This window comes from Streptomyces sp. NBC_00654, assembly GCF_026341775.1.
GTDB lineage: Bacteria > Actinomycetota > Actinomycetes > Streptomycetales > Streptomycetaceae > Streptomyces.
Genome location: NZ_JAPEOB010000002.1, coordinates 2300240 through 2357429, shown reverse-complemented (window position 1 = coordinate 2357429; position 57190 = coordinate 2300240). Strand labels below are relative to the sequence as shown.

Genomic DNA, 57190 nt, shown 5'->3' with positions numbered 1-57190 from the left:
CTGGACGGGCGGAGCCGCCGACGGGGTGCCCGGGGGCTTCCTGCCGGAGGCCGAGGGGGAGGGGCCGGTCGCGGTCGGTGAGGCCGACGCGGACGCGGAACCGGTCGGCTCCGCGCTCTTCGACGGAGAGGCGGAGCCGGAGGCCGACGCGGAGGGCGATGCCTGGGCCGAGCGGGACGGCGAAGGCGACGCGGCTGCCGACTCCGACGCGGAATCGGCCGGTCCGTCACCCATGCCGTCCGGGGTGCTGGTGGTCAGGTCCGGCAGGGCCTCCCGCCGGCCGTCGTCCCCGGAGAACAGCCCCCCGGCGAAGGCCGCGGCGCCGACCACCGCGGCCACCGCCGCCCCGGCGGCGAGCACGGCGAACGGCCGCCGCCGACGGGGCTGGACGGGGTCGGCGTCAGGGTCCGGGCCGAGGCCGGTGCCGGCCGTGCGCCGATGGGCCTCGTCCGGACCCTTCGCGGTGCCCGGCGGCGGACCCACGACCGCGCCCACGGGTCCGTACGGTGTCGCGTGCCCCGCTCCGTACGCCGCGCCCCCCGCTCCGTGTGCCGCGCCGGCTCCGTAAGCCGCCGCGCCCCCGTCTCCGTACGTTGCGCCGTCTCCGTACGCCGACGCGCCTGCCGCCCCGTCCAGGAACAGCGGCATCGTCGTGTCCGCGGGGTCCGGGGCGATGTGGCCGTGGACGGGGTCGCGGTGCGCACCGTACCGATGGGCGTCGTCGGCTCCCGCTCCCGTTCCGGTGCCGATGCGCTCGTGGTCGGTGGTGGTGCCGTCGCCGGACAGCGTCACGTACGGCCTGATCCGCAGCGGATCGAAGTCCTCGGCCGCGGCGGTCTCCGCCGCGCGTGCCGCCCGCCGCTCCTCCCCGGTGAGCGGTGCGGCCGCCCCGCACGCGCACGCGTCCGGTCCGCCGACCGGCGCGTCCGGTGCCTGACCTGCGACCGGATCTCGGCCGACGCGTCTCCTGCCGCACTCCGGGCACATATGTCCGGTCATAGTCGGTCCCCTCCCCTTGAACTGCCTGCGATTATGCAGGCCGTCACCGCGGAGCCCAACGATGCGCGGCCGCTCGGCAGGCCGTAAACGGGCAAAACGTCCAGGATGGGGGTGTATCGGATCCGAGGAGATGCTCATGGCCCAGCAGCTGAGCCCGCCGCCCCCCGTCCCGGGCGACGCACGGTCGAAGCGAACCGTCATGGTGGCCATCGGCGCACTGCTGCTCGGCATGCTGCTCGCCGCACTCGATCAGACCATCGTCTCCACGGCGCTGCCGACGATCGTCAGCGACCTCGGAGGCATGGACCATCTGTCCTGGGTCGTCACCGCCTACATGCTGGCGGCGACCGCGGCGACCCCCCTCTGGGGCAAGCTCGGCGACCAGTACGGGCGCAAGAAACTGTTCCAGACCGCCATCGTCATCTTCCTCGTCGGCTCCGCACTCTGCGGCCTCGCACAGAACATGCCTCAGCTGATCGGCTTCCGGGCCCTCCAGGGCCTCGGCGGCGGCGGGCTGATGGTGCTGTCGATGGCGATCGTCGGTGACATCGTCTCGCCGCGCGAACGCGGCAAGTACCAGGGCCTGTTCGGTGCGGTCTTCGGTGTGACGAGCGTGCTCGGGCCGCTCCTCGGCGGCTTCTTCACCGAACACCTCAGCTGGCGCTGGGTCTTCTACATCAACCTGCCGATCGGCGTCGTCGCACTCGTCGTCATCGCCGCCGTCCTGCACATCCCGGTACGTCAGTCCAAGCACACGATCGACTACCTCGGCACCTTCCTCATCGCCTCCGTCGCCACCTGCCTGGTCCTCGTCGCCTCCCTCGGCGGCACCACCTGGGCCTGGGGATCGGCGCAGATCATCTCCCTCGCCGTACTGGCCGTGCTGCTGCTCATCGCCTTCATCGCGGTCGAGCGCCGCGCCGCGGAGCCCGTACTGCCGCTGAAGCTCTTCCGGATCAGGACCTTCAGCCTCGTCGCCCTCATCAGCTTCGTCGTCGGCTTCGCGATGTTCGGCGCGATGACCTACCTGCCGACATTCCTCCAAGTGGTGCACGGCATCACCCCGACGATGTCGGGTGTGCACATGCTGCCCATGGTGTTCGGCATGCTGATCACCTCGACCGGCTCGGGACAGCTCGTCAGCCGCACCGGCCGCTGGAAGGTCTTCCCCGTCGCGGGCACCTTCCTCACCGCGATCGGTCTGCTGCTGCTCCACCGCCTCGACGAGACCAGCTCCACCTGGGAGATGAGCGTCTACTTCTTCGTCTTCGGGGCCGGGCTCGGCCTGGTGATGCAGGTCCTCGTGCTGGTCGTGCAGAACGCCGTGACGTACGAGGATCTGGGCGTCGCCACCTCCGGCGCGACCTTCTTCCGCTCCATCGGCGCCTCGTTCGGCGTGGCCATCTTCGGCACCGTCTTCACCAACCGGCTCACCGGCAAACTCAGCAGCGCCCTCGAAGGCCGCTCACTGCCGCCGGGTGTCGATGCCGACCGGCTGGCGGCCGACCCCCGGGCCATCGGTCAGCTGCCCGCCGATCTGCGCCCCTCGATCCTCAGCGCGTACTCGACGTCGATCACCGATGTCTTCCTGTACGCGGCTCCCGTCGTCCTGGTCGCCTTCGTCCTCGCCTGGTTCCTCAAGGAGGACAAGCTGCGCGGCTCGGTGACCGCCCCCGACACCAGCCAGACCCTGGCGTCGAACCCCGTGGAGCGCTCCTCGTACGACGAATGCGCCCGCGCCCTCTCCGTGCTCGCCACCAGGGAGGGGCGCCGCGAGATCTACGTGAAGATCACCGAGAGGGCGGGCTACGACCTGCTGCCCGCGGCCAGCTGGCTGCTGCTGCGGATCAGGCGGCACGGCACCGTCGAACCCGCCCGGCTCGCCGACATCGCGCCGGTGCCGCTCAGGGTGATCAGTGAGGCGGCGCGTCAGTTGGAGGAGCGTGGGCTGGCCCGGCGCGAGGGGCTGCAGCTGGTCCTCACCGAGCCGGGGGCGGAAGTCGTCGTCCGGCTCGCCCAGGCCCGCGAGGACTCGCTCGCCGAGCTGCTGGGCGACTGGTGGGGGCCGGAGCGGCCCACCGATCTGGTCAGGCTGGTCGTCGAGCTGACCGCCGAGGTGAGCGGTTCGAGCAAGGAGCGGCCGCACATGCCGGAACCGCGCCGCGACCACGCGGCCTGAACGCCGGTCCCGCCCGGTCCCTTCTCGGCCTGTACTGTCCCGCCTGGCGCCTGGCGCCCGGTCCGTCTCGGGCCCCCGCCCTCCGGCCTCCTGCCTCCGGTCTCCGGTCTCCTGCCTCCGGTCTCCGGTCTCCTGCCTCCCGCGTCACAGCTCCTTGGCGAACCAGTGCTCCGCGAACTGGTTGCGGTGGTGGAACGCGGGCACTTCCCGGTAGCCGTGCTTCGCGTACAGCCCGCGCGCCTCGACCAGGTCGTTGCGGGTGTCGAGCCGGAGCAGCCGTATCCCGAACGCCCGTGCCGCGTCCTCGATGGCGGCCAGCAGCTGTCCGCCGCCCCCGGTGCCGCGGAAACCGGGTCGTACGTACACCCGGGTCAGCTCCGCGATGCCCGCGTCCGCGTCCGTCACGAGGAACCCCGCACAGCTCGCGGCCCTGCCCTCGTAGCGGCCGACGACGAACTGCCCGGTGGGCGGCACGAGCCGGTCGGCGCCGTCGTCGGTGAGCCCTTCGTCGATCTCCTCGGCGGTCGCGGGCCGCTGCCAGTAGCGGCTGGCCACCTCGTCGTAATAGTCCCGGCGCAGCACCGCCGCGTCGGGGGAGTCGAAGAGTTCAGGCGTCACGTTCCACGTCATGTGGTTCATTCTGACTTCCGGACAATCGGATGGCGAAGAGATTACGTGTAGGGGGAATCGGTGACACAGGGGACGGATTCGATGGAGCGGGCCGGGGCGGTCCGGCGGCTGGCCGAGCTGTGGACGCGGGAGCTGGCGGGCCCGGCCCGTCCGGTCGGCGAGAGCTTCGTGTGCTCGCCCGCCGGCCTGTGGCTGGCCCTGGCCGCCGTGGCGGCCGGCGCGCGCGGCGAGACCGCCGACGAGTTGCGCGCGCTGCTCGGGGTGGCCGAACGGGAGGCCGGACCGGCCGTGACGGAGGCCGCCCGTGAGCTGGCCCGTACCGAGGCACTGGGTGTGGCGACCAGGGTGTGGAGCAGGGTGCCGGTGTACCGCGCGTACCGGGAATCGCTGCCGGACATCCGGTTCGGCGCGATGGATCCGGCGGAGGCCGATGCCTGGGTGTGTGAGGTGACCGGCGGACTGATCGAGAAGCTGCCGCTGGAGATCACCGACGAGATACTTCTCGTCCTCGTCAACGCGCTGGCCCTGAAGGCCCGCTGGGAGGTGCCGTTCGAGGGGCGGCGCACCCATGACGCACTGTTCACCGACGCGGCGGGGGTGACGCGTCCGGTGCCGACCATGCACAAGGGGGTGGCGCTGTCGGACGCCTGGACGGTGGGCGGCGCGTACGTCGTCGAACTGCGCTGCCGTACGGAGGCGGCCGCCGGGACCCCGGCCGGTGGGGCCTCGGCCGGTGGGGCTCCGGCCCGGGTGCGGTTCGTCCTGGGTGAACCGGGTGCGGGCGCGGCACAGGTGCTGCCCGCGGGCTGGGCACCCCGGGAATCGGGCACCGCGCCGGATGCCGACGACGTGACCATCGCGGTCCCGCGCCTCACCCTGCGTACGACTGTTCAGGCCTCCGAGCAGCTGCCCGCGCTCGGCGTGCGCCGGGCGACCTCCGGCGGCGCCGAATTCCCCGGGCTCTCGCCCGAGCCGCTCGCCATCTCGCAGGTGGTCCAGGAGGCCGTGCTGAAGATCGCCGAGGAGGGGGTGGAAGCGGCGGCCGTGACGGTCGTCGCCATGCGGGCCGCGGGAGCCTTGCCTCGCCCGCGCCGCGTCCGGCACATCGCCTTCGACCGGCCGTTCGGCGTCGTGGTCCTGGACGGCGCCGGAGCGACCCCGCTGTTCGCCGCCTGGCAGGGGGACACACCGGTCCACGAGGGCTGATGCCTGCGCGAGGGCTGATGTCCGCGCGAGGGCCGAGCTCCTGCGCGAGTGCCGAATCCCTTGCGTCAGGGCCGAATCCCCCGCGTGAGCGGAGGCGTGACATGCCGACGGAACATGCCATTCGCGCATTCTTTCGGACAAATGCGTGATGACAGTCAGGCGAAGAGGGGGTTGATTGTGTCTACCTCATAGGGCAATGCGAGGCTTCATCCGCACGTCCCCGAGTCGAAGGGGCAGTGCATGAAACGGTGGGAGGGTCGGCGCAGCGTGGCGAATGCGGATCACAGTGTGCGCGGGAACGCAGCCACGGACACGGAGTCGAGGACCGGGTTGATCCGGGCCGTGCTCTGGCTGGTCGTGGCCGTACTGGCGGTACGGCAGATGGCGGTGGTGCTCCGGCAGCCGCCGGGCGAACGCCTCATGGACCTGGAGACATGGATCGGGGAGAACGGGGTCCTGCACGTGCCGGGCTCGCTGTACGACTCCGACCGGTTCACCGGGACGCCCTTCGCCGGGCTGGTCCTCAAACCGCTCACCGCCTCGGCCGAACAGGCACTCGGCGTCGCGTGGACCTTCGGCTCCCTGCTGCTGGTCGCCGCCCTCGGCCTCGTCGCGGCCCGCGCCCTGCCGGCGCCCGTCGGCCGCCGTACGACCCTGTTCGCCGCGCCCCTGGCGATCAGCCTGCTCATGCTGTCGCTGCCCGTGCGCAACGCGCTGTATCTCGGCCAGACCAGCATCCTTCCCGTTCTCCTCGTCCTGCTGGCCTGCTTCGTGGTCCGGGGCGAACGGGCGTCCGGCGTCCTGATCGGCATCGCCGCCGCCCTCCAGCCGACCGTCCTGCTGTTCGCCGCCCTGCTCTGGCTGACCGGCCGGCGCCGGGCCGCCGCGACGGGCGGTGCGGCCTTCGCATTGGGCACCGCGGTCGCCTGGGCGGCGATGCCGCACGACTCCTGGACCTACTGGGTCCACCATGTCGCGGGAGCCGGACTCGGTGAGCGGCCGGACAGCCTGGCCAACCAGTCGCTGCACGGTGCGCTGCTCCGGCTCGGCCTGTCGGGTCCCCTGGAGGTCGCCCTCTTCCTCGCCCTGGCCGCCGTCGTCGTCGTGCTCGGACTGCGGCGCGCGGTGCGGTACGCGCGGGACGGCCAGCTCCTCCTCGCCGTCGCCGTGACCGGCTGCGTGGTCGTCGCCGTCTCGCCGACCGCCTGGCAGCACCAGCTGCTGTGGGTGCTCCTCGCGGTGGTCGGCAGGGTCGGGAAGCGGGCCGCCGACCGGCTGGTCTGGCCGGCCGTCGTGGTGCTCGTGCTCACGCTGCCCGGGAAGATGCTGCTGCCGAACATCGGGGCCCTCCTCCCCGTACGGGACAACGTGCTGCTCCTGGCGGCGCTCGGGGCGGCCTGCGTGGCGCCGTTCCTGCCGCGCACCTCGCCGTACTGGCAGCGGCCGATCCCCACCGAGTACGCGAAGCCGGTCGCGGCGCGCTGGAGCCGCGTGCCGCTCCTGCCCTTCTGGCGCCGGGTCTTCAGCCGTCCCAACCTGCTGCTGGAACTCCTGCTGATCCGGGTCGTCTACTCCGCGTACGCCCAGGTCAGGCTGGCGGCGACCGCCGGCCGGGCCACCGCCGAGGAGCACGGCCGGCAGATCCACTCCATCGAGCAGTGGCTGCACATCGACATCGAGCACTGGGTCAACCACGCGGTCGTGGAGATCAACTGGCTGCGTGAGTTCTTCGACTACTACTACTCGACGTTCCACTTCATCGTGCCGCTGACCATCCTGGGTGTGCTGTACGTGCGCCGGCCCGCGGACTACCGCTGGGTCCGCAGCTCCATCGGGTTCGCCACGCTGCTCGCGCTCGTCGGCTTCTGGCTCTACCCGCTGGCCCCTCCGCGCCTCATGCCGGGCCTCGGGTTCATCGACACGGTCCACGGGGTGCAGGACTTCGCGAAGCCGGACTACGGGACGCTGACGACGGTCACCAACCAGTACGCGGCGATGCCGTCGCTGCACTTCGGCTGGTCGCTGTGGTGCGGTGTGGTGATCGTGATGCTGGCGCCGAAGATGTGGATGAAGGCGCTCGGGCTGCTGCACCCGCTCTTCACGGTCTCCGCGATCGTGGCCACCGGCAATCACTGGGTACTTGACGCGGCCGGCGGCGCGCTGGTCGTCTCGCTGGGCTTCGGGCTGACGTACCTGCTGTCGGGGCCGCGGAAGCTGCGGTCGGGGACGGCGGGGGAGTCACGGCCGGAGGACGGGGCGAAGGTCCCCGCGGCAGTCGGTACGGAGGCCGGGGAGGAGGTCGGAACGGAGGCCGGGGAGGCGAAGAGCGAGGTGGCTCCCGCACTGGCTTCCGAGCCAGCTTCCGAGCCAGCTTCCGCACCGGCTTCCGCACCGGCTCCCGCACCGGCTTCCGAGCCGGTGCCACCGGTTTCGAAAGCGGGCGCGGGCGGCAAGCAGTAGGCCGCCCCGCCACCGTCGACCGCCACCACCACCGCAGGCCGAAGGGGTGCCAGGACGTATCACCGTCCCGGCACCCCTTCGGCGTGGATCGCCGCGCCCCCAGCATCCGCCACGACCGGCCCCTCCGCCACTCGAACGGCTCCCTACGACGGCTCCGAGGGCCCAGGTGGCGACGGCGGGGAGCTGCGGCTCCGGCAGATCCAGCAACAGCGGGCCGCCGACGGCGAAGGCGATCAGCGGCTGGAGCAGGGTCTCTCGGCCCTGCCGTTCCGGTGGGTCCGGCGCACCGGCATTCCGGTGGGCCTGCGGCCGTTCGCCGGACGGCGTCAGCCGGTGGACACCGTGCCGACCTGGAGCTGCTTGATGCCGTTGAGCCAGGCGGAACGCAGCCGCCGCGGGTCCTCCAGCAGGCGCAGATCGGGCAGCACGTCCGCGATGGCGTTGAAGATCAGGTTGATCTCCATCACGGCCAGGGACTTGCCGAGGCAGAAGTGCGGACCGCCGCCGCCGAAGCCGAGGTGCGGATTGGGATCGCGGGTGATGTCGAACGTCTCCGGGTTCTCGAAGACCTCCGGGTCGTTGTTGGCGGAGGAGTAGAACAGCCCGACCCGGTCCCCCTTCTTGATCCGCTGCCCGCCCAGCTCCAGGTCCTGGGTGGCGGTCCGCTGGAAGGAGACCACGGGGGTGGCCCAGCGGACGATCTCCTCGGCCGTCGTGTCCGGGCGCTCGTTCTTGTAGAGCTCCCACTGGTCGGGGTGGGTCAGGAAGGCGTGCATGCCGTGGCTGATGGCGTTGCGGGTGGTCTCGTTGCCGGCCACCGCCAGCAGGATCACGAAGAAGCCGAACTCGTCGGAGGAGAGGTTGCCCGTGCCCTCCGCCGCGACCAGTTGGGAGACGATGTCGTTGGCCGGGCACTCCTTGCGGGCGGCCGCCAGGTTCATCGCGTACGAGACGATCTCCATGGCCGCCTCGGTGCCGACCTCCTCGGTGATCGCGTACTCCGGATCGTCGTACGCCGCCATCTTGTTGGACCAGTCGAAGATCTTGGACCGGTCCTCCTGGGGTACGCCGATGAGTTCGGCGATGGCCTGGAGCGGGAGTTCCACGGCGATGTTGGTGACGAAGTCGAAGGAGCCGTCGTCGTCGGCGGAGGCGAGGGCCGTCTCGACGATGGAGCGGGCCCGGCTGCGGAGCGCCTGCTCCAGTGACCGTACGGCACGGGGAGTGAAGCCGCGCTGGACGATCTGGCGGACCCGGGTGTGCTCCGGCGGGTCCATGTTCAGCATGATCAGCTTCTGGACCTCGATCTGGTCACGGCTGATCGTCTCGTTGAAGCGGATGACCGCGGTGTTGGTGCTGGAGGAGAACAGTTCCGGGTGGGTGGAGACGTACTTGACGTCCGCGTGGCGGGTGACGGCCCAGTAGCCCTCGTCGTCGAAGCCGGAGATTCCGGCGGGCTGGGTGCACCACCAGACGGGCGCGGTCTGCCGCATCCGGGCGAACTCCGGGTGGGGAACCCGGGCCTGGAGCAGGTCCGGATCGGTGAAGTCGAAACCATCGGGCAGATGGGGGCAGCGCATGGGCACCTCTCCACTCCAGATCTGGCAGCGAACTGTCTGACGACCCATCAGAAGTTGCCCGAAAGGTAGTAACGAGTTCTACAAGTGGCAAGGGGGTTGGCCGGATCTGTTTCCCCTGATGGCGCGGAGGGGTGTGGTCGGGGGCGTAATCGGGGGCGCGGAGGAGTCGTGGCGGGGTTGTGCGGCAAGTGGGGCGCGCGTGAGGTGCGTGCGGCGTACGCGAAAGGTGCGTGCGCGCCCCTTGCGTACCGGGGGTAAGCGTCATAAGACTGCTTGCAGAACTAGAACGCGTACTAGTTCCTTCCGTGGGTGCCGGGACGCCCCAGCGGAAGTGCGAGGAGAGGACGAGCTCATGGCCGCGGAACCCGTCATCGTCGAAGCCGTACGCACCCCCATCGGCAAGCGCCAGGGGGCGCTCGCCAATCTGCATCCCGCCTATCTGCTGGGCGAGACCTACCGAGAACTACTCGGCCGCACCGGCATTCAGGCCGACTGCGTCGAACAGATCGTCGGCGGCACGGTCACCCATGCCGGTGAGCAGTCCATGAATCCGGCCCGCAACGCCTGGCTGGCCGTGGGGTTCCCGTACGAGACCGCCGCCACCACGGTGGACTGTCAGTGCGGTTCCTCGCAGCAGGCCTCCCACATGGTCGCGAACATGGTCGCGGCCGGGGTCATCGATGTCGGCATCAGCTGCGGTGTGGAGGCGATGTCGCGCGTACCGCTGGGCAGTGGCTCCAAGCACGGCCCGGGAAAGCCGTGGCCGGACGAGTGGAACATCGACCTGCCCAATCAGTTCGAGGCCGCCGAGCGCATCGCCCGCAAGCGCGGCCTGACCCGGGAGAAGGTCGACGCGTTCGGGCTGCTCTCGCAGGAACGGGCCGCCGCCGCCTGGGCCGAGGAGCGCTTCAAACGCGAGACGTACGCCGTCCAGGTGCCGACCACCGAGGAGGAGCAGGCGGCCGGTCAGGGCATGTGGCGCCTCGTCGACCGTGACGAAGGGCTGCGGGACACCACGCTGGAGGGGCTCGGCGGGCTCAAGGCGGTCATGCCGACCGCCATCCACACGGCGGGCAACTCCTCACAGATATCGGACGGGGCCTGCGCCATCATGTGGGCCTCCAAGCGGATGGCGCGGGCCCTCAAGCTCAAGCCGCGGGCCCGGATCGTCGCACAGGCGCTGGTGGGTTCCGACCCGCACTTCCATCTCGACGGACCCATCGACGCGACCCGCGCGGTGCTGGGCAAGGCGGGGATGTCGCTCAAGGACATCGACCTCGTCGAGATCAACGAGGCGTTCGCCTCGGTGGTGCTGAGCTGGGCGCAGGAGTTCGACCGGGACCTCGACGGGCTGGAGAAGGTCAACGTCAACGGGGGAGCGATAGCCCTCGGCCACCCGGTCGGCGCCACCGGGGCCCGGCTGATCACCACGGCCCTGCACGAACTGGAGCGCCGGGACAAGGAGTTCGCGCTGATCACGATGTGCGCGGGCGGCGCGCTGGCGACGGGCACGATCATCCAGCGGCTGTAGGCACGGGCGCCGGCCGGGGCCACAGACGCCTGCTCGCGGGTGCCGGTGGGAACGCCGGAGTCCCCGGCCGGAATCCGGTCGGGGACTTCACGCGTCATTCCGCCGTGTGCGTCACGCGGTGGTGCGGCAGCCGGCTCAGTACCAGCCGTTGGACTGCCAGAAGTTCCAGGCGCCGCACGGGCTGCCGTAGCGGTCCTCCATGTAGTCCACGCCCCACTTGATCTGGGTCTTGGGGTTGGTCTGCCAGTCGGCGCCGGCCGAGGCCATCTTGGAGCCGGGGAGGGCCTGGACCAGGCCGTAGGCGCCGGAGGAGGCGTTGGAGGCGTTCACGTCCCAGCCGCTCTCGTGCTCCACGATCTTGTGGAAGCACTGGTACTGGGAGTTGTCGCCGATCATCTGCTTCGCCGTGGCCTGCGCGCTCGTGGCGGACGTCGGCGCGGCGGCCGGAGCGGCAGCCATCGCGGGGGAGACGCCCAGGGCCAGGCCGGTGGCGCCCAGCAGTACGGCGGCACCGCCGACAGCGGCCTTGCGGCGGGCGGTGCGGGGCTGGGTGAGGATGGTGCGGGCGAACGACACGGGAGACCTAACGTCGGGGACGGGGGAGTCGCGGCCGGTCGGGACCGGATGGCGGCCGGTGACCGTACGGCGGCCGTGGGTCGGAATCCGTGGGCCGGAATCCGTGGACCGGAGTCCATGACCGGCGCTTCGCACCCTGCGAACCTCGGTCCGGCGGGCGGACCCTGTGGTGCTCGGCGACGAGATCCATGGTTAGCGGCGCCGTCCGGCCGGTGCAACGGCCCCTGGTACGACCTCGCCTCGCAGTCCGGGACCAAGGTCCCGTATCGGTATGAACCGCATCAGGCCAGGTCGTTACGGGTGTGAGGGGTGTGATGGGGGCGAAGGGTAGCGTTCAGGATCTACTGCCCCCGGTAGTGGAGGACCAAGGTCCTGTGGGGTCCTTCACCCCTTCGGGGCCTCGAATGTGACCTGGGCCTCGAAGGCGGCGCGGCGGGTGGCCCGGCGCAGCGCCCTCAGCAGGGTGGGCCCGACCGCGAGCGTCAGGGCCACCGTGAGCACGGCCCGGCCCAGGTCCCAGCCGAGCGAGGTAGCCGTGCAGTACGCCAGGAAACGGACCAGGTTCTCGGACAGCGGGTCGCCCGCCACGAACGAGATGCCCGAGCCCAGCCCCGTCACGATCGTCCAGCCGTACAGGTTCATCACCGTGCCGTACGCGAACGCCGCCACGCAGCCGTAGGCCGACAGCATCAGCAGCTCCGCCCGGCCGCGCAGCCGGTCCGGGCCCGGCAGCAGCCCCGCGCCCATCGTGAACCAGCCCATCGACAGCATCTGGAACGGCATCCACGGGCCCACCCCGCCCGTGAGCAGCGCGGACGCGAACATGGTCACCGCGCCGAGCACGAAGCCGAAGCCCGGCCCCAGCACCCGGCCGCTGAGCACCATCAGGAAGAACATCGGCTCCAGGCCTGCCGTCCCCGCCCCCAGCGGCCGCAGCGCGGCACCGACCGCGGCCAGCACCCCCAGCATCGCGACCGCCTTGGCGTCCAGGCCGGAGTCGGCGATCATCGCCACGACCACCCCGACGAGCAGCGGAAGCAGCGCCCCGAACAGCCACGGCGCGTCCTGCGAGTGCGCGAGGCCGAACTCCTCGTCGGCGAGCAGCGGCCAGCCGAAGGCGCCCACACCGATCGCGCTGATCAGGACGAGCGCGGCGATCGCCCGGGGGCCGAGCCGTACCGGCCGCGCCCGGTGGCCGGTCGGAGCGGATCCGTTCGTCGCGCCCGTCATGCGGTGTCCTCCAGCGCCCTGCGTACCTGTGTCACGGTCAGCCACTCCTGCGGGGCCAGCACCTTCGCGGTCTGCGGGGCGAACGCGGGCGAGGAGACCACGACCTGCGCGGTCGGGCCGTCAGCGACGACCTCCCCGTCGGCGAGGATCACCACCCGGTCGGCCAGCTCCGCCGCCAGCTCCACGTCATGGGTCGCCAGGACGATGGCGTGTCCCCCGGCGGCCAGGCCGCGGAGCACACCGACCAGCCGGGCCTTGGCCGCGTAGTCCAGACCGCGGGTCGGCTCGTCCAGGAGCAGGAGCGGGGGACGCGCGGTGAGGACGACCGACAGGGCCAGCGCGAGCCGCTGGCCCTCGGAGAGGTCGCGGGGATGGGTGTCGTCCGGTACGTCGGGCAGCAGCTCCGAGACGAGGGCCCGGCAACTGCCCGCCGGGGCGCCCGCGTCGGAGTCGGCGGCGGCGCACTCGGCGGCCACCGTGTCCGCGTACAGCAGGTCGCGCGGTTCCTGCGGGACCAGCCCGACCCGGCGCACCATCTCGCGCGGAGGTGTACGGGACGGTGCCAGACCGCCGACGAGGACGGTTCCCGAAGTGGGTTCGATCATGCCGACGAGCGTGGCGAGCAGGGTGGACTTCCCCGCGCCGTTGCGGCCCATCAGCGCCACCGTCCCGCCGGGGGCCAGCGCGAGCGACACCCGGCGCAGCGCCTCGACCCTGCCCCGCCGGACCCCCAGGCCGTCGACCCGGGTCACCGGGCCGGCGACGGCGTCCTGTGCGGCGGCGGGGCCCCTGCGGCCCAGCAGCCGGGCGAGCGGCCCGCGCCGTCCGCCACCGGGGAGCGGCGGCGTCGCGGACGGCGTGGGGGATGTGGGCGGCGCGGAAGACGCGGGGGACTTCGCCGACGTGCGGGACACGTCGAGGGGGCCGTCCGCCCCACCGTCGGCCCTGCCGTCCGCCTCCCTGTCCGCCCCGCCGTCCGCCTCCCCGGCCGAGGCGGCCGGCGCACCGCGCCCGCCCGCCGGCGGCGCCACCCACGCCAGCCGGTCCCGCAGCCCCGCGGCCCGCCGCCGGGCATCGCGCACCGACAGCGGCAGCGGGTCCCAGCCCGCCAGCAGCCCCAGCTCGGCCACCGGCGGGCGGACGGGCGACACCGTCATCATGTCGGCGGGCGCGCCCAGCACCGGCGCGGCGCCGGGGGACGGCAGCAGCAGGACCTGGTCCGCGTACTGCACCACCCGCTCCAGCCGGTGCTCTGCCATCAGAACCGTCGTCCCCAGGTCGTGCACCAGCCGCTGGAGCACGGCCAGCACCTCCTCGGCCGCCGCCGGGTCCAGCGCGGACGTCGGCTCGTCCAGCACCAGCACCTTCGGGTGCGGAGTGAGCACCGAGCCGATCGCGACCCGCTGCTGCTGGCCGCCCGACAGTGTGGCGATCGGCCGGTCGCGCAGCTCCGCCAGGCCCAGCAGGTCGAGCGTCTCCTCGACCCGGCGCCGCATCACCTCGGGGGCCAGGCCCAGCGACTCCATCCCGTACGCCAGCTCGTCCTCGACGGTGTCGGTGACGAAATGGGCCAACGGGTCCTGGCCCACGGTGCCGACCAGATCGGCGAGTTCACGGGGCTTGTGCGTACGGGTGTCCCGGCCGCCGACCGTGACCCGGCCGGTGAGCACCCCGCCGGTGAAGTGCGGCACGAGCCCGGACACAGTGCCCAGCAGCGTCGACTTGCCGACCCCGGACGGGCCGACGAGCAGCACCAACTCGCCCTCGGGCACGGTGAGATCGACCCCGGACAGAGTGGGTGAGCCCACGCCCTCGTACCGCACGGAAACCTGCTCGAACCTGATCACGCCTGCTCCTTGGAGCCGTTGGGGGACGGCGGTACCGGCGCGACCAGAGCGGGCAGCAGCCCGATCAGCACCGCGGCGGCGGGCCACAGCGGCAGCACCGGGGCGACCAGGGGGACGACCCCGGGGTGCAGCGCGTCCGGGTCGACGCCGTTTGCCCGGATCATCGCGGCCGCGACCGCCGCACCCGAGCCCGCCACCAGCCAGGCCCGCGCCCCCCACCGGTCCGGGCGGTAGCGGGTCCGCACCGAACGGCGCCCGCCGAGCCGCAGCCCCGCCATCGCCGCGACCAGCCCGATGAGCAGCAACGGCATCCCGTACACCGCCCCTTGCGAGGCCAGCAGCCCGTATGTGCCCGCGCACACCCCCAGCAGACCGCCGAGGGTGAGGACATTCGTGGTGTGCCGGACGGCGGGCGGCACCTGGGCGCTGCGCCCGTAGCCGCGCGCGTCCATCGACGCCGCCAGCGCGACCGAACGCTCCAGCGCGCCCTCCAGCACCGGCAGCCCGATCTGCGCGACGGCCCTGATGCCCCCGGTCGGGCGGCCCCGCAGCCGGCGTGCGGTGCGCAGCCGCATCACATCGGCCACCATGTTCGGCGCGAAGGTCATCGCGACGACCACGGCGACCCCGGCCTCGTACAGCGCGCCCGGCAGCGACTTCAGCAGCCGGGCCGGGTTGGCCAGTGAGTTCGCCGCGCCGACACAGATCAGCAGGGCCGCCAGTTTGGCCCCGTCGTACAGCGCGAAGACCAGTTGCTCGGCGGTGACCCGGCCGCCGATCCTGACGCCCTGCGCCCAGTCGGGCAACGGCACCTCGGGCAGCGTGAACACGGTGTGCGTGCCCGGGACCGGCGAACCGAGGAACACCGAGAACAGCAGCCGCACCCCGACGACGAACAGCCCGATCTTGATGAACGCCCCGTACGAACGGGCCCACGGCGCGTCCGTACGGCGGGCCGCCACCACATAGCCCGCCACGCCGACCAGCAGCCCGAGCAGCAGCGGGTTGGTGGTCCGCGAGGCCGCCGTGGCCAGCCCCAGCGCCCACAGCCACCACGCCCCGGCGGGCAGCGCGTTGCCGCGGTCGGCCTCGGGCGCACGCAGGGAACGGTGGAGCCGGGCCATGCCGGTGGAGCGGGTCATCGGCGGCGGCGGGCCTGGAACACGGCGGCGATCCCGAGCAGCAGTACGGCACCGATGCCGACGAGCAGACCGGCCGAAGGGCCGCCGCCGCCCCCGCCGTCCCCTTCCCCGGCGTCGCTGTCGGCGTCGGACGCGGCGGATGACGAGGCCGCGGGCGACTTCTTGCCGCCGTCGCCCGACACCTCGTCGCCGCAGCCCGCTGCCGGGTAGCCGGAGATCGCGCAGAGCATCGCGTCACTGCTGTACCGCAGCGGCTTCGCCACCGAGGCGAGTGCCTCCGCGCTGGAGGCGTCCGGTCCGACCTGGGCACACGCGGTGCGCAGGGCGGGCGGGGTCCCGCCGTCCGGGGCGTCCGCCGCCGTACCGGGGTCGATCACGAGCGCGACCCGCTTGCGGCCGTCCTCGGCGGGAGTGCCCGCACAGATCGCCCCGAAGTCGGGGGCCCGGCGGGGCTGGGCCGCGTCCTTGGAGTCCTGGCTCACGGCGAACCGGAAGCCCTGCACCGTGCCGTCGTCCGGGCGGACCAATGAGGGGCCCTGGGTGGCGTACTCCCAGTTCTTGCCGTTGCCCTCCCAGAACGACCAGTAGCGGTAGCCCGCCGCGTGCGCGGTCCCGGCACCGAGCAGCGTCGAGGCGGCGGCGACCGCGAGCAGCAGCGCGACACTCAGTACGGTGCTCAGCGCGACACTCGGCGCGGTGCTCCGTATCCGGTGCGGTGCCGGGCCTCCGGTACGCCTCACAGCTTCGGGGTCTTCCGGCGCATGCTGATCAGGAAGCCGATGCCCACACCGAAGACGAGGCCGATGCCGATCAGCCATCCGACGCTGAGGGCGCCGTCGTCGCTGCTGGTGTTGCCCTTCGGCTGCTGGCCGTTCGCGGTCGGTGAGGGGGCGGCGGTGGCCGCGGGCGCCGGGCCGGTCGCGTTGAGCTGCTTGACGAGGTCGACACCGCCGAAGTCACGGGCGGCGGCGCCGGTCGCGTGCGCGGCGAAGATCAGCTGGGCGGTGGCGGCGGGCCCGCCCTGCTTCGCCCAGCTCTTCGCGTTCTTCTCCAGCCACCGCACCGACGCGGCCGCCTTGTCCTTGTGGCCGGAGGCGGCCAGCGCGACGACCGCGTCCGCCGTGTTGCCGAAGTCGGGCTGCGGGGAGGTGTCCTCGGCGCCCGGCATCGGCGGCAGGTCCAGATGGGGCGACGAGGCGAGGACGCCCGCGAGGTAGTGGGCGCCGTTCTGCGCCGCCTGCTCGGGGGTGAGGTCGGTGCCCTTCTGGCAGACGGGGTCCTTCACCGCGTTGGAGTTCCCGGCTGCCATGCCCTTGCCCATCGCGCCGAGCACCGCGGCGGCCGTGGCGTCCGCGTTGGCGGTGAGTCCGCCGTCCTTGCCGGGCTGGTAGGCGAATGCGCCGCCGTCCTTGCCGCCGCACGGGATGGCGAAGCTCCGGAGCGCGGTGTAGGGGGTACGGCCCCCGGCCGTGGTGACGTCGGCCAGCGGTGTGCCCGCCCGGGAGAGGGCGCCGATCACGATGGCGGTGGAGTTGGCGTCGCTCGGGCTGCCCGCGTTGTACCCCCAGCCGCCGTCCTCGTTCTGGACCGACCGCAGCCAGCTGGCCCCGTTGTCGACGGCCTCGCGGTGCACGTTCAGCTCGACGAGCGCCTGCATGGCGGCGGCGGTCGCGTTGGTGTCCATCACGGTCGACGCGTCGCACGGCTCGGCGGTGTCCCGGTACGCGGGGAAGGCGCCGCTGTCGCACTGCTGGCCCACCAGCCACTCCACCGACCGGGTGGCGGGTGTGACGTACTCGATCTTCTGCGCGAGCAGGGCCAGCGACTGCCGCCAGACCCCGTCGTACGTCGGGTCCCCGGTGCCGTACAGGCCCGGCGGCAGCTCGGCCGGTGCGGATGGTGAAGGGCTCGGTGCGGCGACCGCGGCGGGGGCGGCGGCTGCCAGGAGTACGGCGGTGGTCGCGAGCGCGCAGACGCTGCGTCGTACGTTCATGGCTGGCTGGGCCTCTCCTGAGAGGGCCGGGCACGGGCACACCGAGGCACCGGGCTCCGGCCCCGTATTCCTCGACGGTGCCGGCCACCGGGGTCCCGGTGGCACGAGCCGGTCACGCTCCGCCAGGGTGGTCCGGCTCACCGCCGGTGAAGCGGCTCACGGTTGCGCGGTCAGCGCCGGATTCGCACCGGCTTCCCCCTGTACGGGCATGATGACGACCTGCTCACTCTACCGGGGCGCGCGGGGCCCGCTCCCAGGCACGTCCGGAGGGCTCCCTCACACCGCGAAGCGCCTGTGAGGCACCCCACGCCGCGAAGCGCCTGCGGACTACCAGGGCGTGTGTCGAAAGTCCCGCCTGGCACCCCACGCCGCGAAGTGCCTCACACCGCGATGTACGTCACCGGCTCGCTGCCCGTCACCGCCTCCGCGCGCCCCAGCTTCACCAGGCGGCGCAGATGGGACTCGGCCTCGGAGACGGCGATGGACCTGGAGGCGGGCGGGATCTGCGCCCAGGGCCGGTTCCACTCCATCCGTTCGGCCAGCTGCCACGGGGTGAGGGGCACGGCGAGCAGCGCCAGCAGTCCCGTCAGCCGCTCCTCGTGGTGGTCCAGCAGTTCCCTCACACGACCCGCGGCATCCGTGAACGCGTACTGGTGCGCGGGCAGCACCTCGGCGACCCCGAGCCGGCCGATCCGTTCCAGTGAGTCGAGGTAGTCGCCGAGCGGGTCGGTGACCGTGGTGTCGTCGGGGTCCTCGTACAGCCCGATGTGCGGGCTGATCCCGGGCAGCAGGTGATCGCCGGAGAACAGCCGCCCCCGGCCGGGCAGCCCCGCCGGGTGGTCCTCCTCCAGATGGAGGCAGACATGGCCGGGGGTGTGCCCGGGGGTCCAGATCGCCCGCAGCCGGCGGCCCGCGAGGTCCAGCAGCTCACCCGGCACGATCTCCCGGTCCGGCAGGGCGGCGCGCAGTCCGGGCACGGTGCGCGCCCGGCCGCGGGTGCGGGCGGCGCGCAACGGGGCGAGGTGCTCCTCGGGGGCGCCGACCGCGGCGAGCTTCTCCGTGAGATACGCCAGCCAGGTCCCCGGTTCCGAGGAGCGGGTGCGGCGCACGATCGCGGTGTCCGCCGCGTGCATCGCGATCCAGGCCCCGGACGCTTCGCGGACCTGGCCGGACAGGCCGTGGTGGTCCGGGTGGTGGTGGGTGATGACGACACCGTGGATGTCGGTGACGGCGACACCAAGCGCGGCGAGCCCCCCGACGAGGGTGTCCCAGGCCTCCGGGTCGTCCCAGCCGGTGTCGACGAGGACCGGCCCCCGGTCGGTGTCGACGAGATGGACGAGGGTGTGGCCCAGGGGATTGTCCGGGATCGGGACCTTGATGCTGTGAACGCCTCCGCCGTGGTCGGTCACCTGCGTCATGGGCTCCCCATCTCTGTGCGGAACTGAGTGGAACTGAGCGGAACTAGGTGGAACTGGATGGAACTGTGCTGAACCAGGCGGATCCGAGGGGGGCTGAGCGGACGTCCGCCGGACGGCTCCGGCGGCTCCGTGATCCCTCGGTGTGCGCCGGCCCCACTGTAACGAGAACTTGTTCCAGCCGTGGACTCCTGGAACGGTAGCTGGTATCAGTTCTGACACCTAGTCAGATGCGTACGCGGATGTGTCCGCCGGGTGCGCAGTCGGGTAGTGCCGGTCGCGGGAGGCAGCAGCCATGACGGAGTTCGTGGAGCACGGAAAACTGTTCATCGGCGGGGAGTTGACCGAACCGCTCGGCAGCGGCGTCATCGAGGTGATCTCCCCGCACACCGAACAGGTCATCGGCCGCGTCCCGCACGCCTGCGAGGCCGACGTGGACCGCGCCGTCAGCGCCGCCCGCCGGGCCTTCGACGAGGGACCCTGGCCCCGGATGACCGTGGACGAGCGGATCGAGGTGATCACCCGGATCAAGGACGCCTTCGCCGTACGCCACGAGGAGTTCGCCCGCCTCATCAGCGCGCAGAACGGCACCCCGTACAGCTCCAGCGTCATGGTCCAGGCGCTCGCCGCGATGATGGTGTGGGACTCGGCCATCACGGTCGCGCGTTCCTTCCCGTACGAGGAGCGGCGCGACGGGGTCCTCGGCCCGCTGCTCGTCCGCCGGGAACCGGTCGGCGTCGTCGCGGCGGTCGTGCCGTGGAACGTCCCGCAGTTCACCGCCGCCGCCAAACTCGCCCCCGCCCTGCTCGCGGGCTGCTCCGCCGTGCTCAAGGTCTCGCCCGAAACCCCGCTGGACGCCTATCTGCTGGCCGAGATCGCCGCCGAGGCCGGGCTGCCGGAGGGCGTCCTGTCGATCCTGCCCGCCGACCGCGAGGTCAGCGAGTACCTGGTCGGACACCCGGGCATCGACAAGGTCTCCTTCACCGGGTCGGTCGCCGCCGGACGCCGCGTCATGGAGGTCGCCTCCCGCAATCTGACCCGCGTCACCCTGGAGCTGGGCGGCAAGTCCGCCGCCGTGATCCTCCCGGACGCGGATCTGGACGCCGCCGTCGCGGGCATCGTCCCCTTCGCCTGGATGATCAACGGCCAGGCGTGCGTGGCCCAGACCCGTATCCTCGCCCCGCGCTCCCGGTACGAGGAGATCGCCGAGGCGTTCGCCGCCGCCGCAGGAGCGCTCCGGATCGGCGACCCGCTCGACCCGGCGACCGAACTCGGCCCGCTGGTCGCGCGGCGCCAGCAGCAGCGCTCCCTCGACTACATCCGTGTCGGCCAGGAGGAAGGCGCCAAGATCCTGACCGGCGGCAGCCGCCCGGCCTCCCAGGAACGCGGCTGGTACGTCGAGCCGACCCTGTTCGGCGACGTCGACAACTCCATGCGCATCGCCCGCGAGGAGATCTTCGGACCGGTCATCTGCCTGCTCCCGTACGGGGACGAGGAAGAGGCGGTCCGGATCGCCGGCGACTCCGAGTACGGGCTCAGCGGCAGCGTCTGGACCGCCGACACCGAACGCGGCATCGACATCGCCCGCCGGGTCAGGACGGGCACGTACAGCGTGAACACCTTCAGCCTCGACATGCTCGGCCCGTTCGGCGGCTACAAGAACTCCGGCATGGGGCGGGAGTTCGGCCCCGAGGGGTACGGCGAGTACTTCGAGCACAAGATGATCCACCTGCCGGCCGGATACCAGGGGGCGTGATGGGAGACCGCTGGCATGTGGAGGTCGACCGGAGCGTCTGCATCGGCTCCGGCATGTGCGTGAACCACGCCCCGGACGGTTTCCGGCTGGACTCCGCCCGGCAGTCCCACCCCGCCGACGCGTCGAGCGACGCCAACGAGAGGATCCTGGCGGCGGCGGAGGGCTGCCCCGTCGAGGCCATCACGCTGACGCTGCTCGGCTCGGGCGAGGTGGTGTTCCCGCCGGAGGACTGAGGGCCGTTCCGCGGGCCGGGGCCGCGATGTCCGGCCGGTAGGGGCTTCCCCGCCAGGTCAGAGCCGTGCGAAACTCCGGAAAAGATCGCACGGGCGCCCGCCCGGAGGCGAACGACCGGGCGGGGAAGCACCTGTGCGTACGACAAGAGCGGCGGCGCTGGCCGCCATAGTGAGCGCGGCACTGATCGGCACTGCGGGCTGCGGCCTGGTGGACCAGGACACCCGGAGCGCGCCGAAGCCGCCTCCGACGCCCACCACACCGTTCACCAAGGAGGCGGTGGCAAACGAGGTCGGCGCGGCGGCGGACGCCTCCGGGCTGCCGCCGGGCGACGACTCCACCGCCGGAATGCCCGAGGGCGAGTGGCAGTCCTGCGTGGCGCCCTGGATGGCCGACGCCCCCGAGGCGGACGCCGCCGACGCCTTCGCGGCGACCGTCAAGACCCTGCGGAAGCGGGGCTGGAAGCTCACCACGAGCCGCGCCGAACAGGACGTCACCTTCCGGACCCTCACCAAGCGGGGCTGGAAGGTGTACGCCCGCCACTACGCGATGGACGGCTTCGGCGCCGAACAGCCCGTGTCGCTCACCGCGGTGAAGGACGGGTGCGAGCTGCCCGAGGAGATCAAGGGCGACTTCCAGGACACCCTCTGACCCGGTGACCGGTGACCGGGGCAGGACGGCCCGCGGCCCGCGCCGTCGCTTCCCGGGCCCGCCCCGCACCATGTACGCCGCCACCATGTCCGCGTACGAGGGTGTGTGCACCGGCGCCGTGTGATGAGGGCCGCGCCGTCCCTACCGTGACGGCCATGCAGACTTCCCCGCGCCCCGACCGGGCCCACGCACCCCTCCCCGCAGCCGACCGGTCCCTGGCCGGGCGGGCCGCCCTGGTGACCGGAGCGGCGAGCGGCATCGGACGGGCCTGTGCCGAGGCCCTGGCCGCCGCGGGCGCCCATGTACATGTCGTGGACAAGGCCGCCGAGCCCGCGAAGGCGCTGGCGGAACGGATCGGCGGCACGGCCTGGGTGATCGACCTCGCGGCGCCCGGGACGGTGGACACCCTGCCCGCCGACGTGGACATCGTGGTCAACAACGCGGGCCTCCAGCATGTGGCCCCGGTGCACGAGTTCCCGCCGGACCGCTTCGCGCTGATCCACCGGGTGATGGTGGAAGCGCCGTTCCGCATCTTGCGCCGCACGCTGCCCGGCATGTACGAACGCGGCTGGGGACGCGTCGTGAACATCTCCTCCGTCCACGGACTGCGTGCCAGCCCCTACAAGTCGGCCTATGTGTCGGCCAAGCACGCACTGGAAGGACTCAGCAAGGTGGTCGCGCTCGAAGCGGCGGAGCACGGGGTGACGAGCAACTGCGTCAGCCCCGGCTACGTACGCACGCCCCTGGTGGAGGACCAGATCGCCGCGCAGGCCCGCACCCACGGCATCTCCGAGGAGGAGGTGGTGGGCCGGGTGATGCTGGAGCGCAGCGCGATCAAGCGCCTGATCGAACCGGCCGAGGTCGCCGAGGCCGTCCTGTGGCTGTGCGGGCCGCGTACGGGGCACATCACCGGCACCTCGCTCTCCATGGACGGCGGCTGGACGGCCAACTGACCCCGGCCGGGCCACCGGCGGCCCTCCGCGGGCCCGCAAGCCCGCAAGCCCGCAAGCCCGCAAGCCAGCAGGCCCGTGCTACCCCCCATCCCTTCCGTCCCGCCCTCCCGAGAACGCTGGCGCCCATGTCCGGACCCTCCCCTTCCCCCGCCGCGCCCTTCCTGCGCCGTCTGCTGGACCTGCTGGCCGACGACGCGCCCGCCGAGGCGCTGGGTGCCGTCTCCTCGGAGGCGAGGGCGGCCGGGGTGCGGGCGGACGAACTGGCCGAGGTGGAGAAGGCGGTCGCCACCGCCCTGCGGATCAGGGGCGCCCTGCGGCAGCACCGGCGCCGGGAACTCCAGCTCACGGCCCTCTTCGACACCGCCGGGGACCTGGCCGCCTCCCGGGACCTGGACGATGTGCTCAACGCGATCGTGCGCCGGGCCAGGATGCTGCTCGGCACCGACACCGCCTACCTCACGCTCCCCGACGAGGAGGCCGGGGACACCTATATGCGGGTCACCGACGGGTCCGTGTCCACGGTCTTCCAGCGGCTGCGCCTCGAACTCGGCGAAGGGCTCGGTGGTCTGGTCGCCCAGACGGCGAGCCCGTACGCGACCCCCGACTACGGCACCGACGACCGCTTCCGCCACACCCGCGACATCAACGCCGGAGTGCTCGCGGAGGGGCTCGTCGCCATCCTCGGCGTGCCCCTGCTGCTCGGCTCCAGCCGGGGCGGTACGGGAAAGGTCATCGGCGTCCTCTTCGCCGCCGACCGTGCCCCCCGGGTCTTCGGCCCGGACGAGGTCGCCCTGCTGTGCTCACTGGCCGCGCACGCCGCGATCGCCATCGACACCGCCCGCGCCCTCGCCGACACCCGTGCCGCCCTCGACGAACTCGCCGGGGCCAACGCGGAACTGGCCGGGGCGAACGCGGCCGTCCGGGAACACTCGGCCGCCATGCGGCGCGCCGAGGAGTCCCACGACCGGCTCACGGACCTGGTGCTGCGCGGCCGGGACGTCAAGGATGTCGCCGCCGCCGTCGCCGGGCTGCTGAACAGCCCGCTGACCATCCACGACCCGGGCGGCCGGCCACTGGCCGCCGTCCGTCCCGACGGAGCGGGGTTCGCCGCCGACAGCATGGACGCCGGCTGGCTGGCGGAGACGGCCGAGGAGTCCCGCGCCGGGGCGCGTGCCGTCCACCGCGGCGGGCGCGTGATCTGCGCGGTGCTGGCCGGGCAGGAGCTGCTGGCCGGACTCGTACTGCACCGGCGCGAACCGCTCGACGACTCCGACCGGCGCCTGTTCGAACGGGCCTCCGTGGTCACCGGCCTGCTCCTGCTGATCAGACGCACGGTGGCCGAGACCGAGAACCGGATCAGGGGCGGGCTGATCGGCGATCTGCTGAGCGGCGCGGAACGCGACCCGGCCGGACTCGCCGAACGCGGCCGCCGTCTCGGTATCGACCTGGACCGGCCCCATCTGGTGCTCGTGGCGGAGGCCGGTGTCCGCGAGCGGCTGGCCTCCGCCGCCATGCGGTACCTGTTCGGCGGCGACATCCACGGAGTGAGCGCCGAACACGCCGGAAAGGTCGTCCTGTTGATCGAGTGCGGGACGGACGGTGCGGCGGAGGGGCGGCCCGTGGACGACGGCGGGCCCGGCGCCGGAGAGGCGGCCCGCGCCGCGGCGGCCCAGCTCGGCCAGCTGGTCCAGGCCCCCGTCACCGTCGCGGCCACGGGCCCCGCCCGGGGCCCGCGCGAACTGGCCGCCGCCTGCCGGGAGGCGACGCGCTGTCTGCGGGCCATGCGCGCGCTGGGGCGTACGGGCCAGGGAGCGTGCGTCGACGAACTCGGCTTCCTCGGCGTGGTGCTGGGCGACGCGCAGGACGTCGACGGTTTCGTCGATGCCACGCTGGGGCCGTTGCTGCGGTACGACGAGCGGCGCGGCACGCATCTGGTGCGCACGCTCGCCGCGTACTTCGGTGCGGGCGGCAGTCTGATCCGGGCGAAGGACGAACTGCACGTGCACGTCAACACGGTGGTGCAGCGGCTCGACCGGATCCAGATCCTGCTGGGGCGCGACTGGAACGAGCCGGACCGGGCGCTGGAACTGCAACTCGCCCTGCGTCTGCACGGGCTGTCGGGCGCCTGACCGCCGGACGGGCGGGGACGGGGGGATGACCGTACGGCAGCGGGGCGGCGGCCACCGCGCGGTCGGCCGCCCCCGCCCCGTACACCCTCACGCGCCCCGCCCCCTGCACCCTCTCGCCCCCGTCCTCAGCCGCCCGACCCCTCCGGGCGCACCGCCGCCAGCAGGTGCCGGGCCACCTCCCCGGCCCCCGCGTCCCCCGTCAGCAGCGTGTAGTGGTTCACGTCCGGTACCGCCACCGCCCGTACGCGGGTGTCCTGAAGGCCCGCCGCCGCCAGCCGGGAGGCGTCGTACAGGCCCTGCTCCTCGTCCATCAGTCCCCGTGCCGCCCACAGCAGGGTCGCGGGGCCCGGCAGCCGGTGGACCGCCGCGAGGACCTCGTCGTCGAACAGGCCGATGCCGTCCGCGCGTACCGCCTCGATCCGGCACGTGGAGCGCAGTTCCGGCTCCTCGCCCGTCAGGTCGCGCTGGATGTACGCGTCCACGTCGGCGGACCACGCCCCGGCGAACGCGGGGTGCGCCTGCCAGAACGCCCGGTACGCGGCACGGTCGGGGAACGTCATCGACAGCCGGTCCATGGCCGGGCCGATCACCGCGGTCATGAGTTCGTCGGGCGACAGATGGGTGGGGGCGGGGAAGCCGAACCCGCCGTCCACCAGGACCGGCGGGCCGAACAGCGCCGGATGCCGCACCGCGGCCAGCGCCGCCACGAAGGCGCCCATCGAGTGCCCCGCCAGCGCCACCCGGCCGCCCCCGGGAGCGAGCGCGCCGGCCAGTGCCGCCGCGTCGTCGGCGTGCGCCGCGATCCCGTACGGCTCCGGCAGCCCGCGGCTCCCCGCCCGGCCGCGCAGATCCGGGGCGACCAGCGTGACCCGGCCCGCCAGCCGCCGGGCCACCGGGCCCCAGGAGAGCGCGTTGGCGGTGATCCCGTGCAGGGCCATCACCACCGGCGCACCGGGGTCGCGGGCGGGCCAGCGCAGTACGGCCAGGTCGCCTCCGGCGACAGGGACCCGGAGCTCCTCGTGCAGCGGTGTGTACGTGGTCATGGGCGTCGGTTCTCCTTCGTGGTTCCCCGCGGCGGGGCCGGCCGGGACGAGAGGCGCGAGGGCAGCCGGGCGAGGCCGCCGGGCAGCAGATGTACCACGGCCACGAACACCACGCCGAGCAGGAACAGCGGCTGGGAGAGCGGAACGCGCAGCACGGCGGGCAGGTCGGCGACCGCTCCCGACCCCGCGAGGTCGCCGAGGCGGTGATCGGCCCAGGTGTAGAGGATGCCGCCGGCCATCGGCCCCCAGCGGGTGCCCGATCCGCCGAGCACGACCATCACCAGCAGGGACAGCGTGAAGTCGGACGTGGTGGTCTGCGGGGTGGAGCCGCCGGTGAGCAGCAGATGGACCAGCCCGCCGAGCGCGGCCAGCGCACCGGCCAGGACGAAGGCCGTCAGCTTGAAGCCGTACGGCCTCAGGCCCAGGACCTCCACCCGGCGTTCGTTCTCCTTGATGCCTTCCCAGACCCGCCCGGTGGGGGAGCGGACCGCCCAGTGGACGACGCCGAGGGTGAGGACGAGGTAGGCGAGCGAGACCCAGTAGAGGTTCGCCGTGTGCTCGATGCCCACCAGCGCGGAGGGCAGCAGGTCGGCGGGGGCCGCCCGGCCCTCCTCGCCGCCGGTGATGCCGCCGGGGTCGCGGGCGACCAGGAGCGAACCGGCCTGGGCGAAGGCGAGCGTCACCATGGAGAAGCCGATTCCGGTGACCCGCAGGCTCACCGATCCCAGCACCACGGCCAGCGCGATCCCGAAGCAGAGGCCGAGGACGGCCGACAGGGCGAACGGCAGCCCGGCCTCCAGCAGGAACATGTTGGTGGCGTAGCTGCCCGCCGCGAAATACAGCGCATGGCCGAAGGAGAGCAGTCCGGTCCGGCCCAGCAGCAGGTCGTAGCCCGTGGCGAGCGCGCCGAACAGCAGGCAGGTGGCGAGAAGTTGGAGGCTGCCGGGACTGCCGACCGGACCGTCCAGCAGGCCCGGCAGGGGCAGTGCGCTGTACGGGGCGACGATCAGGAGCGCCAGGGCGGCGGCGGGCCACCAGCGCAGCAGCCGGGCCGCGGCTCCGGGCGCCCCGGACGGGGCGGCCGCGGGGGCGGGGCCGGTGTGTCTCTGTGTCTCGGTGGCGGTGCTCACGCGAGCCTCCCGGTCAGTCCGCTCGGGCGGACGAGCAGCAGCGCGGCGAGCAGGACGACGACCGCCAGGTCGCCGAGGCCCGCGGCGGTGTAGTAGTTGGCGAACTGCTGGACCAGGCCGATGACGACGGACGCCACGGCGGCGCCGGTCACCGATCCCATGCCGCCGGTGACCACCACCACGAAGGCGAAGATCAGCAGCGAGGTCCCCTGCCGTGGGTCGACGGAGCCGAAGTACAGCCCGCCGAGCGCCCCGCCGAGCGCGGCGGCGGCACCCCCGATGGCGAAGACGAGGGTGAACGCCCTGCGGACGTCGATGCCGAGCGCGGTCACCATGGCCCGGTCCTCGACGCCCGCCCGGACGACCAGACCGTGCCGGGTCCGGCCGAGGAAGAGCCGCAGCGCCAGCAGGACGAGGACGGCCGCCGCGATCAGCACCAGCCGGTTGACGGGGACCTGCGCGCCCAGCAGCCCGAAGGTGCCGGACAGCGCCCGCGGCCCGGGGAACGTCAGCGCGTCCGGGCCCCAGATGCCGGACAGCAGCGCGGGAACGGCGAGCCCCACCCCGACCGTGGCGAGGACCTGTTCGCGCGGCCGGGTGTACAGCGGGCGCACGACGGCGAGTTCCAGCACGACGGCGGCGAGGGTGCCCACCGCCGTACCGAAGAGCACGGCGAGGACGAAGCCCGCCCCACCGCTTCCGGCGCCGGGCAGGTTCCCGGACGCGGCCCACCAGGTGCCGTACGCCCCGATGGACAGCAGCGCCCCGTGCGCGAAGTTGAGCACATCCATCAGGCCGAAGATCAGGGAGAGCCCCGACGCGATGAGGAAGTAGAGGGCTCCCAGACCGAGTCCGGTCATGGTGAGCAGAACGATGGTGGACATCAGGAATCCGCCTCCGCGGTCGGGGAAGGGGCGGGGGACGCGGCGGTGGCGCCGGCGCCGGGTGCGTGGCGGCTGCCCACTCCCAGCAGCCGGCGGGCCGCCTCCGCGTCGTCCAACAGGGCGCCGGCCGGGCCCTGGTGGGCCGTGCGGCCGTCCGCGAGCACCACGCAGCGCCCGGCCAGCCTGCGGACGACGGCGAGGTTCTGCTCCACGAGCAGCACCGGCACCGCCTCGGCGGCCCGCTCCAGCACCTGGGCGACCTCGGTGACGACCCTGGGCGCGAGCCCCTTGGTCGGTTCGTCCGCGATGATCAGCGCGTTGCCGTTGAGCAGGGTGCGGCCGATGGCCACCATCTGCTGCTGGCCGCCGGACAGTGTCCCGGCCAACTGCCGGGCCCGGCGCTTGAGTTCGGGGAACAGTTCATGGACGAGCGGATAGTCGGGGCCGTCCGCGCCGGCCCGTTCGGCCAGCCGCAGGTTCTCCGCGACGGTCAGCGAGGCGAAGATCCCGCGGTCCTCCGGGGCGTAGCCGATGCCGCGCCGCACCAGGGTGTGCGTGGGCAGCGTCACGGTCTCCTCGCCGTCGAGCCGTACGCTCCCGTCGCGCGGGACGAGCCCGAGGATGCCGCGTACGGTCGTCGTCTTCCCGGCACCGTTGCGGCCCAGCAGCGCGGTCACCCCGTGCCGGGCCACATCCAGGTCGACGCCGTGCAGGATGTGCCGGCCGCCGATGAGCACCCGCAGGTCCCGCACGGCGAGCAGGACATCGGGGCCGGGCGCCGTGTTGCCGGGCTGTGTGCCGCGCATCTCCGTGCCGCCGGTTTCCGTGCCGCGCGGTGTCACAGTCCCTCCCCGAGGTAGGCCTGCTGTACGGCGGGGTCGGCGGTCACGGCCTCGGGGGTGCCCAGCGCCAGCAGACTCCCGTGGTGCATCACCGCGAGCCGGTCGGCCAGACCCAGCAGGACGTCCATGTGGTGCTCGACCATCAGGACCGTGCGCCCCTCGTCGCGGTGCAGGGTGCGGATCAGCTCGGTCAGCGCGGGGACCTCCTCCGCGCTGACCCCGGCCATCGGCTCGTCGAGCAGCATCAGCCGCGGATCGCCCACCAGCAGTACGGCGAGCTCCAGCTTCCGCTTCTCGCCGTGCGACAGCTCGGCGGCGGGCGTCGACGCCCGGTGTCCGAGACCGGTGCGCTCCAGCACGCCGCGCACCTCGGCGGCGTACGGGGCGGCGCGCCGCCACAGCCGGTACGAGCCGCCCCCGGCGGCCTGCGCGGCCAGCCGGACATGCTCGGCCACCGTCATCGCGGGCCAGAGGCTGGACGTCTGGAAGGTGCGCCCGATGCCGCGACGGGCCCGGGTGTGCACGGGCAGCCGCGTCAGATCGGTGCCGTCCAGCGCGAGGGTGCCCGCGGTCGGGGCGGTGATCCCGCTGATCAGGTTGAACAGCGAGGTCTTGCCCGCCCCGTTGGGGCCGATGAACGCCAGGAACTCGCCCTCCCGGACGCTCAGCGAGACGTTCTCGACGATGGTGGCCCCGCCGATGGTCCAGCCGAGCCCGGAGAGCCGGAGCACGGGAGCGGTGAGGGTGTCGGGAGCGGTCATCGCTCAGCCCGCCGAGGGCTTCGCGGGCGGGGCCACCTCGTCCATCGGCGCGGTGGACACCAGCTCCGGTACGGCGGTGGCGCCCTTCCCCGTGAGCCTGGCGACGAACATCGGCTGCACCAGGGCGTGGTCCTCGGCCCGGATGCGCTGCTTGCCCTTCACCCCGTCGAAGGTCCAGCCCTCCAGGGCCTTCACCATCGCCGAGGTGTCCGTGGCGCTGCCGTCCCGGACGGCCCGCACCACCATCTGCGCGGCGGTGAAACCGTCCGGGGTGAACAGGTCGGGTGTGCCGCCCGCCTCGGCGACCCCGTCCAGCATCGCCTTCTCGACGGCGTTGCCGCCGCCCGCGCCGGGGAAGTAGTGCGCCAGGAACGAGACCTTGGAACCGGCCGCCCCGAACACCGGGTACGAGGCCGTACCGGCCAGCCCGGTCACCACCTTGCCCGCGTCCAGCACCCCCTGCTGGTCCAGCGCGGTCCACAGGGCGGGGGCGGTGGAACCGGCCCAGGCCACGAAGACCAGATCGGGTCCGGCGGCCTTCACCTGGCGGGCGAACGGCGTCAGGTCCGTCGCGCTGGGCGGCGCCAGCACCGACCCGACCTCGGCGCCGCGCTCCCCGAGGACGGCCTTCACGGCGGCGACGTTGGCCTGGCCGAAGGTGGAGTCCTGGGCCAGCACCGTGACCTTCCTGCCCTTTGCCTCGCCCAGCATCGTGCCCGCCGTGAGGATGTCCTGGTAGGACTGCCGGCCGGAGCGGAAGGTGTACGCGTTGACCCCGGTCACGGCGTCGGTGGCGGCCGGGCCGTCGATGTACAGCACCTTGTTCTGGGCCGCGAGCGGGGCCATCTGGAGGGCGACGCCGGAGTCGGTGGTGCCGGCCAGCACCTTGTAGCCCTTGCCGATGAGGTTCTTCGCGGCGGAGACCGCCTTGCCCGGGTCGCCCGCGTCGTCCTGCTCGGTGACCTCGATGCGGTGGCCGTCGACCTTGCCGGTACCGCCGGTGGCGTGGTCGAGGCCCGCCATGAACCCGTCGCGGTACTGCTTCCCGTACGCGGCGAGCAGCCCGGTACGGGAGTAGACCAGGCCCACCCTGACGGTCCCGTCCCGCTCCCCGGCCGAGCCGCCCCCGGAGCCTCCCGCCTGGCCGGCGGCGGTGCAGCCGGTCAGCAGGAGCCCGGCGGTGGCCAGGGCCGTGAGGGTCAGCGATCTGGGACGGACGGTGCCTACGGCTCTGCGACGCATGGTGACCGGCTCCTCGGCGTGGTTCGGTGATGTGCGCCGAACCGTATGAAGAGCGTCGCGCCGTCGACATGGTGCAGGGCACCTCACCTGACGGGGGCGGCATGTGGCCGCGGTACATGGGTGCCCGGGAGGACCGCCGCGCGGGGGCTCCGGCGCGCGCTACCGGGGGCCGGGCTCCGCCGTCACGGCGATGAGCCTGCACACCGTCTCGATGTCTATCTTCACCTGGGCGATCGAGGCCCGCCCCGACAGCCAGGTGATCAGCGCGGAGTGCCAGGTGTGCTCGATGACCCGTACCGCGGAGAGCTGTTCCGGCGTCGGGTGCTCCAGCCCCATCGCGTCCAGGATGATCGCCGTCGTGAGCCGCGAGACGGTGTCCACCTCGGGGCTCACACTGCGGTCCGCGAACGTCAGCGCGCGTACCATCGCATCAGCCAGATGAGGTTCGCGCTGGAGGGCGCGGAAGGCCCGCATCAGGGTCTCGGCGACCCGCTGCGCGGCGTCGTCCCCGGCGGGCGGGCGCTTGCGGAGCGTGGAGTGCATGTGCTGGAGCTGGTCCTGCATGGTGGCCACCAGCAGATGGACCTTGGAGGGGAAGTAGCGGTACAGGGTGCCCAGGGCGACCCCGGCGGCCTCGGCCACCTCGCGCATCTGCACCGCCTCGAACCCGCCCCGGCCGGCGAGCTGGGCGCTGGCGTGCAGGATGCGGCGGCGGCGGGCCTCCTGGCGTTCGGTCAGCGGAGGCGCTGCGGGTCTGGCTTCCGCGGTCATGAGTCCCCATCCATGGCTTTCGTCCGCATCAGGGAGCGGTCGAGCGAGCTGCCGGGCGCGCACAGCATGCCAGGGTGCCCGCCGTGGCGCGAATCACCTGATCCGGCTGTCACGCCGACGCTACCTGCCGGTAGATTCGAGCCCTGTTGAACGAGCCGGTCTGAAACTTGTTCTAGATTAGCGCGAGCGGTTACGCTCCGGCGAACACGCAGTGAGAAGGGGGCCGAGTGTGACCGCTGAGGCCATAGAAACGGGCCCCCGCACGGGCAACGGCACGTCCGGCCGTACCGGCGACGGGCCGCTGCGCATCGCACTCCTCACCTACAAGGGAAACCCGTTCTGCGGCGGCCAGGGCGTCTATGTGCGCCACCTCGCCCGCGAACTGACCCGGCTGGGCCACAGCGTCGAAGTGATCGGTGCCCAGCCCTACCCGGTGCTCGACGAAGGCGTCCCGCTCACCGAACTGCCGAGCCTGGACCTCTACCGGCAGCCGGACCCGTTCCGCACCCCGGGCCGCGGCGAGTACCGCGACTGGATCGACCTCGCCGAGGTCGCCACCATGTGGACCGGCGGCTTCCCCGAACCCCTCACCTTCAGCCTGCGGGCCCGGCGCCATCTCGCCGCCCGCCGGGGCGAGTTCGACGTCATCCACGACAACCAGACCCTCGGCTACGGTCTGCTCGCCGACCTCGGCGCCCCCCTGGTGACCACGATCCACCACCCCATCACCGTCGACCGGCAGCTCGACCTGGACGCCGCCGAGAACCGCCGCCGCCGCGCCTCGGTGCGCCGCTGGTACGGATTCACCCGGATGCAGAAGCGCGTGGCCCGCCGGCTGCCCTCCGTCCTCACCGTCTCCGGCTCCTCGAAGCAGGAGATCACCGACCACCTCGGCGTACGCGAGGACCGCATCCGGGTGGTGCACATCGGCGCCGACACCGACCTCTGGTCGCCCGACCCCTCGGTCGCCGAGATACCCGGCCGGATCGTCACCACCTCCAGCGCCGATGTCCCGCTCAAGGGCCTGGTCCACCTGGTCGAGGCCCTCGCCGAGCTCCGTACCGGCAACCCCCACGCGCACCTGGTGGTCGTCGGCAAGCGGGCCGAGGACGGACCGGTCGCGCAGGCCATCGCACGCCACGGCCTCCATGACGCCGTCGACTTCGTCAAGGGCATCAGCGACGCCGAACTGGTCGACCTCGTGCGCGGCGCCCAGATCTCCTGCGTGCCCTCCCTGTACGAGGGCTTCTCGCTGCCCGCCGCCGAGGCCATGGCCACCGGCACCCCTCTGGTGGCCACCACGGGCGGCGCCATCCCCGAAGTCACCGGCCGCGACGGGGAGACCTGTCTCGCCGTGCCGCCCGGCGACTCCGACGCGCTGGCCACGGCCCTCGCCAGGCTGCTGGGCGACGGGGAGCTGCGGGCCCGCCTCGGCGCGGCGGGCCGCGACCGGGTGCTGGCCAACTTCACCTGGGCCAGGGCGGCCGTCGGCACCGCCGAGCTGTACCGTCAGGCGATCGCGGCCAGCGGAGCCCGCAGGTGACCGCCCCGGCGCCCCGCACCCCCTGATCTCCCCCCGGACCCCGTACCTCCGACTCGAAGGCAGGCCCCGTGCTGACCGTCGACTTCACCCGCTTCCCGCTCGCCGCAGGCGACCGGGTGCTCGATCTGGGCTGCGGCGCCGGCCGGCACGCCTTCGAGTGCTACCGGCGCGGCGCCCAGGTGGTGGCCCTCGACCAGAACGGCGAGGAGATCCGTGAGGTCGCGAAGTGGTTCGCCGCGATGAAGGAGGCCGGGGAGGTGCCACAGGGTGCCACGGCCACCGCGATGCAGGGCGACGCCCTCAATCTGCCCTTCCCCGACGACTCCTTCGACGTCGTGATCATCTCCGAGGTCATGGAGCACATCCCCGACGACAAGGGCGTGCTCGCCGAGATGGTCCGGGTCCTCAGGCCGGGCGGCCGGATCGCGATCACCGTGCCGCGCTACGGCCCCGAGAAGGTCTGCTGGACGCTGTCCGACGCGTACCACGAGGTCGAGGGCGGCCACATCCGTATCTACAAGGCCGACGAACTGCTCGGCAGGATCCGCGAGGCCGGACTCAAGCCGTACGGCACCCATCACGCCCACGCCCTGCACAGCCCCTACTGGTGGCTGAAGTGCGCGTTCGGGGTCGACAACGAGAAGGCGCTGCCGGTGCGCGCGTACCACAAGCTGCTGGTCTGGGACATCATGAAGAAGCCCATGGCCACCCGGGTCGCCGAGCAACTGCTCAACCCGGTCGTCGGCAAGAGCTTCGTCGCGTACGCCACCAAGCCGCACCTCACCAGGGCCGAGGCGTGAGCACTCCCGAACAGACCGAACACCTCGTCCTGCCCGGGGTCCTGACCGCCGAGCAGGCCGCCGAGACGGTGGCCGCGCTGGTGGCGGCGCAGTGCGAGAACGGGGCGCTGCCCTGGTTCCGCGGCCATCACCTCGACCCGTGGGACCACACCGAGGCCGCCATGGCGCTGGACGCGTCGGGCGAGCACGCGGCGGCGGAGCGCGCCTACGACTGGCTCGCCCGCAACCAGAACGCCGACGGCTCCTGGTACGCCGCCTACCACGACGGCGATCCCCGGCAGCCGACCGACCGGAGCCGCGAGAGCAACTTCTGCGCCTACGTTGCCGTCGGCGTCTGGCACCACTACCTCGCCACGGGCGACGACGCGTTCGTCGACCGGATGTGGCCGACCGTCTTCGCCGCGATCGAGTTCGTGCTGGGGCTCCAGCAGCCGGGCGGTCAGATCGGCTGGAAGCGCGAGGCGGACGGCACCGCGGTCACCGACGCGCTGCTGACCGGCTCCTCCTCCGTCCACCAGGCCCTGCGCTGCGCGCTGGCCCTCGCGGAACGCCGTGAGGAGGCCCAGCCCGACTGGGAGCTGGCGACCGGAGCGCTCGCGCACGCGATACGCAGCCACCCGGAGCGCTTCCTGGACAAGAGCCGCTACTCGATGGACTGGTACTACCCCATCCTCGGCGGCGCGCTCACCGGGGCCGCCGCCACCCGCCGCATCCAGGAAGGCTGGGACCGCTTCGTCGTCCCCGGTCTCGGGGTCCGCTGTGTGCTGCCCAACCCCTGGGTGACGGGCGGCGAGAGCTGCGAACTGGCGCTGGCGCTCTGGGTCATGGGGGAGTCCGACCGGGCGCTGGAGATCCTCCAGTCCATCCAGCACCTGCGCGCCGAGGGAGGGATGTACTGGACCGGGTACGTCTTCGAGGGCAGCCGGGCCTTCTGGCCGGAGGAGCTCACCACCTGGACCGTCGGATCGCTGCTCCTCGCGGTGGCCGCGCTCGGGGGCGACGAGGCGACCACCGCGGTCTTCAGCGGCGAACGGCTGCCCGTGGGCCTGGAGCCGGACTGCTGCGGCTGAGACCGACCGGGGCGACGGTCAAGGAGCGGCGGATCCCGCCGCGACCGTTAATCGCATGATCGGGTGCCGGTCGCGCTTTAGGGTGCGGGCATGACTTCACTCACGTACGACCGCTACTGCGACGAGATCCTGGCCCAGACCGACGAACTGCGCGCGTTGCTCAAGGGCGCGGACCTGGCGGCCCGGGTCCCCACCTGCCCCGACTGGAGCCTTCGGGAACTCGCCCTGCATGTGGGCGGCGCGCACCGCTGGGTGGGCGAGATCGTACGGTCCCGGGCCACCGAGGACATCCCCGCGGGCAAGGTGCCGGGCGCCGAAGGGCCCGACGACGACGACTCCGCCGCGCTGGACGCCTGGCTCGCCGAGGGCACGGCGGGCGCCGTGGCGGCGCTGCGGGAGGCCGGGCCGGGCACGGAGGTCTGGGCGTGGGGCTGGGAGCGGCGGACGGACTTCTGGGTGCGGCGGATGACGCACGAGACCGTCGTGCACCGTGCCGACGCGGCACTGGCCGCCGGGACGGTGTTCGAGGTGGCGCCCGAGGTCGCCGCCGACACCATCGACGAATGGCTCCGGATCGTCGCCTTCTCCCAGGCCGGCGGCGACCCGGAGGCGGCCGGACTGTGCGGCGGCGGACGCTCGTTGCACCTGCACGCCACGGACGCGCCCGGCGCCGAGTGGCTGATCGAGTTCGGCGAGGACCGCTTCACCTGGCGGCGGGCCCACGAGAGGGCCACCGTCGCCCTGCGCGGATCGCTCACCGATGTGATGCTCGTCTTCAACCGCAGGCTGGATCCCGGCAGCGACCGGGTCGAGGTGCTCGGCGACGCGGAGCTGCTGGACTTCTGGCTGGAGCGCTCCTCGTTCGGATGAGCCGGGAGCGGGGGCCCGTCCGCAACGGCCCGTCCCGCCCGGCCCGTTCAGCTGTTGAGCTCCGCCAGTACGCGCAGGGTGGCCGGGTCCGGTGCCGTGACCAGAAGGTCGGTGACCGGGCCCGCGCGCCACAACTCCAGCCGCTCCTTGATGCGTCGGCGCGGGCCGACCAGGGAGATCTCATCGGCGAACGCGTCGGGCACCGCCTGCACCGCCTCCTGCCGGCGCCCCTGCTGGAACAGCCGCTGGATGTGCCGGGCCTCCTCCTCGAATCCCATCCGGGCCATCAGGTCCGCGTGGAAATTGCGTGCCGCGTGCCCCATCCCGCCGATGTAGAAGCCGAGCATCGCCTTCACCGGCAGCAGCCCCTCCGCGACGTCGTCGCAGAGCTGCGCCCGTGCCATCGGCGCGATCATGAACCCCTCGCGGAGCCCGGTCAGCGAGGCCTCGTACACATCCGTGCGCGTCGGTGACCAGTACAGCGGCAGCCAGCCGTCCGCGATCCGGGCCGTCTGCGCGATGTTCTTCGGCCCCTCGGCGCCCAGCAGCAGGGGCAGGGAGGCCCGCAGTGGATGGGTGATCGGCTTCAGCGGCCTGCCGAGCCCGGTGCCGTCCGCACCGGTGTACGGGTGGGAGTGGAAGCGGCCGGCCAGTTCGACGGGGCCCTCGCGCGCCAGGACCTGGCGGACGACGTCGACATACTCGCGGGTGGCCGTCAGCGGGCTCTTCGGGAACGGCCGGCCGTACCACCCCTCCACCACCTGCGGCCCGGAGAGCCCGAGACCGAGCATCATCCGGCCGCCCGAGAGATGGTCCAGGGTCAGCGCGTGCATGGCGGTCGCGGTGGGCGTACGGGCCGCCATCTGCGCGATGGCCGTGCCCAGCCGGACGCGTGAGGTGTGGGCGGCGATCCAGGTCAGCGGGGTGAAGGCGTCCGAGCCCCAGGCCTCCGCCGTCCACACCGAGTCGTAGCCGAGTTCCTCGGCCTCCCGGGCCAGGGCGAGATGGCCGGGATTCGGGCCGCGGCCCCAGTATCCGAGCGCGAGTCCGAGCCGCATTCCGGTCCCTCCAAGGTATGTGACGCTACGTCAGATCAATGCCGCGCTCCGGGACTGTACGACAACGGCCCCCCGCCCGGAAGGGCGGGGGGCCGTCGGGGCCGTGCGCGGGGTCAGCCGCGCTGGATGCCCGTGGTGTCCTGGAGGACGCCACGACGGCCGTCCTGCGTCTGGGCGATGAGACCCGGACCGCGCTGCTCCACCGCGAGGTACCAGGTGCCCGGCGCCAGTTCGGCGATCGGGTTCGGCGAACCGTCCTCGCCGTACAGCGGACGGGCCACCGGAACGGCGAACCAGAACGGGGTGAAGTCGGCGGCCGGAGCGGCGGCGGCACCCTGCGGGGCCTGCTGCGCCTGGGCGGCCTGCGCCGGGTCGGGCTGACCGGGCTGCGCGCCGTACGGCTGGGGCTGGCCGGGCTGCGCGCCGTACGGGGACTGCTGGCCGCCGGGGTAGCCGTAACCCTGACCGGGCTGCGGCTGGGCACCGTACGGCGACTGCACACCCTGCGCCGGACGCGGCGCACCGGCGAGCGGGGCCTTGAGCGCGGGGACGAGCGGACCGGCGACCGCGCCGGCCGCCAGCACGATGGCCGCCAGCAGGCCGAGGATCATGCCCGCGCCCGCGTCATTGGCGTCGATGATCGTCCAGAAGGCCGACCACAGCGCGAAGACCGCGAACGAGGCGCCGAACTGGGCGAGATCGAGCCCCACGACCTTGCGGCCCGGGTTGGCGCGCCCGACGATCAGCAGCGCCGCACCGATGACACCGGCCAGGAAGATGCTCATCAGGAGCGAGAGCGAGTCCCAGGCGTTCGCGCTGTACTGGGAGCAGTCGACGCCCCGCGGGCAGTCGTAGCCGGAGAGGTCGAGGAAAGAGGCGATGAACAGCACGACCGCTGCTCCGATCACCACGCCGTCGCCTCGAGTGAGGGAGCGGATATTCACGTGAAGGTCCTTAGTCGGTCGTCTCGTCGGGGCGGTCGTCGCTGCCGCCGTTGCGGCGGGTACGGCAATGAAGCTCGGGGGCGGCTCCCCATCGTACGGATGAATCTATCGTCTGCCCGGCCGGGTTGCGCCCCGGCCGGGAACCTGAACGGGTATCCCCCCAATTTCAACCCAGAACTACCCCTTCAGGTAGCTGGTGATGCCATCGGCCATGCCCTGGGCAGCCTTCTGGCGCCAACTCCCGCTGGTGAGCAGGGCGGCGTCCTTCGGATCACGCATATTGCCGCATTCGATGAACACTTTGGGCACGGTCGACAAATTCAGTCCGCCGAGATCTCCGCGGGTGTCCAGTCCGGTATTGCCGCCGATGTAATTGGAAGGCGCAGTTCCGGTGGTCCGCAGGAAGTTGCCCGCGATCCGGGCACCGAGATCGGCCGACTGTTCGACGATCTTCGAGGTGTCCGCGGCGCCCGAGCGGACCCGTGCGGGGAGGATCACATGAAAGCCGCGGTTTCCCACGGCGGATCCGTCCGCGTGGACCGAGAGCACCGCGTCGGCGCCGGCCTCGTTGCCGATCCTGGCCCGCTCGTCGACGCACGGTCCGAAGGCGCGGTCGTTGTCGTACGTGAGTTTCACCTCGGCCCCCCGCGCCCGGAGCAGATCGCGCAGTCGGTGCGACACGTCGAGGGTGAACAGGGCTTCCGCGTAACCCTCGTTCGTGGAGGTCCCGGTGGTGTCGCACTCCTTGGACGCCGTGCCGATGTCCACCTGGCGGCCGATCTCCCGGGTGTGCTCGCGGTTGCGCGGATTGTGGCCCGGGTCGATCACCACGGTCCGGCCGGTGAGCGGCCCCTTCGGCCCCTTCGGCGGCTTCGGCCTCGCGGACGCCGAGGGCTTCGCCGGCTCCGTGGCCGGACGCGGGCTCCCGGGGGAGGCGGACACCGGAGCGGACGGCGACGCCGGTACGGACGCGTCGGCGCCGGAGCCCGGCCGGGGCCGCGCGGTACCGCCGTCGCCGCCACCTCCTCCGCATCCGGCGACGGTCAGGCAGAGCGAGGCCAGCGCGGCGGCGGCGATCAGGGGCCGGGCGCGGCGGGTGGGGGGAACGCTGTCGTCGTACGGCACGCGGGCGATGGTATCGGGGCGGGTCAGATACCCGGTCCGGTACGCCGCAGGACGCGGAGCGAGTCCGTCATGGACACCTCGGTGAACGCCCCGGAGGCCAGCGCCCGCTGATGGATCCGGTACGGGGCCCGGCCGCCGTCCGCCGGATCGGGGAACACGTCGTGGATGACGAGCAGCCCGCCCTCGGCGACGTGCGGGGCCCAGCCCTCGTAGTCGCTGGTCGCGTGCTCGTCGGTGTGGCCGCCGTCGATGAAGACGAGGCCCAGCTTCCCGCCCCAGACGGCCGCGACCTGCGGCGACCGCCCCACGAGCGCCACCACGTGCTCCTCCAGACCCGCTCGGTGCAGGGTGCGCCGGAACGTCGGCAGGGTGTCCATCAGCCCCACCTCCGGGTCCACCACGGACGGATCGTGGTACTCCCAGCCGGGCTGCTGCTCCTCGCTGCCGCGATGGTGGTCGACGGTGAGCGCCGTGACACCGGCGGTGCGGGCGGCGTCGCCGAGCAGGATCGTGGAGCGCCCGCAGTACGTCCCGACCTCCAGCAGCGGGAGCCCGAGCGCGGCGGCCCCGGCGGCGGCCTCGTACAGGGCGAGCCCCTCATGGACCGGCATGAAGCCCTTGGCGGCCTCGAACGCGGCGAGAATCTCCGGCTTGGGCCCGGCTGCGGACTCGGCGGCCACGGGTTCCTCCTGGTGGGGCGGGTGGGGGTCTCTCGTCGGGCGAGAGCCCCGAGGGGCTGTGCGGGACGGCGCCCCATCGTGCCGTACGCCCCCGCCGAGGGCACCGGCGGGGGCGTACGTGGGGTGAGCCCGGGTCAGGGCGGGCCCCCTGGCGGAGCTGCGGCGTCAGTCAGCAGCTCTGCCAGAGTCGGGTCATGACGCGGACGCCGAAGCGCAGGCCCTCCAGCGGGACGCGCTCGTCCACACCGTGGAAGAGGCGGCCGTAGTCCAGGTCGTGCGGGAGCTTCAGGCCCTTGAAACCGAAGCAGCGGATGCCCAGGTGGGTGAAGGCCTTGGCGTCGGTGCCGCCCGGGTTGCAGTACGGGACGGGGTGGCCGTCCGGGTCCTCGGCGCGCACCGCCTCGCACATCGCGTCGACCAGCGGGCCGTCGAACGTCGTCTCCATCGCGATGTCGTGGTTGACCCACTCACGGCTGACGGAGGGGAGCAGGAGCTTGTCGATCGTGTCGATCAGTTCCTGCTCGTGTCCGGGGAGGAAGCGGCCGTCGACGCGGGCGGTGGCCTTCCCGGGGATGACGTTGGTCTGGTAGCCGGCGTTGAACATGGTGGGGTTCGCCGAGTTGCGGAGCACCACCTGCATGAAGTCCGCGACCGGGCCCAGCCTGGCCAGACTCGCCTCGATGTCGTTCTCGTCGAACTCGACGCCGTAGAGGCGGGCGGCCTCCTCCAGCAGGGCGCGGACCGGCTCGATCAGACGGATCGGGAAGGTCTCGCGGCCGATCCGGGTGAGGGACTCGGCGAGGTCGGTGACGGCGTTCTCGTCGTTGGGCGACGAGCCGTGCCCGGCCCGGCCGTTCGCGGTGAGCTCCATCCAGGCCATGCCGCGCTGGGCGTTCTCGATGGGGTACAGCCGGCGCGTGTCGTCGATGGCGAAGGAGAAGCCGCCGCCCTCGCCGATCGCCTCGGTGACCCCGGAGAAGAGGTCCGGCCGGTGCTCGACCAGCCAGTGGGCGCCGAACTTGCCGCCCGCCTCCTCGTCGGCGAGGAAGGCGAGCACGACATCGCGGGACGGCGCGGTGCCGGTGCGGGCGAAGTGCCGGGCGGTGGCGAGCATGACCGCCACCGTGTCCTTCATGTCGATCGCGCCGCGGCCCCAGAGGTAGCCGTCGCGGATCTCGCCGGAGAACGGCGGCACCTGCCACTCGGAGGCGTCCGCGGGGACGACGTCCAGGTGGCCGTGGACCAGCAGCGCGCCGCGGGTGGGGTCGCTGCCGGCGATCCGGGCGATGACGCTGGCCCGGCCCGGCGCGGACTCGACCAGTTCGGAGGCGATGCCCACCTCGGCGAGGCGGTCCACCACCCAGTCGGCGGCGGCACGCTCGTCGCTGGTCGGGTTGGAGGTGTCGAACCGGATCAGCTCGGCGCAGAGGTCCACGACCTCGCTCTGGGCCTGATCGGAGGCGGGGGTGAGGGTCATGCTGCTCCTGCCGGAGTGGTCGCGCGGGCGGCGGGGGCGGAGGCGGTCCCCTCCTCGTCGTCCAGGGTGGAGGTGCCGTACGGCTTGATCCAGCCCAGCAGGCCGAGCACGCAGTACAGCAGGAAGGCGGTGACCAGCGAGTTGAGGGCCGGGATGCCGCCGTCGTAGAACTTGCCGACACAGAACGCCACGACCCAGATGACCAGGGACATCGGCACCCAGGTGGGCGAGGTCAGCGGCAGGGTCTCCGCCTCACGGGTGTCGTCCAGAGGCTTGCGCATCCGCTTCACGACCCAGTACTCGGCGACGATGATGCCGCCGATCGGCGGGATCATCACGCCCAGCAGGGAGAGGAACTCCGTGAAGTGGGTCATGATGCCGACCGCGGACAGGAGCGTGCCGGCGATGCCGAGGACGACGGTGACCACGCCGCGGTGCAGCCGCTTGCGGAAGACGACCTGGAAGAAGTTGACGACACCGAGCGAGGAGCCGTACAGGTTCCAGTCGTTGATCTTCGCGGTGGACATCAGGACCACCATCACACCGAAGGCGCCCGAGGTGGAGAGCACGATGTGGGACACATCGCTCGACTTCACCAGATGACCGAGCAGCACACCGACCATGCCGACGATGTACTCGGACAGGATCATCGAGGAGGCGCTCTGCACGAAGACGTGCGAGCCCTTGCGGTTGTAGCGGGTCATCTCCGGGGAGACGATCGCGCCGGTCATGTAACCGCCCGCGATGGCGGTGGCGGCGACGGCCAGCGGGATCGCCTCACCGGGCGGCGGGGAGTTGATCAGGTCGCTGATCGAGTGGTCGTTGAGCGTCGTGATGATCGACCAGGCGACCATCCCGAAGAACAGCGGGGTGACGATCTTGGCGAAGAGGGCCATGTACTTGAAGCCGAAGATCACCAGGGCGGTGATGGCGATGCCCGCGATCACGCACCACATCCAGGACGGTCCGCCGACCAGCGCCGAGACGCTGTTGCCGAAGATCGTGTTCTGGACGCCGAACCAGCCGACGAGGCTGACCGCGATGACAAAGCTGACCAGTGCGGAACCGTTTCGGCCGAAGCCCGCCCAGCGGGTGAGCATCGGGGTCGCCAGACCCTCGCGCATTCCGGCCAGGCCGATCGCGAAGATCACGATCTCCAGGATCACCGCGCCGAGCGTGAAGGCGAGGAAGGCGTCCCCGAAGGTCATGCCGACGCCGATGGTGGCGCCCAGCGTGAACTGGGAGATCGAGCCGGACTGGGCCAGCCACTGGAGCAGCATGGACCAGAAGCCGAAGCGCTTGTCGCGCGGGACCCGCGAGAGCGAGTAGTCGTCGCTGCCGATGCTCTTGGCCTCGGGGGCCGTGGCGCCGGCCTGGGGGGCGGATGCCATCAGGACTCCTGGGGTATGCGGCCGAGGGTCTGCAGGTGAGCCAGCGACCCGTAGCGGTTGACGAGGTTGTCGAACTCCACCGCGTCGTGGAAGTCCAGATTCCCGGCGCCGAAGGCCTTGGCGACCTCCACGGCGTAGCGGGCGGCGGACGCGATGTCGCTCTCGTGACTCGCGCCCGTCTGGCAGCCCGGCACCGCGGCGGCCGAGGTGACCGCGAGACCGACGACCGGAGCGGCGGTCGCGGTGGCGGGCTGGAGGATCGAATTGATGTGGTGTGCACCGTTACCGTACGGCGTGATGTCCTGCGTGGTCACCGGGTATGTGACCAACGGCTCACCGGTCACCACGGCCAGCAGCTCCCCGAGCTGCTCGCTGACCCGGAGCACCCAGCCCTCCTTGACGGTGGGCGACAGGGCCAGGCCCTTGTGGTTGATGATCCGGTTGCCCTTGGTGGTGTCGATGGAGAGCACGGCCTCCATCTCCTCGGTCACCTCGTGCCGGTTCATCGTCGCGATGTCCACGGGGGAGCCCATGAACGGCACCGGGTCGTGCGGCTCGGTCGGCGCGTTCGGGCAGATGTGGGTGGCGACGATCACATCACCGGGGAGGACATCGCCGCGGCGGCGCATGTCGAGGAGCTTCGCCGCCGTCGCGATGGCGCTGGCCGCGCCGTCGGCGTCGGAGACCAGTCCGGTCACCTCGGGCCGGGCGCCGATCCCGCCGAGCCGGCCGACCACACCGAGGGTGCGGGCGCTGCCGCCCGACATGCGGCCGTGGGAGCCGGGGATGCGGACGAGGACGAAGTCCGTCGACCCCTGCTCGCCGGCGACGGTGGTGACCTGTGCGGACGAGCCCTCGGCCCCCGCCGCGGAGTCGAGGTACTCGACGACCGTCTTGCCATTCACCTGGGGATCGTCCAGAAGCTCGACGATGTCCAGTACGTACTTCAACATGGGGGGCCTTTCTCCTGATCCGACACCCGCCCGGCGCTCTACGGGGGGAGAGCGCGGGGCGGGGTGCTGAGGACACATTCGGGATCGGATAGCGTTGAACGCAACTGTTTCCCGTTATTTGCAATTCAGGTCTGAATGGTGAGATGACGATGGCCGACTTCGATCTGGACCGGCGCACCCCCGCCGGTGCCCTGCAAACCGTCGACCGGGCGCTCCTGGTGCTGCTCGCCTTCGAGCGCACCAGACCCGACTGGGGTGTCACCGAGGTCGCCGAGGAGTTCGGGTGGGACACCTCGGTCGCCCAGCGGCTGCTCGCCACCCTCGCGGGCCGCGGTTTCCTGGTCTCCGACCCGGCCACCCGCCGCTACCGCATCGGCCCCGCCGTGCTGCGGCTCGGCCGGCTCTGGGAGCGCTCCGGCTCGCTGGAGCTGCTGGCCGGACCGGTGCTGGAGGAGCTGCGCCGGACCACCGGCGACACGGTGCTGTTCTGCCTCCCGGACAGCTTCCACATGCGCTGCGTGGCCGCCGAGGAGGGGGATACCGGACCGCTGCGCTACTACCCGCTGGTCGGCGAGCTGTACCCGGCGCACGCCGGGGCGACCAGCAAGTCGTACTACGCCTGTCTGCCCGACGAGCAGCGCCACCGGCTCTTCCGGGGCCGCCCCATGGCCCGCTTCACGGACCGGACCGTCACCGATCCCGATCTGCTGGAGCAGGAGTTCATGAAGATCCGGGCCCAGGGGTACGCCTGGACGGTCGGTGAGTACGACACCGGGATCGCCACCGTCGCCGTACCGGTGTTCCTGGGCCGCGAGCCGTACGGAAGTCTCAGTCTCGGTGGCGGCGAGGACCGGTTCCGGGGGGCGCCCGAGGACCGGCTCGACGCCCTGCGGCACGCTTCCCAACTGCTGGAGCAGCGGCTCACCCACCCGCCGCAGCGGCCCAGGCCCCGCGCCCGGCGCCCCCGCACCACCTGACCGTACCGACGTATCCGAGGAACCCCGTGAATCTGCTTCTGCTCTCCAACTCCACCCAGTACGGCTGCGGTTACCTGGAACACGCGCTGGACACCGTCACCGCGTTCCTCCCCGGTGACGCGCGCCTGGCCTTCGTCCCCTACGCGCTCGCCGACCACACCGCGTACACCACCCGGGTCCGCGAGGCCCTGGAGCCCTCCGGCATCACCGTGCGCGGCGTTCACGAGAACCCCGACCCGCTCGCCGAACTCGCCGCGGCCGACGCCGTGTTCATCGGCGGCGGCAACTCCTTCCGGCTGCTGAGCGCCCTGTACCGCGCCGGTCTGCGCGAGGCCGTACGGGACGCGGTACGGGGCGGGCTGCCGTACATGGGAGCCAGCGCGGGCACCAATATGGCCGCCCCGACACTGCGCACGTCCAACGACATGCCCATCGTGCAGCCGCCGTCCTTCGAGACGCTGGGCCTGGTCCCGTTCCAGATCAACCCGCACTATCTGGACCCGGACCCGGCCAGCACCCACAAGGGGGAGACCCGCGAGGAGCGCCTCACCGAGTTCCTGGAGGAGAACGACGTGCCCGTGCTCGGGCTGCGCGAGGGCTCCTGGCTCCGCGTCGAGGGGAGCCGGGCCCATGTCCAGGGCGCCCGCCCCGCCCGGCTGTTCACCCGCGGGGCCGAGCCTCAGGAGCTTCCGGCGGGGTCGGACGTGTCCAGGTTGCTCACGACAGTGCCGCGGTTCGACGCTCCGGTGCGCTGACCGCCGTCAGGACGAGATCGGTCTCCGTGGGACGGCCGGTCGCCGGGGACGCCGCCGGGCAGGCGCGCGGCGCGTACCCGGCGGCCGTGGCCGCCAGCACATAGCGCCCGCCGGGCGCGGCCGTCAGCGCGTAACGGCCCTCGTCGTCCGCGACGGTGAGCCCCGCCTGCCGGCCCAGGGTGTCGATCAGCGTCACATTGGCGCGCGCCACCGGCGCCCCGTCCGCGTCCAGCACCCGGCCGTGGAAGCCGCCCGACCCGGCGACGAGCACCGACGCCGGATCCGGAGCCGGGGCGTGGTGCGGGCCGGAGCCCGCGGCCGCCGCGGCCTGCGCGTCGCCCGCACTGCTCGCCAGCAGCACCGGACGCGTCGCCGCCCGCCGCGAGGGCAGGAACGCGGCCAGCGCCAGGCCGATCAGCACCGCCCCCGTGGCGATCAGGAACGAGATCCGGAAGCCCTCCAGGGACGGCACATCCACCGACCCCATCCGTACCGAGGTGTTCGCCAGCACCATCCCGATCACCGCACTCGACACCGAGGTGCCGATCGACCGCATCAGGGTGTTGAGTCCGTTGGCCGCGCCCGTCTCGGACGGGTCGACGGCCCCGATGATCAGGGCGGGCAGCGAGGAGTACGCGAGCCCGATCCCGGCTCCGATCACCACCGAGATCACCACGGTCTGCCAGGTGGCGCTCATCAGACCCAGCCCGGCGCCGTAACCGACCGCGATGACCAGCATCCCGAGCATCAGGGACACCTTGGGGCCGCGCCGGGCGGACAGCCGGGCGTACAGCGGGGCGACGAACATCATCGTCAGACCCAGCGGCGCCACGCACAGCCCGGCGACGACCATCGACTGCCCCAGCCCGTAGCCGGTCGAGGCGGGCAGCTGGAGCAGCTGGGGCAGCACGAGCGAGATCGCGTAGAAGGCGACGCCGACCATGACGGAAGCGAGGTTGGTGAGCAGCACCTCGCGCCGCGCGGAGGTCCGCAGATCGACCAGAGGCGCGGAGCTCCGCAGCTCGAACAGGCCCCACAGCACCAGGATCACCAGGGACGCGGCGATCAGACCGAGCGTGGTGCCGGAGGTCCAGCCCCAGTCGCTGCCCTTGGTGACGGGCAGCAGCAGACAGACGAGTCCGAGCGAGAGCCCGAGCGCGCCGATGTGGTCGAAGCGTCCGGGGGCGCGCAGCGGGGGCTCGGGAACGAAACGCACGGTGAGGGCCATGGCCAGCACCCCGAGGCCGGCCGCGCCGAGGAACAGGGCGTGCCAGTCGGCGTGCTGGGCGACGAGCGCGGAGCCGGGCAGCGCGAGTCCGCCGCCCACCCCGACCGAGGAGCTCATCAGCGCCATCGCGGAACCGAGCCGCTCACGCGGCAGTTCGTCGCGCATGATGCCGATGCCGAGCGGGATGGCGCCCATCGCGAAGCCCTGGAGGGCGCGGCCGACGATCATCACGACGAGCTCGTCGGTGGAGGCGCAGACGAGCGAGCCGAGCACCATCACGGCGAGGCTGGCCAGCAGCATCCGGCGCTTGCCGTAGAGGTCGCCCAGCCGGCCCATGATCGGGGTGGACACGGCTCCGGCGAGGAGCGTCGAGGTCATCACCCAGGTGGCGTCGGACGGATCGGTGTCCAGCAGGACGGGCAGGTCCTTGATGACGGGGACGAGCAGGGTCTGCATCACCGCGACGGTGATACCCGCGAAGGCGAGTACGGGGACGATGCCGCCCGTACCGCGGTCCTTGCCCGGATCGGGGAGTTCCCCGGCGTGCTGTTCGTTCGTCGTCCGTTGCATACGTGCGGCCTCCGGGCAGCGTCGATCACCGGGGCTCCCCCCAGGGTGCGTGCATCCTGAACGCTTCCGTACCCGCACGATATTCCGATGAATGGGGCGCGAACGGGACAAGGCTCGAACCGGCCGGTGTTCTGACCTTCCGTCATATTGGAACGTGTTCTACCCTTGCGCCGTTCCAGTGGCTGCGACCGGCGAGGATCCGCAATGGGCATCGGAATCACCGAAGAACACCGCGATGTGGCGCAGGCCGTACGAGGATGCCTGGCCCGTGCCGTGCCACCTGAGGAGATCCGTAAGATCCTCGACGCGCAGGCCCCGCCCGTCCCCGGCGCACGCCCCGCGCACTGGGAACGGCTGGTCGAACAGGGCCTGCCTGGCATCCATCTGCCCGAGGAGTACGGGGGCGGGGGCGGCGGGCTCCTGGACCTCGCCGTGGTCCTCGAAGAGGCCGCCCACGCCTCGCTTCCGGGGCCATATCTGGCCAGTGCGCTCACCGCCGCGGTGCTGGCCGGGGCGGGCGCGGCGGCCGGGGCGGCGGCGCCCGGCGCGGAGCGGGGTGAACTCGTGGGCGCCCTTGCCACCGGCGCCCGCATCGGCGCCCTCGCCCTGGCCCCCGGCACCCTCACCGCGGTCGAGGACGGGGAGGGCCACCTCCTTGACGGCACGGCCCCGCCCGTACTCTCCGGAGCCGAGGCCGATCTGCTGCTGCTCCCCGCCGCCACCGCGGACGGGCCGCGCTGGTTCGCCGTCGACGCCGCCACGGACGGACTGACCGTACGCCCGCACCGCGGTGTCGACCCGACCCGGACCACCGCGGGGATACGGGCCGACGGCGTACGCGTCCCCGCGCACCGCGCGGTACCGGCCGACTCCGCGCTCGTCCGCGACCTCGCCGCCACCCTGTTCGCCGCCGACGCCTGCGGAAGCGCCGCCCGGTCCCTGGCGACGGCCGCCGAACACGCCAAGGTCCGCGAACAGTTCGGCCGCCCCATCGGACAGTTCCAGGGGGTCAAACACCTCTGCGCCGACATGCTCGTCCGCGTCGAGCAGGCCCGCGCCCTGACCTGGGACGCCGCCCGCACCGCGGACGAGAGCGGCGTGGGCGCGTCCGGCGGGAGCGCCGGGGCGAGGGGGCTGACCGCCGCCCTCGCCGCGGCCACCGCACTCGACGCCGCGTACAGCTGCGCCAAGGACTGCATCCAGATCCTCGGCGGCATCGGCTTCACCTGGGAGCACGACGCCCACCTCCAGCTGCGCCGCGCCGTGGTCGCACGCCAGCTGCTCGGCGCCGGGGACGCCCACCGGCTGCGGGCCGCCCGGCTCGCCGAAGGCGGCGCCCGCCGCGAACTCACCCTGGAACTCCCCGCCGAGGCCGCCCGTCACCGCGCCGAGGCACGCGAACACCTCGCGGCCGCCCGGGGCCTGGGCCCCCGGGAGGCCCGCCGCGCCCTCGCCCCGGCGGGCTACGCGGCCCCGCATCTGCCCGCCCCGTACGGCCTGGACGCCGGGCCCGTACAACAGCTCGCGGTACAACAGGAGTTGAAGGACCAGGGCATCAAGGTCAGCGGCCTCGGCATCGCCACCTGGGTGGTGCCCTCGCTGATCGCGTACGGGACGAAGGAGCAGCAGGACCGCTACCTGCCGGCCACCCTGCGCGGCGAACTCCTGTGGTGCCAGCTCTTCTCCGAGCCGGGCGCCGGATCCGACCTCGCCTCGCTGCGCACCAGGGCGGTACGGACCGACGAGGGCTGGCGTGTCACCGGCCAGAAGGTCTGGACGAGCGCCGCGCGGTCGGCCGACCACGGCATCCTGCTGGCCCGGACCGACCCGGACGCCCCCAAGCACCGGGGACTCACCTACTTCCTGGTGGACATGAAGAACGCCCGGGGCATCGACATCCGCCCGCTGAAGGAGATCACCGGGGACGCCCTCTTCAACGAGGTGTACTTCGACGATGTCCTGCTGCCGGCCGACGCGGTCGTCGGTGAGGTCGGCGACGGCTGGCGCGTCGCCCGCGACACCCTGGGCAACGAACGTGTCCACATGGCCGACCAGATGACCTTCGACACCGGGCTCGAAGCACTGATCGCCCGTTCCGCCGAGCTCGACGGAGCGGGCCGGGCGCGCGTCGGCGCGCTCGCCGCCGAGGCCCACGCCCTGGCCTGCATCGGTCTGCGCACCACGCTCCAGCAGGTCGCCGGACGGGAGCCGGGCGCCGGAGCCTCCGTCCGCAAGCTCATCCAGACCACCCACCAGCAGAAGGTCGCCGAACTCACCCTGGAACTGCTCGGCCCGGCGGGCGCCACCGCCGAGGACGGCACCGAACGGGCCGTGCACGGCTTCCTCATGTCGCGCTGCCTGACCATCGCGGGCGGCACCACACAGGTCCAGCTCAATGTCGTCGCCGAGCGCATCCTCGGCCTCCCCAAGGACTGAAGGGCACACATGATGAAGGCGTACATCGTCGGCGTCGGGATGACGAAGTTCGAGAAGCCCGAGACCCGCGACTGGCAGTACTGGGACATGGCGAAGGAAGCGGGCACCAAGGCCCTCGACGACGCCGGAATCCGGTACGACCAGGTCGAGCAGGTGCCCGTGGGCTACTGCTTCCAGCCCTCGACGGCCGGACAGCGGGCCGTCTACGAACTCGGCCTGACCGGCGTCCCCGTCTACAACGTCAACAACAACTGCGCCACCGGCTCGACCGCGCTCATGATGGCCCGGCAGTTCGTCGCGGGCGGGATCAGCGACTGCGTGCTCGCCCTCGGCTTCGAGAAGATGGCGCGCGGCTCGCTCGGCGGCGGTGGCGCGGACGGCGGAGCGGCCGACTTCAAGACCTCGCCCGTCGCCCGGCACTACGGGATCATGGCCGCCGCGCACGGCTTCGAGATGTCCCCGCCCACCGCCCAGATCTTCGGCAACGCGGCCCGCGAACACATGGAGCGCTACGGGACGACGGCGGCACAGCTCGCGGCGGTCGGCGCCAAGAACCACCGGCACTCGGTGAACAACCCGTACGCCCAGTTCCAGGACCCGTACACGGTCGAGGAGATCCTCGCCGCCCGGACCGTCCACCGGCCGCTGACCAAGCTCCAGTGCTCACCCACCTCCGACGGCTCGGCCGCCGCCGTCGTCGTCTCGGAACGCTTCGTCGAACAGCACGGGCTCGGCGACCGGGCCGTGGAGATCGCCGCCCAGGCCATGGCGACCGACACCGAGGCGTCCTTCGCCTCCGGCACCTGCGTCGACGCCGTCGGGGCGCCGGTGTCACGGGCCGCCGCGCAGCAGGTGTACGAGGCCTCCGGCCTCGGCGCCGAGGACCTCGACGTGATCGAGCTGCACGACTGCTTCTCCATCAACGAGCTCCTCACCTATGAGGCCCTCGGCCTGTGCGGCGAGGGCGAGTCCGGAAAGCTCGTGGAGTCCGGAGCGACCACCTACGGCGGCCGGTGGGTCGTCAATCCGTCCGGCGGGCTGATCTCCAAGGGCCACCCGCTGGGCGCCACCGGGCTCGCCCAGGCCGCCGAGCTGACCTGGCAGTTGCGGGGCGAGGCGGGGGCCCGGCAGGTCCCGGGCGCACGCACCGCCCTCGCGCACAACATCGGGCTCGGCGGGGCGGCGGTGGTGACCCTGCTGCGCCGCTGACACTCCCGTGTACGGAGCACCGGGCGCCTGCGACCATGACCTCCATGCCTGACGTCTCCACACCCGTACCCGCCCGCACCCCCACCCGGATAAGACCCCGCACCTGGGCCGTCGTGCTCGCGGCCTGCACCGGTCAGTTCCTCGTCGTCCTCGACGTGGCCGTCGTCAACGTGGCGCTGCCCTCGATGCGGACCGATCTGGGGCTGAGCACCGCGGCACTCCAGTGGGTCGTCAACGCCTACTCGATCGCGTTCGCCGGATTCATGCTGCTCGGCGGCCGGGCGGCGGACATCTACGGCCGCAAGAGGATGTTCCTGATCGGGCTCGGTGTGTTCACCGCGGCCTCCCTCGCGGGCGGTCTGGCCCAGGAGGGCTGGCAACTCCTCGCCGCCCGCGCCGCCCAGGGGCTCGGCGCGGCCGTCCTCGCGCCCGCCACCCTCACCATCCTCACCGCCGCCGTCCCCGAGGGCCCCGCCCGTACCAGGGCGATCGGGACCTGGATGGCGGTCGGCGCGGGCGGCGGCGCGGCCGGGGGACTGATCGGCGGGGTGCTCACCGACGCCTTCTCCTGGCGCTGGGTCCTGCTGGTCAATGTGCCCATCGGTGCCGTCGTGCTGGCCGGCGCCGTGCTCTGGCTGGCCGAGGGCCGGGCGGGCGACCGGCGCCGGATCGACCTGCTGGGCGCCGTCCTCGTCACGGCGGGCCTCGCCTCCGTCGCGTACGGGATCGCGCAGACCGAGGCCGAGGGATGGGCCGCCCCGGCCACCCTCGTACCCCTGCTCGGCGGGCTGCTGCTGCTCGCCGCCTTCGTCCTGGTGGAGGTCCTGACGGCCGCTCCGCTGGTCCCGCTGCGGGTCCTCGGTGTCCGGGCGGTGTCCTCGGCGAACGTGGCGATGTTCCTGATCGGGTCCGCCACCTTCTCCATGTGGTACTTCATGACGGTGTACGCGCAGAACGTGCTGGGCTACACGCCCTGGCTGGCCGGGGTCGCGCTGCTGCCGACCTCGGTCGCCGTCGTCATCGGCTCGAAGGCCGCTCCGCGTCTGATGGCGATCATCGGGGCGAAGGGGCTGGCGGTGACCGGTGTCCTGGTCACCGCGGCGGGCTTCGGCTGGCAGTCGGCCATGACCGTCGACAGCCCCTACGTCACCGGGATCCTCCTCCCCGGCATCCTGATGATGGGCGGTTCGGGGCTCGCCTCCACACCGCTGGCGGCCCTCGCCACCTCGGGCGCGGCATCCGGCGACGCGGGCCTCGTCTCCGGACTCGTCAACACCTCCCGCACCATGGGCGGCGCGCTCGGCCTCGCCGTGCTCTCCACGGTCGCCGCCGCCCGCACCGAAGGCTCCGCGGTCGCGGCCGAGGTCACCGCCGGGTACGCGATGGCCTTCCGCACGGCGGCCGCGGTGCTGCTGGCCGGGGTGGTGCTGATGCTGCTGTGGCTGCCGGGGCGGCGGGCCCGGTCCACGAGGCCCTGACGGGGCGCGCCGGGGCCGGTGCGGGCCCGTCACACCGTTCTCGCGGAGCGGCGGTACGAGACCACCGCGTATCCGCCGAAGAGCAGCAGCCACCCGGCGAGTACGGCGACGGACCCGGCGCCCGGCGCGTGCCCCGCGACGGCCGACCAGCCGAGGTCGGCGAAGCCGTGGGCCGGGGTGTACTCGCCGACGGAACGCAGCCACGCGGGGAACGCCCCGAGCGGGAACCACAGCCCGCCGACGACCGCGAAGCCCATCAGGCACGCCACATTGACCACTCCGGTGCCCTGCGGAGTGAGCCGGTAGCCGTTGCCGATGCCGAGCAGGGTGAACGGCAGTGCCCCGATCCACAGCAGCAGCACCAGCGCGATCCACTGCCAGGCCGCCAGCCGCACCCCGTTGACCAGGGCTCCGGCCAGCAGGACCGCCACGATGGTCGGCAGTACGGTCACCGAGCCGCTGACCGCCCGGCCCACGACGGCCCGGGTCGGGTCGAGCGGGGTGATCCGCAACTGCTGGAGCCAGCCGAGGGACTTGTCGGAGGCGATCCCGGTACCGATGGCCATGGCGGAGCCGAGCGCCCCGTACGCCGCCATGCCGACCATCGACGCGGCCTTCCAGTCGGCGTACTCCCCGCCGTCCCCCAGGTTGGTGAAGAGCAGATACATCATCACGGGCATCCCCGTTCCGAAGATCAGGAAGACGCTGTCGCGCAGGGTCCGGCGGATTTCGAGCACGATGTAGGGCAGCATCACACGGTCTCCTCGGAGGCGCCGGCGGGGTGGGAAGCGACGGGAAGGCGGGATTCGGCGGGCGCGGTCAGGGCCAGGAAGGCGTCCTCCAGCGTCGCCCGGGACACGGTCAGGCCACGGACGGCACCGATCCTGGCCAGCTCCACGACGGTCGCGTCGGAGTCGTCCGTCCGAAGGTGCGCCCGCGGGCCGCGCACCTCGGCACCGACCACACCCGGCAGCAGCTCCAGGCCGTCCGCCGGGTTTCCCGCCGGGTCGAACGGGGTTCCCGCCAGGTCGAAGGAGACGAGGTTCCCGCCGGCCGAGCGCCGGATCCGGTCACCGCTGCCGTCCGCGACGATCCGGCCCCGGTCGATGACGACGATCCGGTCGGCGTTCTCGTCGGCCTCCTCCAGATAGTGCGTGGAGAACAGAACGGTGTTGCCGCGTCCGGCGAAGGACCGCATCGACTGCCAGAACGCGCGCCGGGCCTCCACGTCCAGGGCGGCGGTCGGCTCGTCCAGGACGACGAGTTCCGGATTGCCCGCCAGCGCGACGGCGAAGCGGACCCGCTGGATCTGGCCGCCGGAGAGCTTGTCGACGCGCCGGTCCGCGTACGAGGTGACACCCGCGAGAGCGAGCGCGTCCTCGACCGGCATCGGGCGCGGGTAGGTGGAGGCGATGAAGCGGACCAGTTCGCGGACCGTCACCCGGGGGATGGGCCGCCCGTCCTGGAGCATCGCGCCCACCAGACCGGCGCGCACCGCCTCGTCGGGGGAGCGGCCCAGGAGCCGTACGGTGCCGGAGTCCGGGTCGTTCAGACCGAGCAGCAGGCTGATGGTGGTCGACTTGCCCGCCCCGTTGCGGCCGAGCAGCGCCACCGTCTCACCGCGCCCGATCTCCAGGTCGACGCCGTCGACGGCCCGTACCGCCCGGTCCGCCCTGCCGAACGTCTTGACCGTCCCGGTGAAGACCACCGCGGGCCCCGCCACCGCTGTCCCTTCCGCCGGCCCCGGTGCTGTCCCCGCCGCCGTTCCGGCCGCTGTCCCGGCCGCTGTCCCGGCCGCTGTCCCGGCCGCTGTCCCCGTTGTCTTCCTCATGGCCACGACGCTACGCAGGGCACGGGGTCCGCGGCAGAGCCGCGTGTACGGGCTCCGCGATGACAAATGTCATGGCCGGAAGGTGCGTCCGGGCCTGCGGGGCCACTCATCTGACATGTCGTCAGCAGGCTTCACAACTCCCGGGGGCTGCGTTATACATGGGCCATCGGCTAGAACGCGTTCTAGAACGGACGTGCCGGCCGGTCCCGCACGACCTCGGTGCGGCCGACGGTGCGGACGGTCGTGCCGAGGTCTTCCCACCATCAAGGAGCGGCTTCCCCATGCCCATTGACGCCGTAGCGGCGGTCGCCGCCGAACCCCGCCGAGCCGAGATCGGCTGGGACCACAAGGACATCCAGCTCTACCACCTGGGCCTCGGCGCGGGCAGCCCCGCCACCGACCCCGACGAGCTGCGCTACACCCTGGAGTCCCGGCTCCAGGTGCTGCCGAGCTTCGCCACCGTCGCGGGAGCGGGCACCGGCATGGCGGGCGGCCTTTCCTCGCCCGGTGTCGAGGTGGACCTGGCCGCGGTCCTGCACGGCGGCCAGACCGTACGGGTGCACCGGCCCATCCCGGTACGCGGCCGCGCCGTGCAGACGTCGAAGGTCGCCGCGGTCTACGACAAGGGCAAGGCGGCCGTCCTCGTCCTGCGCACCGAGGCATCGGACGACGACGGTCCGCTGTGGACCAACGACTCCCAGATCTTCGTCCGCGGCGAGGGCGGCTTCGGAGGCGAACGCGGCCCCTCCGCCCGCCCGGTCCCGCCGGAGCGGGCCCCGGACCACACGGTCGAACGGGCGATCCGGGAGGACCAGGCGCTGCTCTACCGGCTCTCCGGGGACTGGAACCCGCTGCACGCCGACCCGGAGTTCGCCAAGCTGGCCGGCTTCGACCGGCCGATCCTGCACGGGCTGTGCACCTACGGCATGACGCTGAAGGCCGTCACCGACACGCTGCTCGACGGCGACGCCACCCGCGTCACCGCCTACAGCACCCGCTTCGCCGGAGTGGTCTTCCCCGGCGAGACCCTCCGGATCCGGATGTGGTCCGGGGACGGCCGCATCCAGGTCGCGGTGAGCGCCGTCGAGCGGGACGACGCGCCGGTTCTGGTGGACACGCTCGTCGAACACTCCTGAAAGAGCCGATCCGAGGGGAGCCGCACCATGCGCGCAGCCGTACTGCACGAGATAGGCCAGGACAAACTGGAAGTCCTCGACGATGTCGAGGCGGTGGGCTTCGGCCCCGGCAAGGTCAAGCTCCGCATCCGGGCCACCGGACTGTGCCACTCCGACATCTCCGCGATGAGCGGCGTGCTCCCGCAGCCCGCCCCCTTCATCCCCGGCCACGAGGGCGCGGGCGAGGTCCTCGACATCGGCGACGGTGTCACCGGGCTCAGCCAGGGGGACCGGGTGCTGGTCTGCTGGCTGCCCGCCTGTGGCACCTGCCCCTCGTGCAGGCGCGGTCAGACACAGCTCTGTCTGGCCGGCTTCATGAACGCGGGCACCCCCAACTTCAAGCGTCCCGGCGGCGATGTCTTCGGGTTCGCGGGCACCGGCACCTTCACCGAGGAGGTCGTGGTCGGCGCGGGCTGCGCCGTCCCGATCCCCGACGACGTGCCCTACGAGATCGCCGCGCTGATCGGCTGCGGGGTCACCACCGGACTCGGCGCTGCCATCAACACCGCGCGGGTGGAGGCCGGTTCGTCGGTCGCCGTGATCGGCTGCGGCGGGGTCGGCATCTCCACGATCCAGGGTGCGCGGGTCCAGGGCGCCGCCCAGATCGTCGCCGTCGACCCGGTCGCCTCCCGGCGCGAGGCCGCGCTGAACTTCGGTGCGACCGAGGCGGTGTCCCCGGACGAGTTCGCCGACGCCAAGCAGCGGATCACCGGCGGCGAGGGCTTCGACTACGTCTTCGAGGTCGTGGGCAAGTCCGCCACCGCCCGCACGGCGTACGAGAACACCCGGCGCGGCGGCACCCTCTGCATCGTCGGCGCCGGGGCGATGGACGACAACTTCCAGGTCAACATGTTCGAGCTGTTCTTCGACGAGAAGCGGATCCTGCCCTCCATGTACGGCGGCGGGGACGTCCTGCGCTCCTACGAACGGGCCATCGCGCTCTGGCGGGCCGGCCGGATCGACCTCGCCTCGATGATCACTCACCGGGTGCGGCTGGATGGCATCAACGACGCCCTGGACCAGATGAGGACCGGCGAGTCGCTGCGTACCTGCGTCGAACTCTGACCCCGCCCCCGGGGACGGGCCGGAACCCCGTCCCCACCGACCGAGTCATTCACCGACATTGAGGACTGCGATGTCACTACCCCTGGACGGCCTCTCCGCGATCGTCACCGGCGCGGGCCGGGGCCTCGGGCGCGCCGAAGCACTGGAACTGGCCCGGCTCGGCGCGGCCGTCGTCATCAACGACTACGGGCAGCCGGGCCGCGACGGCTCCGGCGAGGCGTCGGCGGCCCCCGCCGAGGAGGTCGCCGCCGAGATCCGGGCGGCGGGCGGCCGGGCGGTCGCCCACCTCGGCGACGTCTCCGACCACGGACAGGCCCGCGCCCTGGTGGACCTGGCCGTGTCCACGTACGGGAAGCTCGACATCCTGGTCAACAACGCGGGCATCCTGCGGGACCGGATGATCTTCTCGATGACCGAGGACGAATGGGACTCGGTCGTCCGGGTTCACCTCAAGGGTCACTTCAACACCACCCACTTCGCCGCCGCCCACTGGCGCACCCGCTCCAAGGAGTCCGGCGGCCCCGTCTACGGGCGGATCGTCAACACCTCGTCGGAGGCGTTCCTGGCGGGTTCGGCCGGCCAGCCGAACTACGCGGCGGCCAAGGGCGGCATCGTCGGCCTCACCACCTCGACGGCCCTGGCCCTGGCCAAGTACGGCGTCACCGCCAACGTCATCTGCCCGCGCGCCCGTACGCGTATGACCGAGGATGTCTTCGCGGGCTTCCAGGAACCGGCCGACGGCACGCTCGACGCCCTGGCCCCCGAGCATGTCTCGCCGCTCGTCGGCTATCTGGCCTCCCCGGCGGCCGGAAAGGTCAACGGGCAACTGCTCGTGGTCCACGGCGGCATGGTCGCGATCGTGGAACGGCCCAAGGTGGCGGCGAAGTTCGACGCGGCGAAGGAGACGTTCACTTTCGACGAGCTGGACGGGCTGATCACCCCGTACTACGAGGACCGTCCCCCGAACGAGACGTTCGCGGCGGCGGAGGTCCTGGGCCTCAAACGGGCATAGCCCGGGGAGAGGACGCGAGGGGGGCCCGCCCCGGCCGGACGGCCGGAGCGGGCCCCTTCTTCTCGTGGTCCCGCGGATTCCTTGTGCGGTCGCGGCGCGGGCTCAGGCCGCTCTGCTGCCTCCTTCGGAGGGGCGGCGGTGGCGGCCGTGCGGCTGCGCGGCCGTGTTCTCCATCGACGCACCCCCTCGGTGCTTTCCGGAACCGCCGGTCTCGGCCCGGTCCGCTTCCGCCCCCGGCGGACGCGTCTGGGTCGTGTCTGTTCGGGCTTCAGACATGTGGGAAGTCACCCCGTTGTGATCGCTTACTTGTTGTCACAAGCCCCGCCACCGTCACCGACGCGGTCACCGTCGGCACCCGCCCG

The 57190-nt window shown here is 72.5% G+C and carries 49 protein-coding genes and 1 riboswitch (2 of these 50 cut by a window edge); of the genes, 21 read left to right on the top strand and 28 right to left on the bottom strand.

Features of this window, described 5'->3' with window-relative positions:
* On the bottom strand, positions 1-999 hold the 5' portion of the coding sequence (locus OHA98_RS30700) for a peptidoglycan-binding protein (RefSeq protein ID WP_266930307.1). Its footprint begins 240 nt before the window's first position; 999 of the gene's 1239 nt are visible here — the first part of the coding sequence; the start codon lies at positions 997-999; the stop codon falls past the left edge of the window.
* A 136-nt stretch (positions 1000-1135) separates the two neighbouring features.
* Between OHA98_RS30700 and OHA98_RS30695 the strand changes: the two genes are divergently transcribed.
* Positions 1136-3178, top strand: a complete 2043-nt coding sequence (locus tag OHA98_RS30695; RefSeq protein ID WP_266930305.1) for an MFS transporter — start codon at positions 1136-1138, stop codon at positions 3176-3178.
* 144 nt (positions 3179-3322) lie between these two features.
* Here the strand turns inward: OHA98_RS30695 and OHA98_RS30690 are convergent, their stop codons facing one another.
* A complete protein-coding gene (locus tag OHA98_RS30690) occupies positions 3323-3808 on the bottom strand; it encodes a GNAT family N-acetyltransferase (RefSeq protein ID WP_266930303.1) in 486 nt (161 codons plus the stop codon).
* A gap of 81 nt (positions 3809-3889) precedes the next feature.
* Between OHA98_RS30690 and OHA98_RS30685 the strand changes: the two genes are divergently transcribed.
* Together OHA98_RS30685 and OHA98_RS30680 are read left to right on the top strand one after the other, a co-directional pair.
* A complete protein-coding gene (locus OHA98_RS30685) occupies positions 3890-5014 on the top strand; it encodes a serpin family protein (protein WP_266930992.1) in 1125 nt (374 codons plus the stop codon).
* A gap of 240 nt (positions 5015-5254) precedes the next feature.
* On the top strand, positions 5255-7474 hold the full coding sequence (locus OHA98_RS30680; protein WP_266930301.1) for a bifunctional glycosyltransferase 87/phosphatase PAP2 family protein: 2220 nt from the start codon (positions 5255-5257) through the stop codon (positions 7472-7474).
* 326 nt (positions 7475-7800) lie between these two features.
* Here the strand turns inward: OHA98_RS30680 and OHA98_RS30675 are convergent, their stop codons facing one another.
* The gene (locus tag OHA98_RS30675; protein ID WP_266930299.1) at positions 7801-9054 is read right to left on the bottom strand and encodes a cytochrome P450; all 1254 of its coding nucleotides are present in this window, start codon (positions 9052-9054) and stop codon (positions 7801-7803) included.
* A gap of 352 nt (positions 9055-9406) precedes the next feature.
* Here OHA98_RS30675 and OHA98_RS30670 point away from each other — a divergent pair, with 352 nt between their 5' ends.
* Positions 9407-10585, top strand: coding sequence for a steroid 3-ketoacyl-CoA thiolase (locus OHA98_RS30670; RefSeq protein ID WP_266930297.1), 1179 nt, complete (start codon positions 9407-9409; stop codon positions 10583-10585).
* Between the two features lie 135 nt (positions 10586-10720).
* Here OHA98_RS30670 and OHA98_RS30665 read toward each other — a convergent pair whose 3' ends face one another.
* The 7 genes from OHA98_RS30665 to OHA98_RS30635 form a co-directional block, all read right to left on the bottom strand.
* Positions 10721-11161 (bottom strand): transglycosylase SLT domain-containing protein, encoded by a 441-nt coding sequence (locus tag OHA98_RS30665; RefSeq protein ID WP_266930295.1) that lies wholly within the window; start codon positions 11159-11161, stop codon positions 10721-10723.
* A 384-nt stretch (positions 11162-11545) separates the two neighbouring features.
* The gene (locus tag OHA98_RS30660) at positions 11546-12391 is read right to left on the bottom strand and encodes an ECF transporter S component (protein ID WP_266930293.1); all 846 of its coding nucleotides are present in this window, start codon (positions 12389-12391) and stop codon (positions 11546-11548) included.
* Positions 12388-14238, bottom strand: a complete 1851-nt coding sequence (locus tag OHA98_RS30655; RefSeq protein ID WP_266930292.1) for an ABC transporter ATP-binding protein — start codon at positions 14236-14238, stop codon at positions 12388-12390. The genes OHA98_RS30660 and OHA98_RS30655 overlap by 4 nt, the downstream gene beginning before the upstream one ends.
* Positions 14235-15380, bottom strand: a complete 1146-nt coding sequence (locus OHA98_RS30650; protein WP_266930290.1) for an energy-coupling factor transporter transmembrane component T — start codon at positions 15378-15380, stop codon at positions 14235-14237. Before OHA98_RS30650 ends, OHA98_RS30655 begins: the two co-directional genes overlap by 4 nt.
* Positions 15377-16060 (bottom strand): SCO2322 family protein, encoded by a 684-nt coding sequence (locus OHA98_RS30645; RefSeq protein WP_266930991.1) that lies wholly within the window; start codon positions 16058-16060, stop codon positions 15377-15379. Before OHA98_RS30645 ends, OHA98_RS30650 begins: the two co-directional genes overlap by 4 nt.
* Before the next feature lie 56 nt (positions 16061-16116).
* On the bottom strand, positions 16117-17373 hold the full coding sequence (locus tag OHA98_RS30640; RefSeq protein ID WP_266930288.1) for a prenyltransferase/squalene oxidase repeat-containing protein: 1257 nt from the start codon (positions 17371-17373) through the stop codon (positions 16117-16119).
* A 125-nt stretch (positions 17374-17498) separates the two neighbouring features.
* Positions 17499-17573: riboswitch (cobalamin riboswitch) on the bottom strand.
* 180 nt (positions 17574-17753) lie between these two features.
* Entirely contained in the window at positions 17754-18791 is a 1038-nt protein-coding gene (locus tag OHA98_RS30635; RefSeq protein ID WP_266930286.1) for an MBL fold metallo-hydrolase, read from the bottom strand.
* Positions 18792-19083: 292 nt separating this feature from the next.
* Here OHA98_RS30635 and OHA98_RS30630 point away from each other — a divergent pair, with 292 nt between their 5' ends.
* The 5 genes from OHA98_RS30630 (at position 19084) to OHA98_RS30610 (ending at position 24508) form a co-directional block, all read left to right on the top strand.
* The gene (locus OHA98_RS30630; RefSeq protein ID WP_266930284.1) at positions 19084-20544 is read left to right on the top strand and encodes an aldehyde dehydrogenase; all 1461 of its coding nucleotides are present in this window, start codon (positions 19084-19086) and stop codon (positions 20542-20544) included.
* The gene (locus tag OHA98_RS30625) at positions 20544-20777 is read left to right on the top strand and encodes a ferredoxin (RefSeq protein WP_266930283.1); all 234 of its coding nucleotides are present in this window, start codon (positions 20544-20546) and stop codon (positions 20775-20777) included. The genes OHA98_RS30630 and OHA98_RS30625 overlap by 1 nt, the downstream gene beginning before the upstream one ends.
* A 133-nt stretch (positions 20778-20910) precedes the next feature.
* Entirely contained in the window at positions 20911-21426 is a 516-nt protein-coding gene (locus tag OHA98_RS30620) for a hypothetical protein (protein WP_266930281.1), read from the top strand.
* 155 nt (positions 21427-21581) lie between these two features.
* The gene (locus OHA98_RS30615; RefSeq protein ID WP_266930279.1) at positions 21582-22379 is read left to right on the top strand and encodes a 3-hydroxybutyrate dehydrogenase; all 798 of its coding nucleotides are present in this window, start codon (positions 21582-21584) and stop codon (positions 22377-22379) included.
* Between the two features lie 125 nt (positions 22380-22504).
* Positions 22505-24508, top strand: coding sequence for a GAF domain-containing protein (locus OHA98_RS30610; protein WP_266930277.1), 2004 nt, complete (start codon positions 22505-22507; stop codon positions 24506-24508).
* 125 nt (positions 24509-24633) lie between these two features.
* Here the strand turns inward: OHA98_RS30610 and OHA98_RS30605 are convergent, their stop codons facing one another.
* From OHA98_RS30605 to OHA98_RS30575, 7 genes are all read right to left on the bottom strand, one after another.
* The gene (locus OHA98_RS30605) at positions 24634-25551 is read right to left on the bottom strand and encodes an alpha/beta hydrolase (protein WP_266930275.1); all 918 of its coding nucleotides are present in this window, start codon (positions 25549-25551) and stop codon (positions 24634-24636) included.
* On the bottom strand, positions 25548-26681 hold the full coding sequence (locus OHA98_RS30600; protein WP_266930273.1) for a branched-chain amino acid ABC transporter permease: 1134 nt from the start codon (positions 26679-26681) through the stop codon (positions 25548-25550). Before OHA98_RS30600 ends, OHA98_RS30605 begins: the two co-directional genes overlap by 4 nt.
* The gene (locus OHA98_RS30595; protein WP_266930271.1) at positions 26678-27565 is read right to left on the bottom strand and encodes a branched-chain amino acid ABC transporter permease; all 888 of its coding nucleotides are present in this window, start codon (positions 27563-27565) and stop codon (positions 26678-26680) included. The genes OHA98_RS30600 and OHA98_RS30595 overlap by 4 nt, the downstream gene beginning before the upstream one ends.
* Positions 27565-28371, bottom strand: a complete 807-nt coding sequence (locus tag OHA98_RS30590; protein ID WP_266930990.1) for an ABC transporter ATP-binding protein — start codon at positions 28369-28371, stop codon at positions 27565-27567. The genes OHA98_RS30595 and OHA98_RS30590 overlap by 1 nt, the downstream gene beginning before the upstream one ends.
* Positions 28372-28403: 32 nt before the next feature.
* Positions 28404-29168, bottom strand: a complete 765-nt coding sequence (locus OHA98_RS30585; RefSeq protein ID WP_266930269.1) for an ABC transporter ATP-binding protein — start codon at positions 29166-29168, stop codon at positions 28404-28406.
* Positions 29169-29171: 3 nt separating this feature from the next.
* Positions 29172-30410, bottom strand: a complete 1239-nt coding sequence (locus OHA98_RS30580) for a substrate-binding domain-containing protein (RefSeq protein ID WP_266930267.1) — start codon at positions 30408-30410, stop codon at positions 29172-29174.
* Between the two features lie 159 nt (positions 30411-30569).
* Entirely contained in the window at positions 30570-31181 is a 612-nt protein-coding gene (locus OHA98_RS30575; RefSeq protein ID WP_266930265.1) for a TetR family transcriptional regulator, read from the bottom strand.
* A gap of 229 nt (positions 31182-31410) precedes the next feature.
* On the opposite strand from OHA98_RS30575, the gene OHA98_RS30570 reads away from it, so the two are divergent.
* The 4 genes from OHA98_RS30570 (at position 31411) to OHA98_RS30555 (ending at position 35464) form a co-directional block, all read left to right on the top strand.
* Positions 31411-32724: a glycosyltransferase family 4 protein gene (locus OHA98_RS30570; protein ID WP_266930263.1), complete on the top strand. Its 1314-nt coding sequence runs from the start codon at positions 31411-31413 to the stop codon at positions 32722-32724.
* Between the two features lie 68 nt (positions 32725-32792).
* Positions 32793-33524: a class I SAM-dependent methyltransferase gene (locus tag OHA98_RS30565; RefSeq protein ID WP_266930261.1), complete on the top strand. Its 732-nt coding sequence runs from the start codon at positions 32793-32795 to the stop codon at positions 33522-33524.
* Positions 33521-34594 (top strand): prenyltransferase, encoded by a 1074-nt coding sequence (locus OHA98_RS30560; RefSeq protein ID WP_266930259.1) that lies wholly within the window; start codon positions 33521-33523, stop codon positions 34592-34594. The genes OHA98_RS30565 and OHA98_RS30560 overlap by 4 nt, the downstream gene beginning before the upstream one ends.
* Before the next feature lie 90 nt (positions 34595-34684).
* Entirely contained in the window at positions 34685-35464 is a 780-nt protein-coding gene (locus OHA98_RS30555; RefSeq protein ID WP_266930257.1) for a maleylpyruvate isomerase family mycothiol-dependent enzyme, read from the top strand.
* Between the two features lie 47 nt (positions 35465-35511).
* Here the strand turns inward: OHA98_RS30555 and OHA98_RS30550 are convergent, their stop codons facing one another.
* The 7 genes from OHA98_RS30550 to OHA98_RS30520 form a co-directional block, all read right to left on the bottom strand.
* Positions 35512-36522, bottom strand: a complete 1011-nt coding sequence (locus OHA98_RS30550) for an LLM class F420-dependent oxidoreductase (RefSeq protein WP_266930256.1) — start codon at positions 36520-36522, stop codon at positions 35512-35514.
* Between the two features lie 113 nt (positions 36523-36635).
* The gene (locus OHA98_RS30545) at positions 36636-37466 is read right to left on the bottom strand and encodes a hypothetical protein (protein WP_266930254.1); all 831 of its coding nucleotides are present in this window, start codon (positions 37464-37466) and stop codon (positions 36636-36638) included.
* Between the two features lie 177 nt (positions 37467-37643).
* The gene (locus OHA98_RS30540) at positions 37644-38591 is read right to left on the bottom strand and encodes an N-acetylmuramoyl-L-alanine amidase (protein ID WP_266930253.1); all 948 of its coding nucleotides are present in this window, start codon (positions 38589-38591) and stop codon (positions 37644-37646) included.
* A gap of 23 nt (positions 38592-38614) precedes the next feature.
* On the bottom strand, positions 38615-39271 hold the full coding sequence (locus tag OHA98_RS30535; protein WP_266930251.1) for a class I SAM-dependent methyltransferase: 657 nt from the start codon (positions 39269-39271) through the stop codon (positions 38615-38617).
* Between the two features lie 169 nt (positions 39272-39440).
* Positions 39441-40748 carry a M20/M25/M40 family metallo-hydrolase gene (locus OHA98_RS30530; protein ID WP_266930249.1) on the bottom strand — a complete coding sequence of 436 codons (1308 nt, stop codon included), beginning with the start codon at positions 40746-40748 and terminating at the stop codon, positions 39441-39443.
* Positions 40745-42139: a cytosine permease gene (locus OHA98_RS30525; protein ID WP_266930247.1), complete on the bottom strand. Its 1395-nt coding sequence runs from the start codon at positions 42137-42139 to the stop codon at positions 40745-40747. The genes OHA98_RS30530 and OHA98_RS30525 overlap by 4 nt, the downstream gene beginning before the upstream one ends.
* A complete protein-coding gene (locus tag OHA98_RS30520) occupies positions 42139-43092 on the bottom strand; it encodes a DUF1177 domain-containing protein (RefSeq protein WP_266930245.1) in 954 nt (317 codons plus the stop codon). The genes OHA98_RS30525 and OHA98_RS30520 overlap by 1 nt, the downstream gene beginning before the upstream one ends.
* A 149-nt stretch (positions 43093-43241) precedes the next feature.
* Here OHA98_RS30520 and OHA98_RS30515 point away from each other — a divergent pair, with 149 nt between their 5' ends.
* Both OHA98_RS30515 and pepE read left to right on the top strand, forming a co-directional pair.
* Complete coding sequence (locus OHA98_RS30515; RefSeq protein WP_266930243.1) at positions 43242-44069, top strand: IclR family transcriptional regulator; 828 nt, start codon at positions 43242-43244, stop codon at positions 44067-44069.
* Between the two features lie 26 nt (positions 44070-44095).
* Positions 44096-44824, top strand: a complete 729-nt coding sequence (pepE, locus tag OHA98_RS30510; protein ID WP_266930241.1) for a dipeptidase PepE — start codon at positions 44096-44098, stop codon at positions 44822-44824.
* On the opposite strand, the gene OHA98_RS30505 is transcribed toward pepE, so the two are convergent.
* Positions 44787-46622, bottom strand: a complete 1836-nt coding sequence (locus OHA98_RS30505; RefSeq protein WP_266930239.1) for an MFS transporter — start codon at positions 46620-46622, stop codon at positions 44787-44789. The two genes, pepE and OHA98_RS30505, sit on opposite strands and share 38 nt — an antisense overlap.
* Before the next feature lie 204 nt (positions 46623-46826).
* On the opposite strand from OHA98_RS30505, the gene OHA98_RS30500 reads away from it, so the two are divergent.
* The 3 genes from OHA98_RS30500 to OHA98_RS30490 are packed head-to-tail and all read left to right on the top strand — an operon-like array spanning position 46827 to position 51745.
* Complete coding sequence (locus OHA98_RS30500) at positions 46827-49058, top strand: acyl-CoA dehydrogenase (protein ID WP_266930237.1); 2232 nt, start codon at positions 46827-46829, stop codon at positions 49056-49058.
* A 12-nt stretch (positions 49059-49070) separates the two neighbouring features.
* Positions 49071-50267: a lipid-transfer protein gene (locus tag OHA98_RS30495; RefSeq protein ID WP_266930988.1), complete on the top strand. Its 1197-nt coding sequence runs from the start codon at positions 49071-49073 to the stop codon at positions 50265-50267.
* 35 nt (positions 50268-50302) lie between these two features.
* Positions 50303-51745, top strand: a complete 1443-nt coding sequence (locus tag OHA98_RS30490) for an MFS transporter (RefSeq protein ID WP_266930235.1) — start codon at positions 50303-50305, stop codon at positions 51743-51745.
* Positions 51746-51774: 29 nt separating this feature from the next.
* Here OHA98_RS30490 and OHA98_RS30485 read toward each other — a convergent pair whose 3' ends face one another.
* Entirely contained in the window at positions 51775-52497 is a 723-nt protein-coding gene (locus tag OHA98_RS30485; protein WP_266930233.1) for an ABC transporter permease, read from the bottom strand.
* Positions 52497-53453, bottom strand: a complete 957-nt coding sequence (locus OHA98_RS30480) for an ABC transporter ATP-binding protein (protein WP_266930986.1) — start codon at positions 53451-53453, stop codon at positions 52497-52499. The genes OHA98_RS30485 and OHA98_RS30480 overlap by 1 nt, the downstream gene beginning before the upstream one ends.
* A gap of 404 nt (positions 53454-53857) precedes the next feature.
* On the opposite strand from OHA98_RS30480, the gene OHA98_RS30475 reads away from it, so the two are divergent.
* The 3 genes from OHA98_RS30475 to OHA98_RS30465 all read left to right on the top strand — a co-directional run bounded on the left by OHA98_RS30475 (position 53858) and on the right by OHA98_RS30465 (position 56828).
* On the top strand, positions 53858-54712 hold the full coding sequence (locus OHA98_RS30475; RefSeq protein WP_266930231.1) for a MaoC/PaaZ C-terminal domain-containing protein: 855 nt from the start codon (positions 53858-53860) through the stop codon (positions 54710-54712).
* Positions 54713-54739: 27 nt separating this feature from the next.
* On the top strand, positions 54740-55816 hold the full coding sequence (locus OHA98_RS30470) for a Zn-dependent alcohol dehydrogenase (protein ID WP_266930229.1): 1077 nt from the start codon (positions 54740-54742) through the stop codon (positions 55814-55816).
* A 70-nt stretch (positions 55817-55886) separates the two neighbouring features.
* Positions 55887-56828: a 3-oxoacyl-ACP reductase gene (locus tag OHA98_RS30465; protein ID WP_266930227.1), complete on the top strand. Its 942-nt coding sequence runs from the start codon at positions 55887-55889 to the stop codon at positions 56826-56828.
* A 302-nt stretch (positions 56829-57130) separates the two neighbouring features.
* Here OHA98_RS30465 and OHA98_RS30460 read toward each other — a convergent pair whose 3' ends face one another.
* Positions 57131-57190 carry the final stretch of a hypothetical protein gene (locus tag OHA98_RS30460; protein WP_266930225.1) on the bottom strand. It continues 1383 nt past the right edge of the window, so the window shows 60 of its 1443 coding nt (coding positions 1384-1443); its start codon lies beyond the right edge, outside the window; it ends in the stop codon at positions 57131-57133.

Excerpts from the sequence above, each read along its gene's own strand:
- OHA98_RS30500 (WP_266930237.1), top strand. The coding sequence starts at position 46,827 with ATGGGCATCGGAATCACCGAAGAACACCGCGATGTGGCGCAGGCCGTA.
- OHA98_RS30685 (WP_266930992.1), top strand. The coding sequence starts at position 3,890 with ATGGAGCGGGCCGGGGCGGTCCGGCGGCTGGCCGAGCTGTGGACGCGG.
- OHA98_RS30680 (WP_266930301.1), top strand. The coding sequence starts at position 5,255 with ATGAAACGGTGGGAGGGTCGGCGCAGCGTGGCGAATGCGGATCACAGT.
- OHA98_RS30695 (WP_266930305.1), top strand. The coding sequence starts at position 1,136 with ATGGCCCAGCAGCTGAGCCCGCCGCCCCCCGTCCCGGGCGACGCACGG.
- OHA98_RS30660 (WP_266930293.1), bottom strand. The coding sequence starts at position 12,391 with ATGACGGGCGCGACGAACGGATCCGCTCCGACCGGCCACCGGGCGCGG.
- OHA98_RS30635 (WP_266930286.1), bottom strand. The coding sequence starts at position 18,791 with ATGACGCAGGTGACCGACCACGGCGGAGGCGTTCACAGCATCAAGGTC.
- OHA98_RS30690 (WP_266930303.1), bottom strand. The coding sequence starts at position 3,808 with ATGACGTGGAACGTGACGCCTGAACTCTTCGACTCCCCCGACGCGGCG.
- OHA98_RS30615 (WP_266930279.1), top strand. The coding sequence starts at position 21,582 with ATGCAGACTTCCCCGCGCCCCGACCGGGCCCACGCACCCCTCCCCGCA.
- OHA98_RS30495 (WP_266930988.1), top strand. The coding sequence starts at position 49,071 with ATGAAGGCGTACATCGTCGGCGTCGGGATGACGAAGTTCGAGAAGCCC.
- OHA98_RS30610 (WP_266930277.1), top strand. The coding sequence starts at position 22,505 with ATGTCCGGACCCTCCCCTTCCCCCGCCGCGCCCTTCCTGCGCCGTCTG.
- OHA98_RS30585 (WP_266930269.1), bottom strand. The coding sequence starts at position 29,168 with ATGACCGCTCCCGACACCCTCACCGCTCCCGTGCTCCGGCTCTCCGGG.
- OHA98_RS30525 (WP_266930247.1), bottom strand. The coding sequence starts at position 42,139 with ATGGCATCCGCCCCCCAGGCCGGCGCCACGGCCCCCGAGGCCAAGAGC.
- OHA98_RS30640 (WP_266930288.1), bottom strand. The coding sequence starts at position 17,373 with ATGAACGTACGACGCAGCGTCTGCGCGCTCGCGACCACCGCCGTACTC.
- OHA98_RS30605 (WP_266930275.1), bottom strand. The coding sequence starts at position 25,551 with ATGACCACGTACACACCGCTGCACGAGGAGCTCCGGGTCCCTGTCGCC.
- OHA98_RS30490 (WP_266930235.1), top strand. The coding sequence starts at position 50,303 with ATGACCTCCATGCCTGACGTCTCCACACCCGTACCCGCCCGCACCCCC.
- OHA98_RS30505 (WP_266930239.1), bottom strand. The coding sequence starts at position 46,622 with ATGCAACGGACGACGAACGAACAGCACGCCGGGGAACTCCCCGATCCG.
- OHA98_RS30625 (WP_266930283.1), top strand. The coding sequence starts at position 20,544 with ATGGGAGACCGCTGGCATGTGGAGGTCGACCGGAGCGTCTGCATCGGC.
- OHA98_RS30670 (WP_266930297.1), top strand. The coding sequence starts at position 9,407 with ATGGCCGCGGAACCCGTCATCGTCGAAGCCGTACGCACCCCCATCGGC.
- OHA98_RS30465 (WP_266930227.1), top strand. The coding sequence starts at position 55,887 with ATGTCACTACCCCTGGACGGCCTCTCCGCGATCGTCACCGGCGCGGGC.
- OHA98_RS30650 (WP_266930290.1), bottom strand. The coding sequence starts at position 15,380 with ATGACCCGCTCCACCGGCATGGCCCGGCTCCACCGTTCCCTGCGTGCG.
- OHA98_RS30470 (WP_266930229.1), top strand. The coding sequence starts at position 54,740 with ATGCGCGCAGCCGTACTGCACGAGATAGGCCAGGACAAACTGGAAGTC.
- OHA98_RS30575 (WP_266930265.1), bottom strand. The coding sequence starts at position 31,181 with ATGACCGCGGAAGCCAGACCCGCAGCGCCTCCGCTGACCGAACGCCAG.
- OHA98_RS30675 (WP_266930299.1), bottom strand. The coding sequence starts at position 9,054 with ATGCGCTGCCCCCATCTGCCCGATGGTTTCGACTTCACCGATCCGGAC.
- OHA98_RS30590 (WP_266930990.1), bottom strand. The coding sequence starts at position 28,371 with ATGCGCGGCACACAGCCCGGCAACACGGCGCCCGGCCCCGATGTCCTG.
- OHA98_RS30530 (WP_266930249.1), bottom strand. The coding sequence starts at position 40,748 with ATGACCCTCACCCCCGCCTCCGATCAGGCCCAGAGCGAGGTCGTGGAC.
- OHA98_RS30520 (WP_266930245.1), bottom strand. The coding sequence starts at position 43,092 with ATGTTGAAGTACGTACTGGACATCGTCGAGCTTCTGGACGATCCCCAG.
- OHA98_RS30630 (WP_266930284.1), top strand. The coding sequence starts at position 19,084 with ATGACGGAGTTCGTGGAGCACGGAAAACTGTTCATCGGCGGGGAGTTG.
- OHA98_RS30515 (WP_266930243.1), top strand. The coding sequence starts at position 43,242 with ATGGCCGACTTCGATCTGGACCGGCGCACCCCCGCCGGTGCCCTGCAA.
- OHA98_RS30475 (WP_266930231.1), top strand. The coding sequence starts at position 53,858 with ATGCCCATTGACGCCGTAGCGGCGGTCGCCGCCGAACCCCGCCGAGCC.
- OHA98_RS30485 (WP_266930233.1), bottom strand. The coding sequence starts at position 52,497 with ATGCTGCCCTACATCGTGCTCGAAATCCGCCGGACCCTGCGCGACAGC.
- OHA98_RS30595 (WP_266930271.1), bottom strand. The coding sequence starts at position 27,565 with ATGTCCACCATCGTTCTGCTCACCATGACCGGACTCGGTCTGGGAGCC.
- OHA98_RS30555 (WP_266930257.1), top strand. The coding sequence starts at position 34,685 with ATGACTTCACTCACGTACGACCGCTACTGCGACGAGATCCTGGCCCAG.
- OHA98_RS30580 (WP_266930267.1), bottom strand. The coding sequence starts at position 30,410 with ATGCGTCGCAGAGCCGTAGGCACCGTCCGTCCCAGATCGCTGACCCTC.
- OHA98_RS30550 (WP_266930256.1), bottom strand. The coding sequence starts at position 36,522 with ATGCGGCTCGGACTCGCGCTCGGATACTGGGGCCGCGGCCCGAATCCC.